This is a genomic window from Actinomycetota bacterium, from assembly GCA_028698215.1.
Classification (GTDB): Bacteria; Actinomycetota; Humimicrobiia; order Humimicrobiales; family Humimicrobiaceae; genus Halolacustris.
On record JAQVDY010000008.1, the window covers coordinates 1 to 57,671 of the forward strand.

General features: G+C 43.0%; 57 protein-coding genes and 3 tRNA genes (1 of these 60 running past the window's edge). 20 read left to right on the forward strand and 40 right to left on the reverse strand.

Annotated features, from left to right (window positions below):
• Positions 1–273: 273 nt before the first annotated feature.
• Positions 274–654 carry a copper resistance protein NlpE gene (locus PHN32_03870; GenBank protein MDD3776727.1) on the reverse strand — a complete coding sequence of 127 codons (381 nt, stop codon included), beginning with the start codon at positions 652–654 and terminating at the stop codon, positions 274–276.
• A gap of 359 nt (positions 655–1,013) precedes the next feature.
• On the opposite strand from PHN32_03870, the gene PHN32_03875 reads away from it, so the two are divergent.
• Both PHN32_03875 and PHN32_03880 read left to right on the forward strand, forming a co-directional pair.
• The gene (locus PHN32_03875; protein MDD3776728.1) at positions 1,014–1,493 is read left to right on the forward strand and encodes a hypothetical protein; all 480 of its coding nucleotides are present in this window, start codon (positions 1,014–1,016) and stop codon (positions 1,491–1,493) included.
• Positions 1,494–1,917: 424 nt separating this feature from the next.
• Complete coding sequence (locus tag PHN32_03880) at positions 1,918–2,544, forward strand: trimeric intracellular cation channel family protein (GenBank protein MDD3776729.1); 627 nt, start codon at positions 1,918–1,920, stop codon at positions 2,542–2,544.
• Here PHN32_03880 and PHN32_03885 read toward each other — a convergent pair.
• From PHN32_03885 to ychF, 7 genes are all read right to left on the reverse strand, one after another.
• Complete coding sequence (locus tag PHN32_03885) at positions 2,541–3,188, reverse strand: HAD-IA family hydrolase (protein MDD3776730.1); 648 nt, start codon at positions 3,186–3,188, stop codon at positions 2,541–2,543. The two genes, PHN32_03880 and PHN32_03885, sit on opposite strands and share 4 nt — an antisense overlap.
• 83 nt (positions 3,189–3,271) lie before the next feature.
• Positions 3,272–4,057: a GIDE domain-containing protein gene (locus PHN32_03890; GenBank protein ID MDD3776731.1), complete on the reverse strand. Its 786-nt coding sequence runs from the start codon at positions 4,055–4,057 to the stop codon at positions 3,272–3,274.
• 11 nt (positions 4,058–4,068) lie between these two features.
• A complete protein-coding gene (locus PHN32_03895) occupies positions 4,069–4,737 on the reverse strand; it encodes a PspA/IM30 family protein (GenBank protein ID MDD3776732.1) in 669 nt (222 codons plus the stop codon).
• A gap of 155 nt (positions 4,738–4,892) precedes the next feature.
• On the reverse strand, positions 4,893–5,510 hold the full coding sequence (locus tag PHN32_03900; protein ID MDD3776733.1) for a nucleotidyltransferase domain-containing protein: 618 nt from the start codon (positions 5,508–5,510) through the stop codon (positions 4,893–4,895).
• A 118-nt stretch (positions 5,511–5,628) separates the two neighbouring features.
• The gene (locus PHN32_03905; GenBank protein ID MDD3776734.1) at positions 5,629–6,843 is read right to left on the reverse strand and encodes a (Fe-S)-binding protein; all 1,215 of its coding nucleotides are present in this window, start codon (positions 6,841–6,843) and stop codon (positions 5,629–5,631) included.
• A gap of 45 nt (positions 6,844–6,888) precedes the next feature.
• The gene (locus PHN32_03910; protein ID MDD3776735.1) at positions 6,889–7,740 is read right to left on the reverse strand and encodes a hypothetical protein; all 852 of its coding nucleotides are present in this window, start codon (positions 7,738–7,740) and stop codon (positions 6,889–6,891) included.
• A gap of 140 nt (positions 7,741–7,880) precedes the next feature.
• Entirely contained in the window at positions 7,881–8,930 is a 1,050-nt protein-coding gene (ychF, locus tag PHN32_03915) for a redox-regulated ATPase YchF (GenBank protein ID MDD3776736.1), read from the reverse strand.
• Between the two features lie 219 nt (positions 8,931–9,149).
• On the opposite strand from ychF, the gene PHN32_03920 reads away from it, so the two are divergent.
• Complete coding sequence (locus PHN32_03920) at positions 9,150–10,988, forward strand: ABC transporter ATP-binding protein (GenBank protein MDD3776737.1); 1,839 nt, start codon at positions 9,150–9,152, stop codon at positions 10,986–10,988.
• A 64-nt stretch (positions 10,989–11,052) separates the two neighbouring features.
• Positions 11,053–12,345 carry a PQQ-dependent sugar dehydrogenase gene (locus tag PHN32_03925; GenBank protein ID MDD3776738.1) on the forward strand — a complete coding sequence of 431 codons (1,293 nt, stop codon included), beginning with the start codon at positions 11,053–11,055 and terminating at the stop codon, positions 12,343–12,345.
• 22 nt (positions 12,346–12,367) lie between these two features.
• Here the strand turns inward: PHN32_03925 and PHN32_03930 are convergent, their stop codons facing one another.
• The 6 genes from PHN32_03930 to PHN32_03955 form a co-directional block, all read right to left on the reverse strand.
• Positions 12,368–13,831 carry a hypothetical protein gene (locus PHN32_03930; protein MDD3776739.1) on the reverse strand — a complete coding sequence of 488 codons (1,464 nt, stop codon included), beginning with the start codon at positions 13,829–13,831 and terminating at the stop codon, positions 12,368–12,370.
• 97 nt (positions 13,832–13,928) lie between these two features.
• Positions 13,929–14,162 carry a tautomerase family protein gene (locus PHN32_03935; GenBank protein ID MDD3776740.1) on the reverse strand — a complete coding sequence of 78 codons (234 nt, stop codon included), beginning with the start codon at positions 14,160–14,162 and terminating at the stop codon, positions 13,929–13,931.
• Between the two features lie 12 nt (positions 14,163–14,174).
• Positions 14,175–16,541, reverse strand: coding sequence for a PAS domain S-box protein (locus PHN32_03940; protein ID MDD3776741.1), 2,367 nt, complete (start codon positions 16,539–16,541; stop codon positions 14,175–14,177).
• A gap of 51 nt (positions 16,542–16,592) precedes the next feature.
• Positions 16,593–17,000 (reverse strand): type II secretion system protein GspG, encoded by a 408-nt coding sequence (locus PHN32_03945; protein MDD3776742.1) that lies wholly within the window; start codon positions 16,998–17,000, stop codon positions 16,593–16,595.
• Between the two features lie 92 nt (positions 17,001–17,092).
• Positions 17,093–18,283: an MFS transporter gene (locus tag PHN32_03950; protein ID MDD3776743.1), complete on the reverse strand. Its 1,191-nt coding sequence runs from the start codon at positions 18,281–18,283 to the stop codon at positions 17,093–17,095.
• Positions 18,284–18,429: 146 nt separating this feature from the next.
• Positions 18,430–18,702, reverse strand: coding sequence for an HU family DNA-binding protein (locus PHN32_03955; protein MDD3776744.1), 273 nt, complete (start codon positions 18,700–18,702; stop codon positions 18,430–18,432).
• Between the two features lie 143 nt (positions 18,703–18,845).
• Here PHN32_03955 and PHN32_03960 point away from each other — a divergent pair, with 143 nt between their 5' ends.
• Positions 18,846–19,331: an inorganic diphosphatase gene (locus PHN32_03960; protein ID MDD3776745.1), complete on the forward strand. Its 486-nt coding sequence runs from the start codon at positions 18,846–18,848 to the stop codon at positions 19,329–19,331.
• A gap of 12 nt (positions 19,332–19,343) precedes the next feature.
• Positions 19,344–20,432 (forward strand): Ldh family oxidoreductase, encoded by a 1,089-nt coding sequence (locus PHN32_03965; protein MDD3776746.1) that lies wholly within the window; start codon positions 19,344–19,346, stop codon positions 20,430–20,432.
• Here the strand turns inward: PHN32_03965 and PHN32_03970 are convergent.
• Positions 20,410–21,141, reverse strand: a complete 732-nt coding sequence (locus PHN32_03970) for a hypothetical protein (GenBank protein MDD3776747.1) — start codon at positions 21,139–21,141, stop codon at positions 20,410–20,412. The genes PHN32_03965 and PHN32_03970 overlap by 23 nt on opposite strands.
• 3 nt (positions 21,142–21,144) lie before the next feature.
• Positions 21,145–22,059, reverse strand: coding sequence for a class I fructose-bisphosphate aldolase (locus tag PHN32_03975; GenBank protein ID MDD3776748.1), 915 nt, complete (start codon positions 22,057–22,059; stop codon positions 21,145–21,147).
• Between the two features lie 206 nt (positions 22,060–22,265).
• Between PHN32_03975 and PHN32_03980 the strand changes: the two genes are divergently transcribed.
• Positions 22,266–22,724, forward strand: coding sequence for a M23 family metallopeptidase (locus PHN32_03980; GenBank protein MDD3776749.1), 459 nt, complete (start codon positions 22,266–22,268; stop codon positions 22,722–22,724).
• A gap of 165 nt (positions 22,725–22,889) precedes the next feature.
• Here PHN32_03980 and PHN32_03985 read toward each other — a convergent pair whose 3' ends face one another.
• From PHN32_03985 to lpdA, 3 genes are read right to left on the reverse strand one after another with little or no spacing between them, the layout of a single operon-like run.
• A complete protein-coding gene (locus PHN32_03985; GenBank protein MDD3776750.1) occupies positions 22,890–23,690 on the reverse strand; it encodes an HAD family hydrolase in 801 nt (266 codons plus the stop codon).
• 5 nt (positions 23,691–23,695) lie between these two features.
• Positions 23,696–24,511, reverse strand: a complete 816-nt coding sequence (locus PHN32_03990) for an HAD family hydrolase (protein ID MDD3776751.1) — start codon at positions 24,509–24,511, stop codon at positions 23,696–23,698.
• A 9-nt stretch (positions 24,512–24,520) separates the two neighbouring features.
• On the reverse strand, positions 24,521–25,888 hold the full coding sequence (gene lpdA / locus PHN32_03995; protein ID MDD3776752.1) for a dihydrolipoyl dehydrogenase: 1,368 nt from the start codon (positions 25,886–25,888) through the stop codon (positions 24,521–24,523).
• A 50-nt stretch (positions 25,889–25,938) separates the two neighbouring features.
• On the opposite strand from lpdA, the gene lipB reads away from it, so the two are divergent.
• A complete protein-coding gene (gene lipB, locus PHN32_04000) occupies positions 25,939–26,634 on the forward strand; it encodes a lipoyl(octanoyl) transferase LipB (GenBank protein MDD3776753.1) in 696 nt (231 codons plus the stop codon).
• Here lipB and PHN32_04005 read toward each other — a convergent pair.
• The 8 genes from PHN32_04005 to PHN32_04040 form a co-directional block, all read right to left on the reverse strand.
• The gene (locus PHN32_04005) at positions 26,631–26,960 is read right to left on the reverse strand and encodes a bh protein (GenBank protein MDD3776754.1); all 330 of its coding nucleotides are present in this window, start codon (positions 26,958–26,960) and stop codon (positions 26,631–26,633) included. The genes lipB and PHN32_04005 overlap by 4 nt on opposite strands.
• Positions 26,961–27,011: 51 nt before the next feature.
• Complete coding sequence (locus PHN32_04010) at positions 27,012–28,298, reverse strand: dihydrolipoamide acetyltransferase family protein (GenBank protein MDD3776755.1); 1,287 nt, start codon at positions 28,296–28,298, stop codon at positions 27,012–27,014.
• A 71-nt stretch (positions 28,299–28,369) separates the two neighbouring features.
• Positions 28,370–29,362: an alpha-ketoacid dehydrogenase subunit beta gene (locus PHN32_04015; GenBank protein MDD3776756.1), complete on the reverse strand. Its 993-nt coding sequence runs from the start codon at positions 29,360–29,362 to the stop codon at positions 28,370–28,372.
• Between the two features lie 4 nt (positions 29,363–29,366).
• Complete coding sequence (locus tag PHN32_04020; protein ID MDD3776757.1) at positions 29,367–30,314, reverse strand: thiamine pyrophosphate-dependent dehydrogenase E1 component subunit alpha; 948 nt, start codon at positions 30,312–30,314, stop codon at positions 29,367–29,369.
• Between the two features lie 79 nt (positions 30,315–30,393).
• Positions 30,394–31,332 carry a sugar-binding domain-containing protein gene (locus tag PHN32_04025; protein MDD3776758.1) on the reverse strand — a complete coding sequence of 313 codons (939 nt, stop codon included), beginning with the start codon at positions 31,330–31,332 and terminating at the stop codon, positions 30,394–30,396.
• A gap of 87 nt (positions 31,333–31,419) precedes the next feature.
• Positions 31,420–32,439, reverse strand: a complete 1,020-nt coding sequence (locus PHN32_04030) for an alcohol dehydrogenase catalytic domain-containing protein (protein ID MDD3776759.1) — start codon at positions 32,437–32,439, stop codon at positions 31,420–31,422.
• Between the two features lie 3 nt (positions 32,440–32,442).
• On the reverse strand, positions 32,443–33,477 hold the full coding sequence (locus PHN32_04035; protein ID MDD3776760.1) for a zinc-binding dehydrogenase: 1,035 nt from the start codon (positions 33,475–33,477) through the stop codon (positions 32,443–32,445).
• A gap of 119 nt (positions 33,478–33,596) precedes the next feature.
• Positions 33,597–34,562 carry a PfkB family carbohydrate kinase gene (locus PHN32_04040; protein ID MDD3776761.1) on the reverse strand — a complete coding sequence of 322 codons (966 nt, stop codon included), beginning with the start codon at positions 34,560–34,562 and terminating at the stop codon, positions 33,597–33,599.
• A 165-nt stretch (positions 34,563–34,727) separates the two neighbouring features.
• Between PHN32_04040 and PHN32_04045 the strand changes: the two genes are divergently transcribed.
• Positions 34,728–35,174, forward strand: coding sequence for a PTS sugar transporter subunit IIA (locus tag PHN32_04045; protein MDD3776762.1), 447 nt, complete (start codon positions 34,728–34,730; stop codon positions 35,172–35,174).
• On the forward strand, positions 35,141–36,442 hold the full coding sequence (locus tag PHN32_04050; protein MDD3776763.1) for a hypothetical protein: 1,302 nt from the start codon (positions 35,141–35,143) through the stop codon (positions 36,440–36,442). Before PHN32_04045 ends, PHN32_04050 begins: the two co-directional genes overlap by 34 nt.
• A gap of 12 nt (positions 36,443–36,454) precedes the next feature.
• Here PHN32_04050 and PHN32_04055 read toward each other — a convergent pair whose 3' ends face one another.
• Entirely contained in the window at positions 36,455–36,940 is a 486-nt protein-coding gene (locus tag PHN32_04055) for a hypothetical protein (GenBank protein MDD3776764.1), read from the reverse strand.
• 182 nt (positions 36,941–37,122) lie between these two features.
• Between PHN32_04055 and PHN32_04060 the strand changes: the two genes are divergently transcribed.
• Together PHN32_04060 and PHN32_04065 are read left to right on the forward strand one after the other, a co-directional pair.
• Positions 37,123–38,961: an amino acid permease gene (locus tag PHN32_04060; protein MDD3776765.1), complete on the forward strand. Its 1,839-nt coding sequence runs from the start codon at positions 37,123–37,125 to the stop codon at positions 38,959–38,961.
• A gap of 63 nt (positions 38,962–39,024) precedes the next feature.
• On the forward strand, positions 39,025–39,951 hold the full coding sequence (locus tag PHN32_04065; GenBank protein ID MDD3776766.1) for a hexose kinase: 927 nt from the start codon (positions 39,025–39,027) through the stop codon (positions 39,949–39,951).
• 41 nt (positions 39,952–39,992) lie between these two features.
• Here PHN32_04065 and PHN32_04070 read toward each other — a convergent pair.
• From PHN32_04070 to PHN32_04115, 10 genes are all read right to left on the reverse strand, one after another.
• Positions 39,993–40,068: transfer RNA gene (locus tag PHN32_04070), tRNA-Ala, on the reverse strand.
• 63 nt (positions 40,069–40,131) lie between these two features.
• Positions 40,132–40,206 (reverse strand) — tRNA-Ala (locus PHN32_04075).
• Positions 40,207–40,325: 119 nt separating this feature from the next.
• Positions 40,326–40,402, reverse strand: a tRNA-Ile gene (locus tag PHN32_04080).
• 83 nt (positions 40,403–40,485) lie between these two features.
• Positions 40,486–40,842: a hypothetical protein gene (locus tag PHN32_04085; GenBank protein MDD3776767.1), complete on the reverse strand. Its 357-nt coding sequence runs from the start codon at positions 40,840–40,842 to the stop codon at positions 40,486–40,488.
• 31 nt (positions 40,843–40,873) lie between these two features.
• Positions 40,874–41,263 (reverse strand): DUF4870 domain-containing protein, encoded by a 390-nt coding sequence (locus PHN32_04090; GenBank protein ID MDD3776768.1) that lies wholly within the window; start codon positions 41,261–41,263, stop codon positions 40,874–40,876.
• Positions 41,264–41,351: 88 nt separating this feature from the next.
• Positions 41,352–43,784, reverse strand: a complete 2,433-nt coding sequence (gene gyrA / locus PHN32_04095; protein ID MDD3776769.1) for a DNA gyrase subunit A — start codon at positions 43,782–43,784, stop codon at positions 41,352–41,354.
• Between the two features lie 11 nt (positions 43,785–43,795).
• On the reverse strand, positions 43,796–45,700 hold the full coding sequence (gyrB, locus tag PHN32_04100; GenBank protein MDD3776770.1) for a DNA topoisomerase (ATP-hydrolyzing) subunit B: 1,905 nt from the start codon (positions 45,698–45,700) through the stop codon (positions 43,796–43,798).
• A gap of 180 nt (positions 45,701–45,880) precedes the next feature.
• A complete protein-coding gene (locus tag PHN32_04105; protein MDD3776771.1) occupies positions 45,881–46,195 on the reverse strand; it encodes a DUF721 domain-containing protein in 315 nt (104 codons plus the stop codon).
• Between the two features lie 79 nt (positions 46,196–46,274).
• A complete protein-coding gene (gene recF, locus PHN32_04110) occupies positions 46,275–47,408 on the reverse strand; it encodes a DNA replication/repair protein RecF (protein MDD3776772.1) in 1,134 nt (377 codons plus the stop codon).
• 10 nt (positions 47,409–47,418) lie between these two features.
• Positions 47,419–47,625 (reverse strand): hypothetical protein, encoded by a 207-nt coding sequence (locus PHN32_04115; GenBank protein ID MDD3776773.1) that lies wholly within the window; start codon positions 47,623–47,625, stop codon positions 47,419–47,421.
• Positions 47,626–47,770: 145 nt separating this feature from the next.
• On the opposite strand from PHN32_04115, the gene PHN32_04120 reads away from it, so the two are divergent.
• The 4 genes from PHN32_04120 (at position 47,771) to PHN32_04135 (ending at position 52,690) form a co-directional block, all read left to right on the forward strand.
• The gene (locus PHN32_04120; GenBank protein MDD3776774.1) at positions 47,771–48,364 is read left to right on the forward strand and encodes a TetR/AcrR family transcriptional regulator; all 594 of its coding nucleotides are present in this window, start codon (positions 47,771–47,773) and stop codon (positions 48,362–48,364) included.
• An 87-nt stretch (positions 48,365–48,451) separates the two neighbouring features.
• Entirely contained in the window at positions 48,452–50,509 is a 2,058-nt protein-coding gene (locus tag PHN32_04125; protein MDD3776775.1) for an MMPL family transporter, read from the forward strand.
• Positions 50,510–50,524: 15 nt separating this feature from the next.
• Positions 50,525–52,414: a hypothetical protein gene (locus PHN32_04130; protein MDD3776776.1), complete on the forward strand. Its 1,890-nt coding sequence runs from the start codon at positions 50,525–50,527 to the stop codon at positions 52,412–52,414.
• Positions 52,415–52,516: 102 nt separating this feature from the next.
• Positions 52,517–52,690 carry a hypothetical protein gene (locus PHN32_04135; GenBank protein MDD3776777.1) on the forward strand — a complete coding sequence of 58 codons (174 nt, stop codon included), beginning with the start codon at positions 52,517–52,519 and terminating at the stop codon, positions 52,688–52,690.
• A 24-nt stretch (positions 52,691–52,714) separates the two neighbouring features.
• Here the strand turns inward: PHN32_04135 and PHN32_04140 are convergent, their stop codons facing one another.
• On the reverse strand, positions 52,715–54,421 hold the full coding sequence (locus tag PHN32_04140) for a DEAD/DEAH box helicase (protein MDD3776778.1): 1,707 nt from the start codon (positions 54,419–54,421) through the stop codon (positions 52,715–52,717).
• A 785-nt stretch (positions 54,422–55,206) separates the two neighbouring features.
• On the opposite strand from PHN32_04140, the gene PHN32_04145 reads away from it, so the two are divergent.
• From PHN32_04145 to PHN32_04160, 4 genes are all read left to right on the forward strand, one after another.
• Positions 55,207–55,881, forward strand: a complete 675-nt coding sequence (locus tag PHN32_04145) for a fumarylacetoacetate hydrolase family protein (protein ID MDD3776779.1) — start codon at positions 55,207–55,209, stop codon at positions 55,879–55,881.
• Entirely contained in the window at positions 55,865–56,512 is a 648-nt protein-coding gene (locus tag PHN32_04150; protein MDD3776780.1) for a LysE family transporter, read from the forward strand. The genes PHN32_04145 and PHN32_04150 overlap by 17 nt, the downstream gene beginning before the upstream one ends.
• Before the next feature lie 63 nt (positions 56,513–56,575).
• Positions 56,576–56,818, forward strand: a complete 243-nt coding sequence (locus PHN32_04155) for a glutaredoxin domain-containing protein (GenBank protein ID MDD3776781.1) — start codon at positions 56,576–56,578, stop codon at positions 56,816–56,818.
• 8 nt (positions 56,819–56,826) lie between these two features.
• The gene (locus PHN32_04160) at positions 56,827–57,174 is read left to right on the forward strand and encodes a cupin domain-containing protein (protein ID MDD3776782.1); all 348 of its coding nucleotides are present in this window, start codon (positions 56,827–56,829) and stop codon (positions 57,172–57,174) included.
• Positions 57,175–57,177: 3 nt separating this feature from the next.
• On the opposite strand, the gene PHN32_04165 is transcribed toward PHN32_04160, so the two are convergent.
• Positions 57,178–57,671, reverse strand: the 3' end of a protein-coding gene (locus PHN32_04165; GenBank protein MDD3776783.1) for a cation-efflux pump. Its footprint extends 886 nt past the window's final position; the window shows 494 of its 1,380 coding nt (coding positions 887–1,380); its start codon lies beyond the right edge, outside the window; its stop codon occupies positions 57,178–57,180.

Genomic DNA, 57,671 nt, shown 5'->3' on the forward strand with positions numbered 1-57,671 from the left:
ATCCTCAGTGGAAATCATTATTGCGGTTCCATCATTACGTACAGTGGTCAGCCAAGCTGGAATAGTAATCAAAATGTAGAAGCTGGTTTAAAAGCATGTTAACTAAAAGCTGTTATTTGCCTCTTGGTCCCTGTATTCGAAATGAACATCAGCCCTATTTATATTATTTTTTTAAAATTTTCCAATTCTATCAATATAAGTTCTTAATTTTTTAGGCCCAAAGACATTATTTTATCTTTGCCCTAAGAAACTACAAAGCCAGGATAGCCATATCTAATTTTTAAAAAGAGACCAGTTAAGATCAGTTCCGGTAATCTCTTTACCATCTGGAGCCCATCTAATTTCTTTTTCAGAAATCAGTTTATATTCAAAATCCCCAACTATCCCTTCCTCTACAGTAAATGTAATTATATCTTCATCAATAACCCACTTTCCATTTGTTATTCTGGGCTCAACATCTTTTTCAAGAAAAGTTTCCTCCATGTAAAAAGTACCATCAGAATTAAGGGTTATGATAGTTTGAAGGCCCGGAGCATCAGCAGCAGGCAAGGTTCCTTCGTAGGTTCCACTTAGGTCGGGTTTGCTGCATCCAAAATTTACTAAACCTGCAAGAGAAACTACAGCTATCAGTAAAATTAACAGTAACTTTTTCAACTATTTTCCTTTCTATAATTGATTAATTTAAAATATTTCTTATATATTATACACTTATTTCATGGTTTTTGTATTTAATAAGTTTGCCTAAATATTGATTCAAGATTTCATTGCTGGGGACTGTCATGAAAATATCAGCCTCCAAACTAATTGCCATATTAAATAAATCCAATTATTTACCCTAACTGGTTTGAACTATTTATTTAATTTTTAGTTAATATTAGGTTTTACAGGCCATCCCCAATTTTTGGGAGTTGTACAAAGGGATTGCAAAAATTGTATTATGTTTACAGTATCATAGCCGCTGCTAACTTAGCGTGGATAATGGTCTAAATATATTATTTGCTTGAAAGATAATTATGAAATACTTAAGACTAATATCTTTGATTTTGATGCTAACCATTATGGTAATTGCAGCTAATTCCTGCAGCAGCTACTGCCGGGTGGAACCAGCCGGAACTGCAGCTGATGAATGGGCCGACCCCATGGAAGGAAAAGACTGTGTCCCCAAAATCAGCTTAAAGGTGGCAGTTTATGATGATACCCAGAAAAATACAGCAGACCTGGAAATATGGATAGAGGGTACCGGGTCCTGGTATCCCAATTTGGGGTTCGGGGCAGATTATTTGATTCCGACTGAGCCCTTCTCTGAAGATATCAATAAAATCTATATCTATCCTGACGGCCGGGATGGAAACCAGGTAGTGCTGGATATAATTATTACTGATAAAATGACCCCCGTGTCCGATATGGATACCATCCATATAGAGATACATGACCAAATGGTAAAGGCCTGGGGTACCCCGGTTAAAGATTCGCTCCAGGAATTCCCCCGGTAGAAACTGGATGAAAAGAATGCTGGGTTATTTTAATGTAGGGCGTTCCAAAAGCTACTACTGTATTGCTGCTACCGTACTAAAGACAAATGAGCTGTAATTTGCCATATCAGAGGCAACACGCAGTTCCCGGAATTTAGACCTGAAAAATAAAGCAAAGCTGCTTCACTACATCTTAGAACAAATTGCTGCTGAGAAAAATTATTATTTAAAATTAAGGAATTATTTTTACCTGAAATTCAATTTGGCAACATAGGTACCAAACATAGTATTATTTTCCTTAAAACATTTAGCAAACCCTTGCCATAGCAATATTGGTTTTAATCAAAATATAAGGGGCCTAATTTTATATAGGTCTTTTCCTTTAAAATATAATTTGTTAGTATAAAATTTCTAGCAAACCATATTAATAGGATGCATTAAACATATGTATTACCTTGATCTTATAGGCATTTTTGCTTTTGCGGTAACAGGTGCCTTAAAAGCAAAAGGCCGGGATCTTCATCTTTTGGGAGCGGTTTTTTTAGGGATAATAACTTCCATTGGGGGAGGCACAGTTAGGGACTTAATAATTGGCCGAACCCCACTGTTTTACCTTAAGGATCCCAATTATTTACTGATAGCAATTTTTGCCAGTATTATTACTTATTTTACTCCCACTTTTTTTAAAAAGTGGTATTCAGTATTTCGATTTATTGATTCCATAGGGCTGTCCGCATTTACCATAATCGGGGTTTCCATCACCTATGCCCATCTATTTAACAGCCAGGGCTTTTCTATTATTTCCTTTCTGTCCTGCACCCTTCTGGGGATGTTAACTGGTTTTGGGGGAGGCGTGGTCAGGGATTCAATTATGGGGGACATGCCTTTATCTTTACAGAAAGGCTCCAATTATGTTTTGTCCGCATTCTGCGGAGCGGTTTCCTTTTATTTATTATCCTTTATAAATATCACACTGGCTATAACCATGTCTATCCTGATTACTATGGTTTTCCGCGAAATAATTTCTCCCTTTGGATTGTATCAAAAGGCAATCAGGAAAAATAATGGTTAAGCGCACTGTTGATTATAGCTAATGACATAATCATAGATATCTTCAATACGGCGGCATATACCATCTGGTTTACCGGTCTTAAGCGCGTCCAGGGAGTCCAGCCCCCAGGTTACTGCCAGAACTTTAACCGGTATTTTTTTACAGGCAATGATATCATTAAGCTCATCACCAACATAAACTACATCTTCCCTGTTTAGCTTTTTCTGTTTTAGTATTTTGATTATGGCTTTGTTTTTTTCAAAGATGTTTTTTGCTGAATAAATACCTGAAAATAAGTTAATGCATTTATGGTTTAAAAAACTACTTATATTTTGGACAGAATTAGAAGAAAGGATGGACAGCTCAAACCCCTGCCGGTCCAATTTTTCCAGAATCTGCAAGATTCCATCCACCAGCTTTACCTTATACATATAATCTGCATATAATTTCTTGGCTTCCACCAGGATGGAAGGCACCCTGTATAAAGGTATCCCTGTTTTTTTTAATTTCTGCAGCAGGGACATCTGCCTTAAAGCATGCAGCTGTGTTTTTCCTATCTCTTTTTTTACATACTTCTGCTTAAAATGATTAAATAACTGCTCTACAGCATAGCTGGAATCAACCAGCGTGCCATCAAAATCAAAAATAATATTTTTAATCGCCATAAACTGCCTTAAGGCTTAAATAATGGGCTTAACCGCACTGCCGTCCACTGCCTGTATTTTACCTTTAACCGCAAACAACCACATCACAGAAATATTATAAGTAATATTCCTGCCAAAGCCAGCAATATGCCAAACACCAGGGCCACGTTTGCCCCGGACTTATTGCTTTGCACAATGTCCCGTTTATCTTTTACAGAAACAATAAAGGGCAGTTTCTTATCCCAGGGCTTGCCTATTTTAATCCTATCACTTTCCAGCCAAGCCTCTCCTAATACATAAAGGTCCTGGGCCAGCGGTATGGTTTTTTCCACCATCCTAAACCCCAGGGTCCTAGCACCCATGGGATTATAGCGGAAATTGCGGAAAAACCCGTCGCGGGATGAATTATTTAAAGGCTCAAATTGGTCATAAGTCTTTAAAGCATCCAGCTGCAGCCCTGGCTGGTTTAGGCCTATATGAATTTCCTGGGATGAAGATGAATCTGTTAGGGCAATTGCCTTGCTGCTTTTATCATTGGTAATAAGGGATTCACTTTTCTTGACAGAAGGTGAGGTGCCGGATTTATTATTGCTCCCTTTTACCTCCTCATAGACCTGGTACAAATCAGCACTGTAATAAGCTACATCAGTTTCTGAAAATGGGGTTTTAACCGGCTCGACTGGTTTTGCCCTGCCCTTAAGCTCTACATAATGCCTGTAGCCTTCCAGTCCAGCTTCCTTATTTGCTTCCAGTAACTCTTTTAGATCCTGTATGGAGGTAGTCTGCATGAACTTTATTTCAATATTCTTGTTCTTTGTTTTTATGGGTACCAATATGGCCAGCAGTGCTCCCAGCACTATCAATATGCCACCTATAATATAAGGTGCCATCTATTTCCCTCCTATTCCTTTGATAATTCCTGTTTTAAGCGTGCCAGCTCATCCTCAGCAGCTTTCTTGTTTTCCATCTCCGTAAACACATCTTTTTGGGCGGCACCCATACCAGATATTTCAAAAGCGGCATCAGCCTGTGCTTCCTTTTCAGCTATCTTTCTCTCCATCTTATCCATTTTTGCAAAAGCTCCCGAGCTGTCTAGGTCTCCTACTGCTTTTGAAACCTCTTGGCGGGCATCAGCCACTTTGTCCCTGGCAACTAAAAGCGACTGCCTGGTACGTGCCTCATTTAGCTTTGCTTTTAACAGGTCTACCTGTTGTCTTAATATGTCTACCTGGGATGAAAGTTCGTTGTTCATCTTTTCATAGGTTTCTACACTGGAGTCAGCTTTAAGCTTATGGTCTACAGCCTGCCTGGCCAGCTCTTCATTGCCTTCTTTTAGTGCGCTTTTGGCCCTGTCTTCCCAAAGTTTGGATTCTGATTGTGCCTCTGCCAGCTTCTTGGCCATCTGCCTTTGGCTGGCCATTACTGTCCCCAAGCCCTGTACAGCTTTTTGAAGCTGTTCTTCCATATCAATTATGATCTGTTTAACCATTTTTTCAGGATCTTCCGCCCTGTCGATAAGATCATTGATATTTGCCTTGAGCAGATCGGTAAGTCTTGCAAAAATTGCCATTTGGTACCCCCTGTCTTAGGTGGTCATAGGTTGATAAAACTGTTAATAGTTTTTATATGCCCTAAATTTTACCAGCAAATAAAAATCTTTGGTATTAAATTACAAATAATTTATTCACTAAATATTATTTTGATACTGGGACCAGCGAACAGGGATTACAGGTTGACAATATAATTAATTAATTTCTTTAAATCAGCGATAGCTGCAAATTTGGCCAATGCATTCTCCCATAACCGGTAAGCCTGCTTATCGTGTACAGACAACCAGGCAAATGATTTCTTGGGTCCCAGATACCAGGTACCATGTAATTTAAAATATATCTCCAGGCAGTCAGTTAACAGCCAGTGGTACCGGTAATTTCCTTCCATATCTTCCCTGGCTGCCCTCTCATACATCTTGACCAGCCACCTTTTAAGGAAACTGGCTTCATCCTTTGACAATACTTCCGGGCCCTTAAGGTAGATTTGATTAATATTTTCTAAAAATTTTTGACCCTGGCCCCTGCAGTCCAAAATAGGGGTTCCATCCTTAAGATGTATAAAATCTTCAGGCCTATCCAGCATGCCGGAGTCATAAATCCAGGCATCCAGGGTCCTGCCTTGAAAAATTTTGGTATCGTGGGCCTTACTTTTATTATCAGTAAAACAGGCTAAATCTACATCACTTTTTTCCGAATGATCTGCCTCCGTCCATGAGCCGTAAAGTATTATGCAATGGCATCCATATTCTGTTACCAGGTAATCTGTTAATTTGTCTAAAAATTTATTATCCATTTCCTATAACCTCAATCCCCGGGCTCCATTTTACTTGTTTTGGGCATAACCCCATCCACAGCCGGCAACAAATAATAGTTTTAGGGAAAGATTAGAGACAGGATAAGAAAGACCCTGGTTAATCTTCAGCGCCCTCCAGGCTCATCAGCACCAGCTCTGAAATATCTTTTACCTTTATTTTGGATTTCTCAGCTTTCAAGGCATTTATTATGGTCCTTACACACTGCTGGCAGGCAGTAACTACTATATCAGCCCCTGTATCCATTATCTCTGCTGCCTTTATTTTAGCAATGCTTTGGACCAGCTCCGGGTCAGCTGCCTCCACATTGCCCCCTCCTCCGCAGCAAAGGGCACGTTCCCTGTTATTCTCCAGCTCTACAAATTCTACTCCGGGTATGCTGCCAATAATTTCCCGGGGCTCATCATATACCCCAGAATTTCTCCCCAAGTCACAGGGGTCATGATAGGTGACCTTAATATTTAAAGGATTTAATTTAAGCCTGCCTTCCTTAATGAGCCGGTTTAAATACTGCACCAGGTGCATCACTTCAAAATCCATCTTTATTTCAGGCTTTATCAGTTTATAGGTATGCTTCCACATGTGGTAGCAGGAAGGGCAGGAAGTTACCAGCACTTTGGCTCCGGTGTTGGCCACTGTCTCCACATTATGGCGGGCAAATTCTACAAAATCTTCACTAAATCCAGAAGTAAGCAGGGGAAACCCGCAGCACCACTCCTTCTCCCCCAAGACTCCAAAATCTATTCCAGCATGCTGAAAGATTTGAACCACTGACCGGGGAAGTTTAAATACCCGGGGAGAAAAGGAGGAAACGCAGCCCACAAAATAGGCAACATCCATCTTTGGTTTAACATACCTGTCCTCTGGCAGGCCAGTCACCTTATCTATCCAATCGGCCCTGCCCTCATTGGTATCAAAAGAAACATTCCTGGATTTCATCAGCCGGTCCCTCAACATCTGCAGGGCCTCCGGATGCTGGCCTTCCTCCACCATTGCTTCCCTGAGTTTTACCCATAAGTCCTGCAGTTTTATTCCTATATGGCAATCCAGCTCACACCGGGAACACATGGTGCAGGCATAAGCTGCCTTGGCCAGATCCTGCATATCTTCTTCCGATATTTTCTTATTTAAAATTTTAGACCAGAACCCAAACTGGGTGCCTGCCATTTTTTTTAGCAGCTTAACCTTTTTAGAAGGCGCTATGGACTCATCATCACTGCCTAATACTGCGGTGCAAAGATCCATACAATTCCCGCATTTGGTACAAGCATCTATTTCTGCCAGCTGCAATACATTAAACTTGTCAAGTTTCATAGGTAAGCTCCACTGTCCATGATTTACAAAATTAAACTAGAGCCGCTAAGTATGGCTCTCTAATTTCCTAAGCTTTCTGGCCACCACTACCAAGGGCCCGAACACCATGTGGGAAAACTTGCCATAAGGAATGTAGGCTACAAACCCCAGCAGCATCACCAGATGTATAAACAGAAAAGCCATGGATACCGCCTGCCAATCCACATTCCTAAATAAAAATGCCAAAACCAGCGATATTATAAATCCTGCAGGGGCAAAGGCAGCCCTGCCGGCAGGAATAGAACGGGCCAATATAAAGCTGGCTTCATATAGAAAACCGAAAATAACGGTTATGGCCAGCAATATGCCTGCAGTTTTATCCTTAAACTCTACAGATTTTTTCTTGCTCCTGAAAGCCATAAACCTCATAACAGCAATGACTACTCCCATTATTATTGCCAGTTTGCTCAGGTCCAAGGCAGCTGCAGTAAACCGGTTTTCCAAGGTAGAGAATACCTTGATAAAACCAGAAGAGGCTGGGGTAGCCACCCCTGCAGGGGCAGCAAAAAAAGCAATAGCATGAAATACTGTAATTACAAACAGGGAAACCAGGCCCCAGAACATGAATATGTGTATGAACCATTTAAGTTTACTGTCCCTGTAAAGGTTGACATGAATTAGGCCATCAGCAAAAAAAGCTTTAACTGTCTGGCCAAAATCAGGCCCAAAAAACCTTTTAAAAAAATTTACCGCATGATTTTTAAACTTGGCTGACCGGGAAAGTTTGGCAGTTTTTAGGCCGTAGGAAGTATCCTCTTCTCCCCATAGCCAGATGGATAACCGGTAGGCAATACCCCATAAGAAAAAAACCAGGAACAAAGCAAATAAAATCCAGAAGAAAACATCTCCCCTATCCATAAGCAAACTCCTGTGTTCTTGAGTTGCCAAAAATTAAATTGTAATGATAATAGCATATTTATTAAGATATTAGAAAGATATAAGTAAAGGGTCAGAGCTTTTTTTCTAAGGTTCATCCTGGATAGGGCAGGCTGGGAAGGTCATACATTGAATCTAAAATCTATAATATCTCCATCTTTTACTATATACTGCTTGCCTTCAGAACGGATAAGCCCCATTTCCCTGGCCTGGGCAAAAGAGCCTGCTTTTATAAAATCCTGATAGGAAATGGCCTCTGCCCTGATAAATCCCCGCTCTATATCCGAATGTATAACCGAAGCAGCGGCAGGAGCCGGGCTGCCTTCCTTTATGGTCCAGGCCCTTACCTCATCAGTCCCAGCAGTTAGAAAACTTATAAGGCCCAGTATGCGGTAGGAAGACCTGATCAGCTTATCTAAGGCTGATTCCTGGATACCCAAATCTTTCCTGAACTCCTCCCTGTCCTCACCGGAAAGGAGGGCCAGCTCTTCTTCGATCTGGGCACATATTATTACTAATTCTGAATTTGTTTGCTCCGCATATTCCTTTAAATGATTCACATCCGGGCTGCCTTCCAGGTCGCTTTCTGCTATATTGGCTACATAAATTACCGGTTTTAGGGTAAGCAGGCCCATAGATTTTATAATTTTGGCCTCTTCCGGATTTAATCCCAGCGTTCTGGCCGGCTGGTCATCCTCTAAATTTGCTTTTATCCTTTCCAGTATCTCCGCTTCCTGCTTTAAGTCAACACTGGTATTTCTGCTTTGCCTTTGTATGGATTGAAGCCTTTTTTCCACACTTTCCAAATCGGATACTATGAGCTCCAAATTTATGGTTTCGATATCATTTAGGGGTGAATCAGCCCAACGGTCAAAACACCTTATAACGCATACCAGGGCGTCTACTTGCCTGATATGGGTTAAAAATTGACGGCCTGCACCCTTTCCCCCGGGGTCCAGCCCGGCAATATCCATAAACTCAATAGTAGCTGCAGTCTTCTTTTTAGGTTTAAATATCTGGGCCAGCTTTTCCAGCCTAAGGTCAGGTACCGCTACCACTTTTATATTAGGCTTAGTGCTTGATTTCTTTTCCTGATGGTCCATGGCAGCAGAAAGGGAATTAAATAAAGTAGTTTTCCCTGATCCGGTTAGCCCAATTAAGCCCAGTTTCATCTAAATCTTTCCTATATTGTTTAATAAAGTAGCAAATTATAGCTTATTGGCAAAAATAAGCCAATAATTTAATTATAGCCTGAAATTCAGCTGAACGTATTTGTGATATAATAATTACAGTTCGGTTAATTAGCCCTATGCCTACCGGAAACGGTAAACCCAGCCCGGCTAGCAAGCCGGCACAAGTGGGGTTTTTATGCTGAAAGGTTCAAACTAGATATGCCGCAAAGTTTTAAATCCGGTACAGGGGGGTACGGGGGCGGCCGTTTCCATTACAGTGAAGATGGCCAGAAACCAAATATCTCCCGTGTATTGCTAAAAAAAATTGCCAGGTATTTTTTACCTTATTGGAAGCTGCTTATACTGCTGTCCATTTCCATCATAATTACTTCCGTTCTGGGACTACTGCCTCCCATATTTATTAGGAACATAATCGATGTAGCCCTGCCCCAAAAAGATATAAACCTGCTGATAATATTTATCCTATCTTCTTTTGGGGCAGTACTGCTTAGCGGTTTATTTGCTGTGGGGCAGAGTTACCTGAACAGCTGGATTGCCAAATATATAATTTATGATATCCGAAACTCTATGTATAACCACTTACAATATATGAGCATGCGTTTCTTTTCGGAGGTCAAAACTGGCGATATTACCTCTCTTGTCAATAATGATATAGGCGGCATTGAAAGTATTTTTTCAAATACACTGGTACATATAGTACAGAATATTTTCATATTCCTAATAACTGCAGGCACTATGTTCTATACCAATTGGAAGCTGGCCCTGGTGGCTATGATGATACTCCCCCTATTTGTGCTGCCTACCAGAAAAGTAGGCAAAATAAGATGGAAAATAGCTTCCCAGGTTCAGGAAAGACTGGCTGATTTAAATCATATCATACATGAGACATTAAATATTAACGGTACCATGCTGGTAAAACTGTTTACCCGGGAAAAGCAGCAGGAACAAAAATTTGAGCAGGTAAACCAGGAAGTAACCAGGCTCACCATAAAGGAATCCCTAGCCGGCCGCTGGTTTTTTATGGCCATATCTTCGGTAGTGGCCATAGGGCCCATGATCATCTATCTGGTAGGCGGATTAATGCTGATAAGGTATGACAGCATAACCATTGGAAGCATCGTTATGTTTGTGGCTCTTTTGGGAAGGCTGTACAGCCCGGTTACCTCCTTTGCCAATATAAGCGTGGATATAACCCGGTCTGCAGCCCTGTTTGAAAGGATATTCAATTATCTAAATATAGAGCATGAAATAAAGGACCGTCCGCATGCACGGGCCTTAAAATCAGTAAAGGGTGAAGTAAGGTTCAATCAGGTAAGCTTCTCCTATAACCAGAAAACCGTGCATCTGGAAAATATCAATATAGCCATAGAGCCGGGACAATTGGTAGCTTTCGTAGGCCCCAGCGGGGCCGGCAAAACTACCTTAACCTACCTGCTTCCCCGGTTTTATGATGTTGGTTCCGGATCCATAACCATCGACGGTTATGATATCAGGGATGTTACCCTGGAATCCTTAAGGCAGAACATAGGCATGGTAACCCAGGACACATACCTGTTTAATGATTCCATAGGCCAGAACCTGCTGTTTGCCAATCCCGATGCCGGCACTGCACAGCTACACCAGGCATGCAAAATAGCCAATATCCATCAGACCATCATGGCTCTTCCCCAGGGATATGATACCATAGTGGGAGAGAGGGGTATCAAATTATCCGGGGGTGAAAAACAGAGGCTGTCCATAGCCAGGGTGCTGTTAAAAGATCCGCAGATAGTCATATTGGACGAGGCCACCTCTTCCTTAGACTCCATATCTGAAGCCCTTATACAGGAAGCCATTGAGCCTCTGCTTAAAGGACGCACCAGCCTGGTTATTGCCCACCGCCTGTCCACTATTTTAGCGGCAGATTGTATATATGTGATTAGCAAGGGAAAGATTGTAGATGCCGGTACTCACCAGCATCTGCTGTCTGTAGATGGTATATACCAGGATCTCTATAACCGCCAGTTTAAAAATTCTGCTAAACCTGGTCCTTCCTGAGGGCTAATTTTTAGCCAGGTGATAAAAATTACCCTTTCCCCTTATAATTAGCTTGAGAAACAATATGCAAAATAAATTAAAATTAATCTCTATATTTCTAATATGCATGGCCTGGTTTTTGCCGGCATGCAGCCCTGCCCCTGCCGGGACTGCAGCAGAAGCTATAATAGAGCACCAACCAGAACCTGAAATGCCAGCCCCTGGGCAGCCGGACAGCAAAGAAGCTGACGTCATTGCTGAAACCCAAAAGGAAGGGCCAACAGACTTAAAGGAACTGAGTTCCCTGGAATATGGTTTTGACCTAATAGATGCTTTCCCCTCCCTTTCCTTTAATTTGCCTGTAGACATTCAACAGCCCGGTGACGGATCCGGCCGCTTGTTTGTAGTAGAAAAAGAGGGAAGGATTATAATAATAGATAAACAAGGACAGTCCACACAAATATTCCTTAATATAACCGACAGGGTAAACAGTTCCGGATCAGAACAGGGGCTGCTGGGCTTGGCCTTTCACCCTGATTTTGAACAAAATGGCTATTTTTGGGTTAATTATACTGATAACAACGGAACAGTGGTTTCAAGGTTTATTGCTGAACCCGGCACAGGTTTAGCAGATCCGGAATCAGAGCAGGTAACCATTGCCTTTCCCCAGCCTTATTCCAACCACAATGGCGGACAGATTGCCTTCGGGCCTGATGACGGTTATCTCTATATTGCTGCCGGGGATGGGGGAAGCGGAGGAGACCCCCATAATAATGGGCAGAGCCTAAACACCTTGCTGGGTAAAATCCTGCGTATTGATATCGATCATCCTTCCGGTGGTAAAAATTATAGTATTCCTCCACAAAACCCCTTTGCCTCCAACCAGGAAAATATACTGCCGGAAATATATGCCTATGGATTAAGGAACCCCTGGAGGTTCAGTTTTGACCCCGAGACCAATAAATTATGGGCAGCCGATGTAGGCCAGAACAAGGTAGAGGAAATAAATATAATAGAAAGCGGAAAAAATTATGGCTGGAATATCATGGAGGGAAGCCAGTGTTTTAACCCCCCTCAAGACTGTTTCAGGGAGGATTTGGTTTTACCTGTCTATGAATATGAGCATCCATTAGGAAAATCGGTTACCGGAGGCTATGTATACAAAGGCCAGGAAATAAGTTCCCTTTATGGGCTGTATATATATGCTGATTTTGTAACCGGTTATGTGTGGGCCTTATCCCAGGGCCAAGACGGAAAAGTAGAAAATTTCACCTTGGCTGAAACCGGCTTAAATATAAGCTCTTTAGGAAAAGACCAGGACCAGGAGCTGTATTTTGCTGCTTTTGACGGAAACATCTACAAACTGGCCCTGCCCTGATGGAGCCTATGCTGCCTTGTACCTATTGAAAATAATGGCCTATATTATTTACAAAATCATCCACAGCCTGGGTCCTGGTATAATCTTCTTGCTGAAGCAGGTTTAGGTAATCAGCTAGTATAATAGCAAAATCAGTACCGGCATATTCCTGCAGATCGCTTTCAAATTGTTGCAGTTTGTCCGGTATTATTTTCCGGCTGAAATCAAATACCGGGCTGTTATCTATGCCTCTCAAATATATGGACATCCTGGCTATGGCATACTGCTTTACCTCTTCTTTCCGGGGAGAATCGCTGTATTTCTCTAAATATTCCATAGATTTTAGGATTCTCTGGACATATTCTGCATTATCCACTGCTATGCCCGCATCCAACAATGCCGGGCTGTTGGATTCCATGGCTTTTAGATTGATATAATCATTCATCTCTCCGGTTAAGAAAGGACTATAGGTTAGATAGGCCTGGTAATCTATTATTGGCTCAAAAGAACCTTCCACTGCAATTAGCTTGTATTTTTTTTCCATAGCTTCAGAAGCAGCCTGGCTTAAAGAGTCCAGATAAGAACCAGCCAGTATCTCTAAATCTATGTCTTCCAGGGAGGGAGAAAGCTCATAAATGGTTTCTTGAACCTGGGGCTCATAAAATTTGGTTGCCATTTCCGGCAGATACTGCTGGCACAAGTCTATAACCGCAGCTAACATTTCAGTCACTAGCTGGGGGCTGGCATCTGCTTTATGGTTATCTACAAACTCAAACAGGCGGCTTATGTTTTCTACGGATTTTTCCATCTGGTCAAACTCTGCTTTAATAGCCTCTGAATTATTTTGGCCCTGGTAGGTACCTTTTGCCGCATCGGTAATCAGCCACTGCTCTTTTGACCTGGCTAAAGTAAGGTCAACCTCATAAGAACCGCTATAGGTCCCCTGATCTGCTTCCACGCTGGTAACTTCCAGGACCCGCCCGGTCACCCGGTAGGTGTCTTCATTTATCTTCTCTACTTTATCAATCTCTATTTTATCCGGCCAGGGGCTGGAGGTTAACCTGCCCAGAGCCTGCAAAGGGTTTTCAATCCATTCATTTATCAGATCTTCTGAAACCAGGCCTGAGTAGCTTTCCCTCATCTGGGTTTCCAGTATATCTGGAGGAGCAGTAAGGGAAACCTCAGCCAGTTTTAACCCAAATTGCTCTACTGCCTGGCTTACTGCCTGTTGGTCCTGCTGTTCGGTATCAGGCCCGGTAGGCGGGCTTACTTCTGCCGGCTGTTGGTTTTCACCGGTCTCCGGTTCAGCTGCCTGGCTGCCGCTACCTAATAAAGAGCAGCCTGAAAACCACAGTAAAACTGCGCCTATGATAATGATGGAATATATATATTTAGAATAAGCTTGAAAATTCTTTGATGTTTTTGGCTGGTTTCTTAAATTCATGTTTACCTCTCTTATTCGTTTTCCGGTGTAGGCGCTTTTTGCCCTCTCTAATTTTCTAGCCAATAGACCTTTAGTATAAATATCTGGTAACTATAGGTTTGCCCCATTATTATAATATGGACTATCTTACCATTCAAGGCGGGAATATTAATGGCTGTATTTAAGCCGGGGGCTGGTAGCCAGGCTTCTTATAAAGCGTATCTTTTTTGCCTTCGATTTCAGGGTAGTATACTTTTTCAAACCATTCACTTTGAGGTACCTCTTCTATGGCTATGGACACTGCTTCGCTGGAACAGTCCAATGTCTCTTTTACTGCATTAAGCAGGGCATTGGCCATATTGTTTTTTTCCTGTTCAGTTCTTCCCGGCCAGAGTTTTATAGTTATATGAGGCATAATTTCCTTCCCTTATAATATAATTTCCTTGTCTTTTATTATCTGGTTGGTAATTTCTACTACCACGGGGTCATAAAGCTTGCCTTTGTTTTTATTGATTTCCTTCAATGCCTGCTCTATGCCAGGAGCAGGCCGGTAAGGCCTGTGGGCTGCCATTGCTTCTACTACATCAGCCACTGCTAAAATCTTGCTTTCCAGCATGATTTCATCCCCTTTAAGTTGCCGCGGGTAACCCGATCCATCAATTCTTTCATGATGCTGCAACACCAGTTCTGCTATGGGCCAAGGGAAATCAATACTATTTAGAATCTCATAACTGTTCTGGGGATGCAGTTTTATCAGTGAAAACTCTATATCACTTAACCTGCCCGGCTTGCTTAGAATAGACTGGGGGATATAAATCTTGCCAATATCATGAACCATGGAGGCCAGCTTAATCATCTCCCTCTGGTCCGGGGAAAGTTTCATCTTTTCAGCTATTTTATTGGCTAAATTCCCAACCCTCCTCTGATGTCCCGAAGTATAAGGGTCTTTAGTCTCTACAATAACAGACATGGCTTCAATGGTCTGGTAAAAAAGCTTACGCAGGTTTTGTTCGCTTAATGCTACCCTGGCCAAAGTTTTCTTCTTATCAGTGATATCAGAGATTATGCCTAAAATTCCGGTAATATTGCCGCTATGATCCCTGATAGGTACGGTAGCCAATGATATATCAATAATGCTGCCATCTTTCTTTTGCCTTTTCAGCTCTACTCCTGAAAAACTTTTACCGCTTAACACTGTCTTTACCAGGCTCTTGTATTCTGCTATTTTATGTTCAGATACTATAGGCAGCATTTGATTTATAACTTCTGCCTTGGTAAAACCAAACATATCTTCGGCTGCCCTGTTCCAGATATTGTTTACCCTGCCCTCTCGGTCCAGTTTTACTATAGCCAGGTGAGAAGCATCTATGATAGCTTTCATTTCATTATTGGTGCCAATAAGTTTTCTTTGCAGGTTTTCTCTTAAATTATCCTGCCGGTAAGACTTAAGGGCAAAAGATATGTCTACTGCCACTTCGTCAAACAGGCTAATTTGGTCTGGCCTAAAAAAATCAATTTCCCGGGCAAACACTGCCAAAAAACCATTTTCTCTTTCAGGCATTACAATGGGAAAAAAGGCAGCGGAACCCAGTCCCTCATCCAAGGCTCTCTTTTTACAGGGAATCGAATCCGGAGCCTCTTTTATATTTTGGGCAATGTAGGGTTTCCCCTCCATAATAGCACTGCCTACTGGACAGTTTTTTTCATGATATGTACAGCTGTAAGCTGTAGTTGTTTCACCTTCTTCAGAAAATAGTAGGAAAGCCTGTTTTTTACTATCATATGTTCCAATCCAGCATAAAGGGAATTTCCCATCTTTTTTGATTATAGCCGGAATCATGGTTAGCAGCTTGGTTTCATCCCTTTGGCGTACTATGGCCTGGTTAATATTACTAAGCACGGTATAGAGCCGGTTTAGGTTCCTTATTTTTTGGGCAGCCTTATTTATTTCGGTAGTATCGGCCACTGAAGTGACTACCATATTCTGGCTGGGTAAAGGCACACTGCGGATGGTAATAAAAGTTTTTTGCCCGTCGGGCCGATTTAGGGGAGTATTTTCTTCTACCACTACCCCTTCCGCCTCATTGGATAAACCATTTATCAGGTGTTTAAAAACCTTTTGGTATTCCTGCCTGCTAATTAAGCGTTCTATATAACTTTCCCAGCTTCCCTGGCTGGTATCATATCCCAGTATTTCTTTCAAGCTGTTATTGGAATAAAATAATTTACCAGTTTTAATATCATTGACAGCTATGCCTATAGGCAAATTGGCAATAATAGAGTTTATGAATTCATTCTTTCTGGCCAGCTGTTCTTCTGTCTGTTTCAAATCAGTTATGTCTATAATGAATCCTTCTAGAATATTATGGCCGTCATGCACTCCTAAATGGTGGCCAATCTCTGAAACCCATTTTATCTGCCCTTCTTTGGTAGCAATCCGGTAACTTACTTCGTATTCTCCATTAGGTTTGAGGCTGCTTGAAATTACTTCTCTTACCTTGGCTCTATCTTGGCAAAGTATTATCTGCTCATAGGTATATTTGCGGTTCATCACCACATCCAGGTAATTAAAACCGGTAAGCCGCTCAAAATTCTTATTAAGATAAATCATGCTCCAGTTTTCATCATCCACACAGCAGAAAACCACTCCGGGAAGCTTGTCTAACAACTGAGAGCTATAAGGGTGATTTTCCTCCAGGACCTTCTTTATTTTTTTCCGGCTCAGAGGGGTTTCCTGTCTTAGTTGATTATAGATTTGAACTAGCTTATTTTCTGAGTGTTTGGTGTTAAACATAAATTAATAAGTAATATTTAATAAATAAAAAATCTTCTAATACCTGTAAACCTAATTATGGTAAGCCCCTTCTCCAACCATATTGCCTTCCTCAAACACTATGTCGTCTCCGGTTCCAGGGATTTTATCCTTGCCGCTGCTTTTAAGCTGATAGGACTCTGCAGTAAGTTCATAAACATAAGGCGAACCCCAGGAATCCCTGGAGGGCAACTGTTGGTAATAATGGGCAATATCAGCGGGAAAACTATCTTCCGGCGGGTACTGGCCATTATCATTTTTATAAAGCTCTATAGCATGGACCATGTTTTTCATTTCGGCCTCGGTAGAAGATTCAAGTGCCCTTTCTTTTAATACAAAGTACACCGGTATGGCAATTCCCAAAAGTACGGCCAGTATGATTACCACCACCATTAGCTCCACCAGGGTAAAGCCGCTCCTGTATCTAAAAATATGCCTCATATTGATTATAGCTTTTTTAAGTAAAAGATAAATTATTATAATTTTATTATTAAATATAGCAGAATATTATTATTAATAATATAAATTTCTGCTCACTTGCGGTACATAAAAATAAAAGAGGCCCGGCTTTGGGAAAAAATAATCAGCAGTATTACTGTAAGGGCCATAAATACCGCTGCCATGATTACAGAAAAGAACAGGCTTAACCTGGAACTTAAATCTATAATATAGGGGGTAATCGCTTTTCCCAGGCTGGAAGCAGCAAAAATTATAGTAATGATTATACCCCTGCTTTGTTTAAAAATCTGGGTGCCGGAGGATACCATTAATGGAAATAAGCCCGAATAACCCAGTCCGGCCAGGGCTGTAAAGGTGTAAACCAGGTAAGCTGGGGTAGATAAAGCCATAAATACCACTGATATTGCACCCAATATTGATATGGACAACATAATCTTGAAAGTTTTTATCCTGGAAGTTATCAAACCCACTATCATTCTTCCCCCAATAACCGACCACCAAAAAATGGTAACCACCGCTCCTGCAGACTGAAGGCTGAAACCTCTTTCAGCTCTAAGGAAAGTAGGCATCCAGGTAAATACTATAGCCTCCGAAATACAGTAGGTTAATACCATTAGCACTACAAGGGTATAAGCCAGGTTGTGTTTTCTGTCCCCGAACAGCTCCTTTAAAGGCATCTGGTCTTTTGGTTCCAGCTGAGGCCTTGCTGAAGCTGGACTTAAGCACATAAACAAAATAATGGTAGATACTATCAGGGGTATCGTCAATATATAGATCAGCTGCCAGTTAAAGCCATGGCGAACCAGCAAGGAAGCGGCCAGGGGGGCCAGGGATGCTCCCAAGGGATAGAAACTTAATCCAATATTGGCCAGCCTGCCCTTGTTTTTTATATCGCTTTCCATCAGGTTCTTATTGGCCTGTATATATACTATGCCCAGCAGGTAACCACTACAGGTAAATATAAGGTACAGCATAATTAAAGAGGAGCACCACCACATAGAAAGGGCCAAACCTGCAAGCAAAACCAGGCATCCCACCATTATCTGGCGGCTGTTGAATCTAATATTGTACATAAATGCAGTGAGCCTTCCACCAATGCTGCCCACTGTAAAGAAAGCAAAAACATAATTTATATGCTGGGGAAAGGCTCCTACTGACTGGCCGATTTCCAGCAGTATGGAGGTATGGGCCAACATAAATACGGCAAATATGAAAATGGCCAAAAAATTAGGAGATTGTCTTAGGTATTTTTTGAAATTAATCAAAATTCATTTTCCTTGCCCTTTAGTATCTTCTTAATATTAAAGGGTAAACAGGCTAATTGCTAAAGTAAATTTTAGTTACCTCTAAAAAAATTAAAGGCACCATATCGTAGGTGCCTTTAATATTATTATCCTTGGATACGATAAATTTAATTTACCTTTTCTTTAAGGCCCTTGCCTGGGGTAAATTTTGGTACTTTTCTTGCGGGTATTTCAATTTTTTCGCCAGTTTGGGGATTCTTGCCGGTTCGAGCATTTCTATGTGAAACCTGGAAAGTTCCAAATCCTACCAAGGAAACCTTTTCACCTTTAACCAATGCTTGGGTAATACTTCCAATAGTAGAATCCACTACAGCACCGATATCTTTCTTGGTTAATCCGGTTTCTGCCTGAACCTTTTCTATGAGTTCTGTCTTAGTCATCTAGTAGCCTCCCTTTCAATTGTTGTTTTTAGATTCTTGAACTAATTTATTTATACCTGTATCCTGTATACAGTAATAGCTTGACCTATTAACATTATACATATTTATATTTATTTTGTAATTCTTTTTTAGGAGAAAATTATATGGACAATCATTTTCCTCATATATTAAAGGTAGTGGTGGAAGTCCCCAAGGGCTCCAGGAATAAATATGAGTATGACCGGAAAACCGGGCGCATAAAGCTGGACCGGGTTTTATTCAGTGCAGTGCACTACCCCGCTGATTATGGATTTATAATGGATACCTTGGCTGAAGACGGAGATGAGGTAGATATCCTGGTACTGATAGATGAACCAACTTTTCCCGGATGCCTTATTGAGGCCAAACCTATAGGGCTGCTCAAAATGAGGGATGAAAAGGGAAATGACAATAAAATTTTGGCCGTTCCCCTAAAGGATCCCCGATGGCACCATATAGGCGACATACATGAGGTTCCCCCTCACCTGCTAACCGAGATTGAAAATTTCTTTCTAACCTATAAGAAGTTGGAGGCCAAGGTAGTAGCCAGTGAAGGGTGGGAAGATGTCCAGTCTGCCAAAATATACCTGGAGAAGACAATAACAGTTTAGAAAGGAATGTATATGGAAGAAGTCATTCGTTACAGGAAACAAGACCTGCTGGACTATGCAATTAAATTTATGGGAAAGCTGGGAGTGCCCAAACAAGATGCAAAAATAGTAGGCGACGTATTAATTGCAGCTGATTTGCGGGGAGTAAACTCCCACGGCCTGATCAGGCTGAGCTCCTATTACGGCAACCGGCTGCTTAAAAAATATATGGATCCCAAAACCCCCTGGAAAGTGGTAAAGGAAACAGATACCACCATGCTTATAGACGGGGGAAACGGGGTGGGACAAGTAGTGTCTTACCATGCCATGAACAAATGCTTAGAAAAAGCTAAAAAAGCCAATGTGGCGGTGGTTACAGTAAAGCACAGCAATCATTATGGTATTGCCGGCTACTATGCCATGATGGCCCTGGATTACGGTATGATTGGCATCAGCCTCACCAATTCACAGCCATTGACCGCTCCCACTTACGGCAGTACCGCCGTTTTTGGTACCAACCCCATTGCGGTAGCTGCCCCTTCTGATAACCAAAGGCCTTTTGTACTGGATATGGCTACCAGTACTGTACCTATAGGAAGGGTTAAGGTTTATGAAAAAAAAGGAGAAAAGATACCCCTGGGATGGGGCATTGATGATAATGGGAACTTGACTGATGATCCCAGGAAAGTTCAAAGCGGAGGCCCTGGCGCGGTTACTCCCCTGGGTGGAAGTGATATTATGAGAAGTTACAAGGGATATGGCCTGGCTATCATGGTAGATATTTTATGCGGGGCGCTATCCGGGGCAGCTAACCTAACCCATGTAGGTTTCCCCCATGAACCCCGGGAATCCGATGTCAGCCATTTCTTTATGGCCATTAATATTGAAAGTTTCAGGCCCTTGATAGATTTCAAAAAACAAATGGACACCTTGATAGAAGAACTTAAACAATCACCTAAGGCCCAGGGACAGGACAGGATATTCGTAGCAGGGGAAAAAGAATTTGAAAATGAAGAGTACAACCAAAAGCATGGAATACCGCTGCTGGTAAATGTGGTCAGGGATTTAGAAAAAAATGGCCAAAAAATAGGAGTACCTTTTAACTTGAAACCTGTTTCTTGACTTCCAGGGTAAGATTTGATACTGCAGCCTTGCTATTGCTATAAATATGTTTAAGCCGCCTCAGGCCGGACGGCCTTACCAGTTCCATAGCCGCTTGTTTTAGGCCGGTGCCCATCTTTTGCTGGGAAAAAGCTGATAAAAAGGCGGGAAGGGACTGGCCTGCAGTATCACTAATAGCCCTCAATATTACAAATTTGGTGCCATCAGGCCAATCCTGCTTTAGAAAAAAATAGCTTTCCATATCTACCGCTTCCACTCCAAACTGCCGGTATGCAGTCTGCTTGTCTTCTGCCCCAGCTGCCAAGAAAGTAGCAGTAGCTCCCCTTACCGGCAGCAAGCCTGGTTTAGGTAAGTTTTCTAGGGTAAAGCCAGGCTGGCATTCCATTCTACCCTGTTTTCTAGCCAATAGATCCAAGGTCTTATAATAAACTACCTGCCCTGCCCTTAATTGGGGGCAGCCGGCACCGGAAATTCCAGCCACTATAACCTTAACCCCTTTTTGATTTCTTATCAGCGGTATAACCTGGGCTGCCCCCCGGCTGGCATTATCCCTGCCCATACCGGTTACAGCTAATATTATTTTTTTGCCTGCATAGCTGCAGTTATAGATTCGCGTGTTTTGAAAACGGTATCTAGCCTGGATATCAAACAGCTTAAGCAGGCCTTTTAACTCCAGGGTAAAAGCCCCCAAAATAATAAAGTCTGTCAATAATTACCCCTTATAGATCTTGATGACTTGGCCTAAAAACTGCAGGGCTTCCCTTTCCGGTCTCTGGAAGGAGTTCCGGCCAATAATAGACCCAAAAGCCCCTCCCTGCTCAATCTGCTTTATTTCCTCCAGTACTTCTTCTTTTCCTTTAGCCGGGCCTCCTGAAAAAACTACAATCCTTTTGCCGTTAAATGCTCCCTGTATTACATTTTTTACCCTGTCTGCCAATGTGGATATTCCTATGTGGTACTGCTGGTAAATCTTTTTAGCCTGGTCTTCCTCTATATATCCGGTGGGGGGTTTTACCTTAATGATATGGGCACCCAGCTGGGCTGCTATCTGAGCGGCATAAGCTATCACATCCACGGCAGTTTCCCCTTCCTTGGAAAGATTGGATCCCCGGGGATAAGACCATATTACCACCGCCAGGCCTGCATATTTGGCCTCCAGGGCCATTTTACTTACTTCCTCATACATTTGCTTGAAATTAGCACTTCCGGGATAGATAGTAAATCCTATGGCACTGCACCCTAACCTTAATGCATCTTCTACTGAAGCGGTAACAGCCGGTATGGGGTCGCTTGATTTTCCCAAAAGATCATGATTGTTGGCTTTAAGGATTAAGGGAATTTGGCCCGCATATTTACGGGCTATGGCCTGTATGGAGCCCAGAGGTGCAGCATGGGCGCTAAGTCCCGCCTTAATTGCCAGCCGGACATGGTACTCGGGGTCATAACCTTCGGGGTTGGGGGCAAAACTGGCCACAGGACCATGTTCAAAGCCCTGGTCTACCGGAAGTATGACCATCTTTCCGGTCCCTCCCAGTTTTCCCTGCATCAGCATCCTGTACAGATTTCTTATGGTTCCCGGGTTTTCACTTTCATACCAGCTTAATATTTCCTGAATCCTATCCATCATTTCCCTCCTGGATTATTTGGCAGTTAATAAATAAATTATAGGATTTAGGGCCTGATTAGTAAAATAAGAATAATTATACATTTGCATAAATATATATTTATGTTATTATATTTCCTGTGAAAAATATGCACCTAAAATATTTATTAGCCCTGGCTGCATTTATATGGTCTCTGTTCTTTTTTCCAAGGCTGCTTGCTGGTGATACTTTGCCGCCTTTTACCTGGCCGGTAAAAGGAGAGGTGGTAACTGAATTCAGGCAGTCTTACTGGGACAGCCAAAGGGAAAAATACAGGAAGCATACCGGTATAGACATAAAATCAACCCATAGCCTGGTAAGGGCCAGCGCCAGCGGGTATGTCAGTTACAAGGGATTTTCACCTACCGGAGGCCTTACTCTGGTTATAAAGCATAACCAGAAAATTAGGACCACCTACCTTAACCTGGCCCATATCCTGGTATCGCCAGGCAGCTATGTTTACCAGGGCCAGCCCATAGCCAGGATAGGAGCAGAAGATGATCCTTCGCACCAAGGCGCCCATCTGCATTTTGGGGTAATCTACAGCCAGGCCTATCTAGATCCGCAGGATCTACTGGGCATTGACTACAGCAGCTTATCCCGGTTTATATATCTTCAATATTTAGAGCGGGATTATCTATTAAAATAGAGGTCTTCCTGTTTCATTATACCGCCTGCCTATAGCCATTGATGGTAATACAGTTACAGGAAATATGACAGCTGTCTCCTTTGATGCCGCCGTCTTTAAATATATTTTTGCCTGCATCCTCTATATCAGCATAATGGTGTATCTGTGATAGCTAAATCTGGGGCATCAGGAAAGTAGGTGGCCATAGATTGCCTGGGCCAGGCCATAGCGGTAATTCTCTGCAGTTATTATATCTGCCTGGTCCAATACCGACTGGTAGGCATTCCCTACGGCGATTTTTAGTCCTGCCACCTCAAACAGGCTAAGATCATTGGGGCTGTCCCCAAAAGCAGCTATGCTTTTGGGGTCTATATTCAATACTTCCAGCAGCTTTAAGAGGGCATTGCCCTTGGTGGCTTTAAGGTTAAGGATATCAAAAAAATATTGCCCTGACCTTACTACCTGAAGCACAGAACTGTATTTATCCCTCAGCAGGCGATCCAGGGGATGGGTTTCGGCAATAGCAGTACTTAATATGGTAGCATGATGGGAAAAATAAGGGGTCTGCAGGCTATCTACCGGTATGAGCTTTTCTCCTACTTTTTTTATATGATCCATGTCCGGATGATATTTTTCATAAAATATCTTGCCGGAGCTAAGGCAGGCCAGGGGATAACCTCCCTCCCGTTTTATGGTTTTAACCACATCCAAATAGTGATCAGGCCCAATTACGGTGGAACTTATAATGCGTAAATCACGGTTAACGGTAACTGCCCCGCTCTGGGTAATCTGGGGAAGCTTTAAATTTAGGCTCCTTACCAGGGGATAGATAGCATCAATAGTTTTTCCAGTAGCCAGGATAACCCCTATGCCCGCATCCATGCACTCCAGCAGAGCCTTGCGGTTAGGGGCAGGAAGGTTTGAATTTGCATCCAGCAGGGTACCGTCTACATCAGTAACTATTAACTTGTATCTTTTTGCAGGCACTTTATTTACCTATTTGATACTGGTTGGACATCTTTTCCCAGCACATATTTAAAAATTGCTTTCCCCAGGCCGGAATGGTTATTATCACCTGCCACTATGTCTGCTTGAGCCATTACCTCAGGAAAAGAATTACTCATGGCTATGGACAGCCCCCCTACTTCAAACAGGCTCAGATCATTGAAACTGTCTCCCAATACCACTACTTCCTGCCGCTTAATGCCCTGTTGGGCTAATATTTTTTTTAGGGCGTTGCCCTTATTGATCCCAATCTTTAAAAAATCAAAAAAATATTCCCCGGACCTTACTATAAAAAACCGGCTCCCAAACTGTTCCCTTAGATAACCGTCTGCGGGGTGATCCTCCCTGATAGGAGTATGCACGCTGATAGCGTTTTTAGCAATGGAGGGCTGCTCCATATCCTCCACCTGGATTAAATCCACCTGGGCGTTCTGTATATGGACCATATGGGGATCATAGGTCTCATATATCACCCTGCCGTCAGCCAGGGCAGAGGTGGGAGAAAGCCCATAGCCTTTAATAGCCCTTACCAGGTCCAGGTAATCTTTTTCCTCCAGGGTATGGGCTTCTATGACCCCTTTTTGCGGCTGAAAAATCACTCCGCCGTTTAGGGTTATCTGGGGCAGGGTTAAGCCCAGCATATCAATATATTCGGTTATGGTATGTATGGATTTACCTGTTGCCAGCAAAACCTGCAGGCCATTTTCAAGGCAGCACTGGAGTGCTTTGAGGTTCAGCCGGGATATCCTGGACTGATCATCCAGCAGGGTTCCATCTATATCAGTAACTATTAACTTATACATAAATATCAATCAGATATGAGTTGCTAATCCAAAAACATCCTCCCCCGCCTCCAGCAAAGATTCGGAAAGGGTAGGATGAGCATATATATTAGCAATAATGTCTTCTGCTAGCAACTCCGAAGATTTGGCTAAAGCCATTACATGTATAAGTTCTCCGGCATCAGGCCCAATAATATGGGCCCCCAGTATTTCTCCGGTGGAGGCATCAGTAATAACCTTGGTAAAACCGGCAGTATGGCCGTCTATTAAAGCCCTGCCGTTGTGGGTGAAAGGAAACCTACCCACCTTAATTTCTCCAGCTTTCTGTTGAGCCTGTTTTTCAGTAAGCCCCATGGCACCTATCTGGGGAGAAGTAAAAATAGCATAGGGAACCGCCTGGTAGTTTAAAATTTTTTCTACTCCCAGAATATGGTCTACTGCTATCTTCCCTTCTGCTGCTGCTACATGGGCCAGGGGATATTTGCCGTTTATATCACCAATGGCATATATACCGGGAGCAGTAGTAGCTCCAAAGCGGTCGACTTCTATATACCCCTTGCTATCCTGTCTTACTTTTGCCCCATCCAGGTTCAATCCTTCCGTATTGGGCTTTCTGCCTACTGATACCAATGCTTTTTCCGCTTCTATCGTATGGCCCTTATCGGTAGTTAATATTAGGCCTGATTTTTTTATATCCACCCCCTTTATATTAGTGGAAGTCAAGATTTTTATCCCTTTCTCTTCATAAAGGGCAGTTATAAGCTCAGAAACCTCCCTATCCTCGCTTCCCAGTATGCTGGGCAAAACCTCCACAATGGTTACCTGGGACCCCAGGGCTGAAAAAATATAGGCAAACTCCATTCCCACAATACCCCCTCCAATTATGGCCAGGGAGGAAGGTATCTCCTTTAACTGCAACAGGTCCCTGTTGCTTAATATATATTTTTGGTCCAGTTCAAAAGGAGCAACTGAAGCGGGGGAGGAACCAGCAGCTATAATTATATTTTTAGCTTTTATCTTCTGGCCTCCTGCTGTCAATCTAGCTTGGGAATCAAAACTGGCTTCTGCTTTTATCAGCTTAATGTTGTGGGTTTTAAAATGATGTTGTATGGATCTGGAAAGCTTACCCACCATATTCTGCATCTTTTTGACCGCAGCAGCATAATCCAGGGTAAAGCTATCCACGGTTATCCCCATATCAGACACTTTCTTAAGGCTGTCTACTTCCTGGGCCAAGTGATACAGCCATTTGGTAGGCATGCATCCCCAGTTCAGGCATACCCCTCCCAGTTTATCCTTTTCTATTACAGTGGTATCCAGGCCCATCTTGGCAGCCCTTATAGCCGTGATATACCCCCCGGGGCCAGAGCCGATGATAGCTAAGTCAGTTTGTATCATATTGGAACTCCTTTTCACTCGGATTAAAAGTTTATATAATTCTAATGGTTATGGACTATAATAATATTTTAAATCAGGCAAGGCGGCTGGCAGGCAAGAATAATTTGGTTGTATTTGACCTTAAAACTATAGAATACAAACAGGCCTGGCAGCTGCAGTCAGATCTGGCCCAGCTGGCAAAAAACATTTGCTGCCAGGGATTTTTGCTTCTGTTGGAGCATTATCCAGTAATTACTATAGGCAGTAACCGGAGCCGGGATAACCTTATTTCCAGCCCTGAAACCCTGAAATTAAAAAAAATTGGCCTGGTCCAGTCCAACCGGGGCGGAGATATAACTTTTCATGGACCCGGGCAGCTGGTGGGCTACCCCATAATCAACCTTAATTTATTTTCCAAAGATATTTCCCTGTATGTCTGGCGGCTGGAACAGATTCTTATAGATACCCTGAAATATTACTGCCTGCCTGCTTACAGAATACCCGGCCAGCGGGGGGTATATGTGGATAGGCAAAAAATAGCCTCCCTGGGTATAAAGGTAAAAAGATGGGTAACCATGCACGGCTTCGCTTTAAATGTTAATACCGATCTTGATTATTTTAACCATATAGTAGCTTGCGGCCTCAGCCAGAATCCTCCAGTATCCATGCAGAAACTACTTGACCAAACTATCTTACTTGCCCCTGTCAAAGAACAGATAACAGCACAGTTTGAGCATCAGTTCAAAACTGAAGCAGTATGGGCCTAGCTGCCGTTTTCCTTTTTTAAAATCTCATATATTTCTTTTAAAACCTTCAAGGGTTCCCTTATCAGCCTCTTGGGGAAAAAAGGCATCAGGGTAGCCACTGCCTTCTTCATGTCTTCGGTCATGCGGTGAGGCTTGGTCAAGATCCGGTTAATGAAGTCTTCTGCAAAAACAGTTCTCAGGTGGCGCCGGTCAATTTCAACTTTTTTGCCGCAGTGGTTACACTCCACGCTTTTTAAATAATCGCCTATATAGTGCACCGTGTGAGGTACTTCCCGGTTACAGTTTATGCAGAAAAGGGTTATAGTGGTTTCTTCATCTTTTTTCATAACTTTCTGCTTTCGCTAATTTATTACCCTTATTATAAAGGCTTTTAAAGTTTATATCACTAATAGCTCAGGATTTTGTATATGCTCCACTATCCTGTCTAAAAATTGGGCGGCTATAGCCCCATCCAGTATACGGTGGTCCACCGCCAGGGTAATATTTACAAAAGATTTTGGCACCACCTTGTCCTGGTCCAGGCCAGGCTCTTTGTATATAGCTCCTACCGACATTATTGCTGCCTGGGGAGGATTTATTATAGCTGTAAATTCCCTTACTGAAGAATACATCCCCAAGTTGGAAACGGTAAAGGTACCGTTAGCCAAATCCTGGCCGGAAAGGCTGCCCTGCCTGGCCCTGTTTACCAGGTCAGCTCTTTTTTTGGCTATCTCTACCAGGGTAAGCTGGTCTGCATGGCTGATAACCGGCACCACCAAACCACCCTCTATGGATACCGCCAAGCCAATATTTATATCCTGATGGATAATTAAACGGTCATTTTCCAGGGAACTGTTAAAGGCAGGAAACTCTTTTATTACACTGGCGGCAATCTTTAGCATAAAATCAGAATAAGTTATGCCGGCGCCATATAATGCCTGCGCTTTGCTTTTTAGTTTTTCCCTTAAGGCTATAAGTTTATCCGCTTCAGCCTTGGCCTTAAAATATACATGGGGAATACTCTGGTATGACTGGACCATCCTTTGGGCGATGGTTCTCCTCATGGCAGTAAGATTGGAGGCCAAAGAAGTTTCTTTTCCAGCCTCAGGAACTGCTGATTCTATATCCCGGGCTACGATCCGTCCTCCGGGGCCGCTGCCTTTAATACAGCTGTAGTCTATTTGCTTTTCGCGGGATAGCTTTTTGGCATAGGGGGATATCTTGATCCTTTCGGTTGATTTAGCCTGGTAGGCTTCTATGTCCTGTTTTACTATTCTTCCCTTAGGGCCGGTCCCCTTGATTAAAGATAAGTCTATATTTTTTTGTTGGGCCAGCTTTCTAGCCAGGGGGCTGGCTTCTGCCGGTTTTAAGCTTTGTTCGCTTATGGCTTGGCTGGTGATCTCTATTTTAGGCTGTTCTTTGCCCTTTTTTTTGATTATTAGGGGTTCGCCCTTTTCTCCTATGTAAGCCACTACTTCGGTAACCGGCACTTCTTCCCCTTCTTTTTTTAAAATCTTTCTTAAATAACCTGAATAATAAGATTCAACTTCCAAAGACACCTTATCGGTCATAACTTCAAACAGGACCTCCCCTTCCTGTACCAGGTCGCCCTCTTGCTTATGCCATTTTTCTATAACCCCTGATTCCATGGTAAGCCCCAGTTTGGGCATTATAACTTCATGCATGCTCTTCCTCCCCAGCTCAAAGTTTAGATTTCCTTACGGTTATCATTAATAATTGCAATACTGCAATATTATCAAATTTTATTTATTATATCCACTATGCCTTTCTTTATCCTATCGGTATCCGGTATCATCTCCTGCTCCAGCACCAGGGAATAGGGCACCGGGCAATTCTTTCCGGCAATTCTTACCGGAGGAGCATCCAGCCAGTCAAAACCCTCCTGGGCCAGCTGGGCTGCCACCTCCCCCATGAACCCTCCAAAAATAGGCGCTTCTTCTACGCATAACAGCCTCTTTGTCTTTTGAAGTGACTGCAGTACAAGGCCTGTATCTAAGGGCCTTAAGGTTCTTAAGTCTATTACCTCTGCTTCAATACCCTGCTCTTGTGACAAAATTTCTGCTGCCTGCAGGGATTTAGTGACCATATGGGAAGTGGCCACCACCGTCACCTCTGTGCCTTCCCTTTTTATATCGGCTTTGCCCAGGGGAATCTTATACATAGGTTCCGGTACTTCCTGCATGCACTGCCGGTTCTTGTAAAGCAATTTATGCTCTATGAAAATAATAGGGTTTCCATCATAAACAGAAGATATCAGAAGGCCTTTGGCATCATAGGGACAGGAAGGCATTACCACTTTTAGCCCCGGTATATGGGCAAACAGCGACTCCAGGCTCTGGGAATGCTGTTCTGCTGCCCCCGTTCCTCCCCCTCCTGCAGTCCTTATGACCAGGGGCACCCTGGCTTTGCCCCCGAACTGGTATCTTATCTTGGCTGCTTGATTTACAATCTGGTCCATGGCTATGGTCAAAAAGTCAGAAAACATAATCTCTGCAATGGGCCTCATGCCGGTTACCGCGCTGCCTATGCCCGTTCCTACTATGGCCGCTTCTGAAATGGGGGTATTCCTTATCCTTTCCGGGCCAAATTCTTCCAGCATTCCTACCGTTACCCCAAAAGCGCCTCCGTATTCGGCAATATCTTCTCCCAGCAGAAAAACATCCTTATCTTTTCTCATCATCTGCTGCATGGCTTCCCTTATCGCTTCCAGGTAGGTTATCTTTCTCATAGGCTTAAACCTCTTCCTGCTGGTAATAAACATCCTCTTCTACCTGTTCCGGGTCAGGGAAGGGGCTTTCTAAGGCAAATTCTACCGCCTGGGCCAGCTCCCTTGCCACCTGTTTTTCCAACCGCCCTGCCTGCTGCTGGCTTAGGATATTTTCCTGTTTTAAATATTTAAGGTAGCGGGCAATAGGGTCTTTGGCCATCCAGGACCGTACTTCCTGTTTGCTTCGATACACCTGGGCATCGCTTTTGGAATGTCCTTTCCAGCGGTAAGTAACCGCTTCTACCAGTACCGGCCCTTTGCCTAACCGGCACCGCTGGGCAAAATGGTAAATGGTATTATAAACCTGGCCCAAATCATTTCCATCAATGGTGAGCCCATCTATTCCATAAGCCAGCTTGCGGTCTGAAATCTTATTGATATTAAAGGCATAACTGGTGGGAGTAGACATGCCGTAAACATTATTTTCACAAATATATATAACCGGTAAATCCCAGATGGAAGCCAGGTTTAAGGATTCATGGAAAATTCCCTGGTTAGCCGCTCCATCGCCAAAAAAGCAAAGCACCACCTTCCGGTTTCCAAACTTTAGCTTACAGGTAAGGGCTGCCCCGGCAGCAATTCCCAGCCCTCCCCCCACTATTCCGTTAGCTCCCAGATTACCAGAATCAAGGTCTGCAATATGCATAGAGCCTCCCCTGCCCCGGCAATAGCCGGTGCTTTTGCCCAGAAGCTCTGCCATCATTAGCTTAAGGTCTGCCCCCTTGCCTATGCAGTGGCCATGGCCCCGGTGGGTAGAGGTGATATAGTCCTCCCTGCCAGCGGCAGAAATAGCACCTATAGCTGTTGCTTCCTGGCCAATGCAAAGATGGCAGGTACCATGAATCATGCCCCGTATTATAAACTGCTCTGTCTGCTGCTCAAAATGCCTGACCTGGTACATTTTTTTTAACATATCTATTTTTACAGAATTATCCAGCTGGCCAAACCTGTCTTCCAGCCTATATCCGCCCACCATCATATTTGCTGCCATATTAATCTTTACCTACCTTCCTGGCAGTATAATCATCAGTGATAAGCCTATCCATAATGCCTCCCTGTAATGCCGCCTTTATTACCGGGGCTTTTCTCAAGCCAAAGCCAACCACTACTACATCCTGTATCTGTTTTAGCCTGTCCCAGCTGGCCCTGATTAACCTGTGGTTTAAACGGTTTTTTACCGGTTTTCCCTGTCTGTCTATAAATATAAGGTTAATATCCCCTATCACCTGCAGGCTTTTTAAATAATCAAATTCTTCCGGCTTGAAATTTCCGCTTTGCAGTAAAGTGGATTTTTGGCCTATATCGCTGATTCCCAATATAGCCATCTCTACCTTGTCGTAATTGCTGATGATTTGTTCAGTATTGCTGTCTTTTTCAATAAACTCTTTTACCTGCCTGTTGTCCACCACCGCGGGAGCATTGATAATGTAGCTTATCCCCCCTAGCCGCTGGGCCAGGGTAGCGGCAATAGAATTGGTATGGATCCCAGTCCCAATTTTACCCAGTCCCCCTATAAGGGGAATGACCTTTACCGGGTAGCTGCCCTTAACCTCCATGTAATCAGTAAGGCTTTTTAAAGTGGTGCCCCACCCTATTCCCAAGTATTTTACAGCAGCAGCCCGCCTGTCCAGCATACTGGAAAGCCTGGCTGCCATGGCTTTTAATATTTGGGCCTTGTCCTCATAGCTGGGAACGATAATGCACTCTTTAAGGTTAAACTTCTTTTCTATCTCCAATTCCAGTGTCTCGTACTGGCCGGAAGGAGAATGGATTTTGATATCTACTATCTTTTCTGACCTGGCCAGGTTAAGGTACCGGGATACCCGGGTGCGGGATATGCCCAGTTTATCTGCAATTTCCTGCTGGGTCTGATCCCCCAGGTAATAGAGCCTGGCTATTTTAGTCACCAGTTTTTGTTTCTGAATATCCATTCCCCATATCGCACATCTGTGCATTAAAAGCACATAATTTCACTTATCACTATAGCATAACCCTAAAACTTTTCCAATGCTTGCACCTTATTTCAAGCAGAATATAGGTTTATATACCTGCCTGGACAACATCAGGTCCAGGCCCTGTTTAAATTGGGACAGAGGCATGGTTTCCGAAAGCAGCCCCGATACATCAATTCTTCCTTGGCTAATCAGCTGGTAGGCGGATTCTAAAGTCTGGGGGGTAGAAGAATAGGTGCTCTTGAGAGTAATTTCCCTTTTGTAGATTTCTTCCAGATTCATATCTACTGTAACATTTTTTTGGGAAGCGCCAAATATATTGATTACGGCCCCGTCCCTGATATAATCCATGGCCTGCTTAACCGTACTGCTATTGGTTACAGTTAACAGCACCACATCGGCACCTATCTTAGTCAGGTGTTTAATCTTTTTGCCCATATCTTCCCCATTGGGATTTATTAGCGCATCCGCTCCTGCCTCTTGTGCCAGTTTCAGCCTACTATCATCTATATCTACAGCAATAGCTTTTGCTTTTGCCAGCTTTACCAGCTGTATAAACAGTATGCCTATAGCCCCGGCTCCCACCACGCTAACCCAGTCCCCCGGCTGTATGTCTACCCTGTCCATAGCCCTCATACAGCAGGCCAGGGGCTCTATAAATACCGCATTCTCTACCGGCAGGCCTGGAGGTAGTTTGAAAGTAGTATAGTTTATATGGTGCCCTGAAAGCTTTATATATTGGGAAAAACCCCCCGGTTCAATATTGGTCTGCCTAAATTGAGAACACATGGAATAGTTTCCATGCCTGCAGTAATGGCATTTAAAACAGGGGATATGGTGGGCCGCCACTACCACATCACCAATACTAAACCTGGAAACCTGCTTGCCTTTTTTAACTACCTTACCCACCACTTCATGTCCATATATTGCAGGTTTGGGAGAATCCGGATCAAATATCTTGATTATGTCTGAACCGCAAAGGCCGCACAGCAGCATCTCTATCAGCATCTCACTGGGGCCTATGGCCGGTACCTCTACCTCCTGTAGGCAAAATTTATCATGGCTGTAGCAAAAAAGAGCTTTCATGGCTTAACTTACTATATTGTATTTAATTCCCTGTTTATTATCCATCAAATTTAAGGCTTGCAGCAGCTGGCTTAAAGGCATATCCGCAGTAATAAATTTTTGGGCATCTATCAGCCCTGAAACAATCATGCCAAAAGCCTTTTGGGCATAATAAGGGGTGAGATGGTATATACCCTTTATGGTTAGCTCTGAATAATGAAGCAAAGAAGTATCCACTTCAATGGTGCTTCCGTGTTTACACCCCCCAAAAAGCAGTGCCAACCCGCCTTTTCTAACCATAAGGATAGCTTTTTCCCAAACCTTGGCACTTCCTGTAGCATCAATAGCTACATCTGCCCCGTAGCCTCGTTCCGTAAAAGACTTAACTTCTTCCACCGGATCGGTTTGGGAGGCATCAACCGTAAAATGGGCGCCAAACTGCCGGGCATAAGCCAGCCTTTCAGAAGATAAGTCGCTCACAATTATTCTGGCCCCTTTCAGTTTGGCCAAAGCCACAAATAAAAGACCTATAGGTCCCGCCCCGTTTATGGCTACGGTATCCCCAATGCCGATATGGCTCTCTTCTACCCCGTGAAGCACACAGGACAGGGGCTCCAGCAGGGCCGCTTCCTTATAGCTTACATGATCCGGTATTTTAAAGGTATTTATTTTAACAATAGAAGATGGGATTTTAATATACTGGGCATAAGCGCCATTGTTGTACACTATATTTTCACACATGGAATAGCGCTCCCGGCGGCAGTAGTAACATTGAAAACAGGGACTGGAATTTAACCCTACTACCCGGTCTCCCACCTTAAATCCTTCTGTCCCCGGCCCTATTTCCACTATGTCTCCTGCGTACTCGTGGCCAAATACCGAGCCATCTTTAATCATGGTTGGATGGCCCTGCTTATAGGTTTTTAAATCAGAACCGCAGGTAAGGGCAGCCCTTATCCTTACCAATAATTCGCCCTGCCCCACCTGGGGAATATCAGTCTCAGCATATCTTACCTGGCCAGGCCCAAAGAAAAGCTGGGCTTTCATCTTGCCTTTCATACTAAGCCTTCCTGTCTTTTGTTATGGTTCCCTATTATATATTATTCTATATGATTTCCCAAAATTATCCCGGCAAAACTTGAAATACATCAACAGGCCGGTAACCGCAATAAATATAGTTAACTATCAATTTTAAGAAAATGGTTTACTGCTTTCCGGTAAGGCAAAGCGTCAATTACCCCTTTCCGGGTGGAAGTGATGGCAGCAGCAGCACTGCTGAATGTTAATACTTTTTCCAGCAAGGCCTGGTCTAAGGCCAGGCTGCCTAAACCATAGTCCAGGATACCGCATAAAAGCCCGGCCACAAAACTGTCACCGCAGCCGGTAGCATCCACGGTGTCCAGCTGGAACGTTTCCACTTTTCCGTATCCGGAATCAGAGAGGTAATAAGAGCCGTACTGGCCCAGGGTAAGTATCACCAGCCGGGGACCATATTCCCTTATTTGCTCCATGGCCAGCTTATGGTCTTTTTCCCCGGTCAAAAAAGCCAGTTCTTCATCATTCACCTTAACTACATCAGCCAAGCCCAAAGGCTTAATAATTTGCTGGCGGGCTGATTTTAAATCAGGCCAAAGAGCAGGCCGCAGGTTAGGGTCATAAGAAATTACCAAACCGCCTTGTTTGGCTGTCCCGGCTGCTTTCAGCGTGGCTGAACGGCTGGGCTGGCTTACCAGGGTGATAGAGCCAAAATGAAACACCTTCCCCGACCGCAGGAATTGCAGGTCAAACTGTTTTGAATCCAGCATCATGTCTGCGCTAGGATTACGGTAAAATAAAAATTCGCGGGTATTGGGGGTGGGCAGAGAAACAAAGGCCAGCCCGGTGCGGGCCTGGCTGTCAAATTGAATCTGGCTTACATCTACCTGGTTTTCAATAAAAATTTGCTCCAAATAACGGCCAAAGTCATCATCTCCCACCCTGCCTATAAAGGCAGCTGACCTGTCCAGCCTGGCTACCCCCACTGCCACATTGGCAGGGGCTCCCCCTGCCACCTTTTTAAAAGCATCTACTTCTATCAATTTTTTACCTGATTCTAAAGGCATAAAATCAATCAAGGCTTCTCCCAGGCATAAAATATCAGGCATAATGTTATCCTCCTGTGTACCTCTTGTTTGGTTAAAGCCAGCCACCCGGCTACCCGGCAATGATCATCTACAGCAAACCAAAGATTCTATTTTGCCATTTATAAGGCTTTTTTTTACTGCTTATATTATAATGTTTTTTATCCATTTTAAAAAAATATTGTTGTTATGATTAAACAAGAACTGGTTATTGCTAAAATTAATTTTAAAAACTCCACCGAATTATTCTCTTTTGCGGCCAGCCTGCTGCAGCAAAAGGGCATAGTAAAACCAGGATTTTTGGAAGCATTAATACAACGGGAAAATCTTTATCCCACCGGGCTGGTGATAAACGGCACCGGCATTGCCCTTCCCCATACTGACCGGGAATTAGTGGTTCAAAAAGCCTTAGCAGTAGCCATATGTCCCCAGCCTGTAATTTTTAAAAAGATGGATGATCCCGGCCAAGATATTTTGGTAAAAATAGTTTTTTTCCCCCTGGCCAGCTTTGGCCAGGCTAAATTTCTGGCTTCACTATTAAATAAAATAAGGAATTCTGATATATTAAATAAACTTTGTAACGCCAAAGACAAGAAAGAAATATGGCAGCTGCTCAAAAAGTCTTTGAATACATAATAGAGCTGGGACCGGTATTAATTATTCCAGCTATTTTACTGCTGCTGGGACTAATAACCGGCAGAAAACCCCATAAAACCCTGCTGCACGTATTGTATGTATTTTTAGGGCTGGTGCTTACTGCCATAATGCTAACTATCTTTATCAATTTTTTCCAGCCTTTGGTTAATACCCTGGTAATAAATTCTACCAAGAATTTCCAGATTATAGACATAGGGATGGCTCTTTCTAAAAATCTGGCTTTAAGTTCGCCCTTTATCATGGAAACCATCATAGCAGTAATACTGCTAAACCTGATCATGCTGGCTTTCAGGTTAACCAGGACCATAAACATAGATATATGGAATTTTTGGTCCATACTGGTGGTAAGCACTGCTATATATTCCATTACTGGAATCCGCTGGATGGGCCTGCTTATCTCCCTGGTCGTGACCTCAATTACCCTGGTGCTGTCTGATATTTATGCTCCCAGCCTGCAAAAATACTATGGTTTGGAAAATATATCTGTAGCCCAGACCCAATCTGTCTGCTGGGCGCCTCTGGCCCAATTTATTAATTTCGTTATGAATAAGGTACCATTTGTAAAGAAAGCTCACCTGTTTTTTGAACAGATTCAATATAAACTGGGTTTCTTTTCCGAACCCATGGTGCTGGGGTTTATACTGGGTATGGTGGTAGGGCTTGTTACCCGCTACCACACCATTGCCGTTACCCCCAGGGCAGATATACTATATGCTGCAGGGGCAGGCTTAAGGATGGCCGTTATTATGGTTATCATACCCAGGGCATTTCACCTGACAGCCAAAGGCCTGGTACCCCTGATTACTGATATTAAGGGTTTTGTAGAACGTAGAATAACCAAAAGGCCGCTCTATATCGGCCTGGATCCCCTTATACTGGCCGGACATCCCGCAGTAATAGGGCTGTCTGCAGTCATGGTCCCACTTACCGTATATATTGCCACTATACTGCCTGGCAACCGGCTGCTTCCCGGCCCCGACCTTATATTTATACCCTTTATCGTCATATGGGCGGTAGCTGCCTCCAGGGGGGATACCTTCAGAAGCGTAATATCGGCAGCAGTTATGATACCCTTGATTTTATGGATTACTACCAATGCAGCTGACCTGTATACCAGCATGGCTGTGGCTAACAACCTGGAAATTCCGGAAGGCTATACCCAGGTATCCAGCATAAGCAGCGGCGCCAATTTGATATTCTGGGTTTTGATTCAGATCATCAGGCCTATACTTAATTTTTTTATCTAAGCAGCTAAACTTCTACTCTAAGGGCCTTCTTCTGGTTATCCTCTGTATATAGTCCAGATAAATGTTCTTTTTTACTTCCTGCTCACTATCCACAAAAGCAACTCCTGCCCTTATCAGCAAAAACTTTATCTTATGGCTGTTCTGGGTAATAATTTTTCTAACCGTGCTGGGGAGAGTCCTGGTAACCCACAAGTCAGCCTCCTGGCTGATATAGGGAAAGAATGAATACCTGTATACTAGATCTACCCAGGGTATGTCTATTTTTTCTACCAATGAGGTGTAGCTGATTCCAGGCATCTCCACTATTATTTTTTTGGATTGGTCTATTATTTCCCGGTTTATTTGTTTTTCAATCCTTTTAAAATTATAGGTTGATATGGCCATAAATATCCCATACAGGGCTATTATCGGTATTATAAACCAGTAATAATCCTGGATAAATCTTAATATATAATTGCCTATTTTACCTAAAAAGGCATCCAGCCATACTTGAGACATATTAGACCATTGGTAAGTTTTGCATCGAAGTAATCCTAACATAACTAATGGATTTATTGAAGCAAAACCCAAATTTCAGGACAGCTGGCGCTAACAAAAATGTATCTTTATTTAATCTTTACCTGGTGGATTTTGCTTAATCACTTTGTTATAATAGCCCTGTTTTAAAATAAATCCAGCTCATGAAGCTAAAAAAAGATTTAAAGCTTATAGACGTTTTCTGCATTGCTACCGGTGCTATGATTAGCTCCGGTCTTTTTGTTTTACCTGGACTGGCTCATGCCAAAGCGGGCCCTGCAGTAGTTATTTCCTACCTGGTGGCCGGCCTTTTAGCTTTAATAGGAGTATTGAACATAGCTGAACTGGCTACCGCCATGCCCAAGGCAGGGGGAGACTATTTCTTCATTACCAGGGGCCTGGGGCCGGCCATTGGTACGGTGGCAGGGATGCTAAGCTGGTTTTCCCTTTCTCTAAAAAGCGCTTTTGCCCTGGTAGGAATTGCCGCTTTTATCCGGATAATATTTGAATTCAACATGCAAGTGCTGGCTATAGCCTTATGCCTTGTATTTGTAGCACTGAACTTTTTTGGAGTAAAGCAAGCCAGCAAAACCCAAATAATAATGGTGGCTTGCCTGCTGGCTATACTAGCAGTTTATATCGGGTTCAGCCTGCCTAAAATAAGCATTCAAAGATTTGGCACCTTTGCTCCCCAGGGTATCCTTTCTGTATTTTCTACCACCGGCTTTGTGTTTGTATCTTATGGAGGACTGCTGAAAATTTCCAGCATAGCTGAAGAGGTAAAAGATCCCAAGAGAAACCTGCCCCTGGGACTTATCCTATCATTGGTAGTTACCACCATTATCTACGGGGTAGTGGTATTTATAACCGTAGGGCTTTTAGAGCCTGCCCAACTGGATAATTCCCTTACCCCCATATCGGACGGGGCTTCCCTGTCCATGGGACTTGCCGGAGTAATAGTGCTGAGCATAGCGGCTATACTGGCCTTTATTTCTACTGTAAATGCAGGAATAATGTCTGCTTCCCGCTACCCTTTTGCCTTAAGCAGGGACCGCCTGTTTCCTCCCTGGTTTGAAAAGCTTCATAAAAGGTTTAATACCCCCTATGTAGCTGTGCTGGTTACCGGGCTTTTAATCATTATCTTCCTGTTTTTAGAGCTGGACCTGCTGGTAAAAGTAGCTTCTACCATAGTTATACTGGCCTACATCCTGTCCATACTGTCGGTAGTGGTACTGAGGGTCAGCAAACTTCAGAATTACCGGCCGGGGTTCAGGGCGCCTTTTTTCCCCTGGCTGCAGATAGCAGGAGTTATTGGTTTTGTATTCATACTTATAGAGATGGGAAAAGATGTCCTGATTCTTAGCGCGATACTTATAGCAGTGGGGGTCATAATCTATTTTGCCTATGGCAGAAAAAGGGTTAAGGGCAAAGAACATGCCCTGCTTTATCTTTTGGATGGAATTACTCCCCAAAACAGGTCCTATACTGCAGGGGCGCTGGAGCATGAATTAAAAAATATACTTTATGAACGGGACCAGATAAAGAGGGATGATTTTCACCAGATCATAGAATCAGCTGATGTACTGGATATAAAACAGTGCCTTACCCTGGGCCAGCTGTATATGATGGTTTCCAAGATAATAGCAGAAAAACTGGACCGTGACCCTACTTATTTCTTTGATAAATTTGAAAAAAGGGAAGCTGAAAGCAGCACCAGGATAAACAATGAAATAATCATGCCCAGCGTTATAATTGAAGGGGAAGGCTACTTTGACATATTGATAGCCAGATGCTGCCAGGGTTTGATTATAGATGGCTCAGAAAACAATATAATGGCCGCCTTCTTTTTAATATCTTCCCGGGACCAGAGGAATTTGATGCTCCGGACCCATACCTTCCTTTCCCAGATTATTGCGGAAGAGGATTTTGAGCAGCGGTGGGTACAGGCCAGGGACCAACACGCCTTAAAAGATATTATATTGCTGGGAAAAAGAAAGAGATAATATATTATTTATAATCATCAGCGGCTTGGCTGCCGGAAAATGAAAGCAAAATAAAGTAGTCCCATGATATACACGCTAACCTTGAATTTAAACCTGGATTTAATCTATCAGGCAGGGCAGTTGGACCACAACCTTATAAATCGGGCCAGGATGGTATCCCTTTCTGTAGGTGGAAAAGGGATAAACATATGCAGGGCCTTAGGCTGCCTGGGCCTAAAAAGCCAGGCCCTGGGTTTTTACGGAGGGGATTTAAAATCATTTATTGCCGGTCAGCTGCTCACAGAAAAAATTGATTCTGACCTGCTCCCTATTGAGCAGCCCAACCGCATCAATACCAAGATAATTGAAACTAGAACCAGGCGGGTGGTGGAAATTAATGCATTAGGCCCCCATATTTCGCCCACAGAAACTGGGGCCCTGATAAATCTTGTAAAAAAGAAGGTAAGATCCGGGGATTTTATGGTTCTGGCCGGAAGCCTGCCTTTAAATATGAAGGTTGATATATATGGAAAGATTATACAGATATGCCGCCAAAAGAAAGTAAAAGTACTGCTGGATGTTTCCGGTAAACCTCTGGAGCCGGCAATAGCGGCAGTTCCAAATTATCTAAGTATAAACCGTCAAGAGCTAAACAATTTAAACCCGCAGCAAAAAGATACCCCCCTCCATATACGGCAGCTGCTGGACTCAGGCATAGAAGCAATACTTATTACTGATGGTTCCCGTAAGGCAATCTACGGCCGGCTAGGATCCCTATGGCAGACCATACCCCCTAGGGTAGAAGGCCTCTCTACCGTAGGCTCAGGGGATTCCGTGGATGCAGGATTCCTATATGGTATCATAAAAGGGCTGCCTCCCTCCCAGGTACTGGCCACGGCTGTAGCCTGCGGCACGGCTAACCTGCTTACTGATGTACCAGGGCAAATTGATCCAAAAGAGTTGGACTGCCTTAAAAAAAAGGTTGAGGCAAAACCGTTAGAAATCAAATAGTAATTAAATGGGGATACCAATTTAGACTTTGCGTTTAAATATGGTGGAGATGAGCGGGATCGAACCGCTGACCTCCTGCTTGCAAGGCAGGCGCTCTCCCAACTGAGCTACACCCCCACATAAGATGCAATTACAGAATATATCAAATAACAGTAAGCTTGTCTACAGTTATATAAGATTTGGTGGAGATGAGCGGAGTTGAACCGCCGACCTCTTGTCTGCCAGACAAGCGTTCTCCCACTGAACTACATCCCCACTACCCTAGATTAAAACTATGGTATAAATCAGCCAAACCATAAATGACTGTTTCCAATCTTTATTTATACCCTGCATTCACTGGTCTGGCCTAACCTAACCATAAACATGCAGTTTTATGGTGGGCCTATCTGGACTCGAACCAGAGGCCTCATCCTTATCAGGGATGCGCTCTAACCATCTGAGCTATAGGCCCCCATCCAAAATAACAGAGCAAAAAATACCAATTTAAGTCAATTTTGTCAAGGCAATATATGCCTATCAGTTACTTTGCCCCTATTATTTGGTACCTAAAAACCTTAATTCAATTCCCCCGCTAATCTTAAGAACAATATTTACTATCCACATGGCCAATGTACCTATAGCCGCAATTACCACTGACCCGATTAGCCCTCCAATGATCATCAGGGCTATGCCAGCTGCGTTTCCTCCGGGAAGCCAGGACATATCCAGGCCTAAACTAGGCAGCAACTCATTCAGGCTTACGCCTGCAGCAGAGAAACCCAGCCAGGTAACTAGAAATATTATTCCAGATACAATTAGGGCAATGACAAAGAATATAAGGTAAAAAACAAGTAAATACTTGAATATGGAGAACTCGCTAACGCTTTTTAATGTTTTTCTTTCTACTGCCATCACTCTCTCCAGATTGTTGATTTAAGCAAACCTACATCTTAGTATACTTTTCTGCCATATTGCCCAGCCATGGGAACTTGTAAAGTTCGCCTTGATTAGCTTTCATCACTATGATGATCCTTATAATCAAAGCTGCTACCCATACTATAGGAAAGCAAGCTACTCCTATAATTACCATAGTTAGGATGGCCCCAATTATATATCCAATGACCTCGGCAATACCTATTATCAGTGATTGCATGGCATGAAATTTTACAAAATAATTTTCTTTTTCCAGGATATAAATAATTAATCCTGAAAGCCAGCCAGCACCAACAATAAAGCCGATATGGGAAATGAGGACTGCCATTTTGGGGTCCATATTGGTTGAGCTTTTTTTGTTGAAATCCGGATGTACTTCTGCTTTGTTTTCTTCTGCCATCTTACTTCCTTTCCTATGAGTTTTCATTAAATAAATGATAACAATTTTATTGTATAAGATTTTCTATAAATTAAATAGGAGAAAAAAATTAATTTTCAGGAGCAATAATGCCGAAAGAGGCAATCCTGCTATCTTTATCCAGATTCATAACCTTAACTCCGGTAGTAGCCCTGCCGGTCCTGGATATGGATTTTGCCGGTGTCCTTATCAGTACGCCGTTAGTAGATATAACCATAATGTCCTGGCCTTCTTTTACTATGCCGGCCCCTGCCAGTTTACCTCTTTTTTCGGTAAGTTTAACTGTGGATACGCCCTGGCCCCCCCGGTTCTGCCGCTTGTATTTGGGAAGGGGGGTTCTTTTACCAAAGCCATTTTCGGTTAATACAAACAGGTCCGCATTTACTTCCTTAACCACCATCATAGTCAATACCTGGTCCCCTTTAGCCAAGGTCATGCCTTTAACCCCGGTAGCAGTCCTTCCCATGGAGCGGCAATCCTGTTCTGAAAACCTAATAGCCTTACCATTTAAGGAAACCATGATTACATCGTTATTTCCATTGGATTTTTCCACCTTGATAAGTTCATCGCCTTCCCGGATAGTTATAGCTATAATTCCATCTTTTCTGGAAGTGTCGTAAGCGGTTATAGGCGTTTTCTTAACCAGCCCCTTCTTGGTAGCCATTACCAGATACTCGTCTTCATTATATTCTTTTACCGCAATTATGGCGGTAACCCTTTCCCCGGTAGTAAAAGGCAGCAGGTTTACTATGGCCTTGCCCTTCGATGAACGGCTGCCGGTAGGCAGCTCGTGCACCTTCAGCCTGTATACCTTGCCTTTATTGGAAAAGAACATAATATAGTGATGGGTAGAAGAGATAAACAGGTGCTCTACAAAGTCATCTACCTTAAGATTCATGCCGCTTACTCCCCTGCCTCCCCTTCTTTGCTTGCGGTAAGTAGTAACCGGAACCCTTTTAATATATCCGGAATGGGTTACTGCTATCACATTTTCTTCTTCGGGAATAAGGTCTTCAATTTCTATATCTGCTGAGGAAGCATTAATTTCAGTTCTTCTTTCGTCAGCATATTTTTTCTTCATGTCCAAAAGCTCTTCTTTGATAATCTTGTATATGAGACTATCATTGGCCAGTATTTGCTTTAGCTCTTCTATCTTTTTCTTTAATTCCTTATATTCATTTTTTACTTTTTCCCTTTCCAGGCCGGTTAATCTCTGCAGCTTCATATCCAAAATGGCCTGAGCCTGAGCTTCGGAAAGGTTAAACTCTTTTATGAGCCTATTCTTGGCGGTGGCAACATCTTTGGAGGATCTAATGGTTTTAATAACCTGGTCCAGATTATCTAAAGCTATAAGCAGGCCCTCCAGTATATGGGCCCTTTCTTCTGCTTTTTTCAGCTCATACTTAGTTTTTCTTACTACTACCTGGTAACGGTGCTTTTTATACTCTTCTATCAGACCAGTAAGGTTTAAAGTTTTGGGTACCCCACCCACCAGGGCGATAAGGATAATGCCAAAAGTTTCCTCCAGCTGGGTATGCTTGTAAAGGTGGTTTATGATTACATTGGGCTCAACATCTCTTTTTACCTCTATTACCGCTCTCATACCTGACTTATCTGACTCATCCCTTAAGTCGCTGATGCCTTCCACCCTTTTGGTTTTTACCAGTTCTGCAATCTTTTCAATAAGTTTAGACTTGTTGACCTGGTAGGGCAGTTCGCTGATTATGATTTGGGTCTTTCCCTTTTTCTGCTGCTCTATATGTACTCTGCCCCGCATGATTACTCTGCCCCTGCCGGTCTGATAGGCTTGTACTATGCCGTCCATACCCATCACTATGCCCCCGGTAGGAAAGTCGGGACCTTTTAAAAATTTCATCAGTTCCTTAACTGTAGCCTGGGGGTGGTCAATATAATAGGTTATGGCATCTACCACTTCACCTAAATTATGGGGTGGGATATTGGTAGCCATGCCTACCGCAATACCGGAAGACCCATTAACTAAAAGATTAGGAAACTTGGCCGGCAGAACCGATGGTTCTTTTAAGGAATTATCAAAATTGCTTACAAAATCTATGGTTTCTTTTTCCAGGTCCACCAGCAGCTCTCCTGCAATACGGGAAAGCCTGGCTTCGGTATACCTCATGGCAGCAGCACTGTCTCCGTCTATGGAGCCGAAATTTCCATGGCCGTCCGCCAGGGGGTACCTATGGGAAAAATCCTGCGCCATTCTCACCAGGGAATCATAAACCGCAGTATCGCCATGAGGATGGTACTTGCCTAATACCTCCCCCACGATCCTAGCGCATTTCTTATAAGGGGAGTTATGGGTCATACCCATATCCTGCATAGCATAAAGTATTCTTCTATGAACCGGCTTTAATCCGTCCCTTACGTCCGGCAGAGCCCTGCCTATGATTACGCTCATGGCATAACTTAAGTAAGACTCCTGCATTTCCGATTCTATCTCAATGTTTTTTACTTTTCCTCTTAATTCAAATACCATAACCTGCCTGCCTAAATATCAATAAACAATACATCTCTTGCATTCTTTTCTATAAATTCCCTTCTGGGCTCTACCTTGTTGCCCATAAGGGTTGAAAAAATATCATCTGCAATTAAAGCATCCTCAATTTCCACTTTGAGTAGAGTCCTGGTTTCAGGGTTCATGGTGGTTTCCCACAACTGCTCTGCATCCATTTCCCCCAGGCCCTTGTACTGCTGTATGTCTGTTTTTGCCCCTTTAAGTTTATCCAATACCGCCTGCAGCTCTTTTTCACTGTAGGCATAATAAGTTTGTTTGCCGCTTTTTATCTGGTATAAAGGAGGCTGGGCAATATATACATACCCTTCTTCCAGCAGTTTCGGCATATACCTGAACAGAAAAGTAAGGATTAGGGTACGGATATGGGCTCCATCTATATCGGCATCAGTCATGATGATAATCTTGGAATACCGGGCATTGGAAATATCAAATTCTTCATCAATACTGGTACCCATAGCGGTAATGATGGCCTGAATTTCCACACTGCTTAAAATCTTATGCAGCCTGGCTTTTTCTACATTTAAAATCTTGCCCTTAAGGGGCAGTATGGCCTGGAATCTGCGATCCCTGGCTTGCTTGGCACTTCCCCCCGCCGAGTCTCCCTCTACTAAAAACAGCTCACAGAATTGAGGGTCGGTAACCGAACAGTCTGCCAGTTTACCCGGCAGGGTGCTGCTCTCCAGCAAAGATTTTTTCCGGGTCAAGTCCCTGGCTTTCTTGGCTGCATTCCTGGCCCTGGCCGCTTCTAGCCCTTTATTGACTATAACCTTGCCAATGGAGGGATTTTCTTCCAGGAACTCTGCCAGTTTGGCATTGACCGTGCTTTCCACAAATCCCTTAATTTCGCTGTTGCCCAATTTGGTTTTGGTCTGTCCCTCAAACTGGGGGTCTTTGAGTTTGACACTGATAATAGCAGTAAGGCCTTCCCGGATGTCTTCCCCTATCAAGTTATCTTCCTTTTCCTTTAGCAGCTTACTGGACCGGGCATAATCATTAATGGTACGGGTCAAAGCCCCCTTAAACCCGCTAAGGTGGGTACCGCCTTCAGTGGTGTTAATATTGTTGGCAAAAGAAAATATGCTTTCGGAGTAGCCGTCGGTATACTGCATAGCTATTTCCAGTTCATGGTCATCTTCAGAATTACTGATGTAAATCACCTTTTTATGAAGGACATCCTTCTTTTCACAAAGGTATTTTACAAAATCTACAATTCCGCCCTTATACTGGAACTCATCCCTCTTATCTGCACCCTCTCTCTGGTCTATTAAAGTTATTTTTAGCCCCTGGTTTAAAAAAGCCATCTCCCTAAACCTGCTGGCCAATATCTCATATTTATAATCTATATCCTCAAAGATTAAAGGATCAGGATAAAAGGTGATCACGGTACCATGGGATTTAGTAGGCTCAATCTTTTTTAACTTGGTTACCGGCTCACCCCTGGCAAATTCTTGCCTGAATACATAACCATCTCTTCTCACTTCAACCTTTAATTTTTCTGACAGGGCATTGACTACTGATACTCCAACTCCGTGCAGGCCCCCTGATACCTTATAGCCTTCGCCTCCAAACTTTCCACCTGCATGCAGCTTGGTAAGCACCACTTCTACTGCAGACAAGTTATATTTATCCACTTTCTTTACCGGTATACCCCTACCATTGTCAATTACGGTTACTGAAGTGTCCCGGTTAAGCACTACCATAATATTGTCGCATACCCCGGCCATGGCTTCGTCAATGCTGTTATCTACCACTTCATAGATTAAATGGTGCAGGCCCCTGGAGCCAGTGGAACCTATATACATGCCCGGCCTTTTTCTAACTGCAGCCAAGCCTTCTAAAACGGTTATGTCTTTTGCATCATAATGAGAATTTACCAAAAAAATACACCTCTCAAATACCCTATTTCTTACACAAATAAAGGGTAATAAGTAAACAACTGATGCTGCCTTCAAATATACTCATTACCCGCGGATAAACATATTATTTTAGGGTAAAAATTAATTTTTATAGTTAGATATTATAACATATTTTTATTAAAATTTTAGTACCTGATTTAACTAATAATCCTCATTTTTTAGATCATTTTTAAACCTGATTTTTTCTACTACTTCTGCTCCGGCATATTTATTTATTTTATCTATGAGCGTCCTGGACATCAGGTTTAGTTCATTAGCCCAGGTGGAGCTGGTCACTGATATTTGCAATGTATTTCCCCTGAGGCTTTGAGGCTTGGATTTTTTACCAATCTGTTCCCCAACAATTTCTGTCCAATGGTTAAAGATGCTGGATACTTTAAGCCGGTTGCCTATATTAAGCTGCCCCACTACTTCATCCAATATGTTTCCAATAGGTTGTAGGCCTGTTTCATCCATAATATTTTAAACCAATATTTTCCATATTTTCCACTAATGATACCATTGCCTGTTACTTTTTAAAAATTAGCTAATATCACTAAATTTTTTGCTGGATTATGCGGCCGTCCTTTACTTGGTAGTAAGCGGCAATATTTAAAGGCAGCTCTTCTAAATAATTAATATGGGCAGCGGTAATAAAGGTTTGAAAGCCGTCTTTTAGTTTCTCAATGAGCAGCCTTTTTCTGCTAACATCTAATTCCGACATCACATCATCTAATAGCAGGACCGGGCTCTGGCCCATCTCCTTTTTTAAATAGAACAGCTCGCAGAGCCTTAGCGCTACTGCGGCTATCCTTTGTTGTCCCTGGGAGCCAAAACTCCTTAAATCTGAACCCTGCAAAGTGATAACCAAATCATCACGGTGCGGACCCGTGCTGGTAGTTTTAAGGGCTAGATCCTTATCCCAGGATTGCCCCATGGCCCGAGCGTACTGCTGGCTAATATCCTGGCCAGGGGTTAAGGGCAGGCCGCTGGACCGGTTCCAGCTGGGCACATAAGATATTTGTGCGTTGCTGTCAGGAAAAAAATAGGATACCAGGTTCTTAAATTCTTCTTCCATCCCCGCTATCAGCCCCAGCCTGTATTCCATTACCTGCAGGCCATAACCGATAAGGTTCTGGTTCCATACTTCAACGGTGGCATTGGGTTTTAGGCCTGGCTTAAAATTCATGCTTTTTATCAGGGAGTTACGCTGGTTTAAGGTTTTTTGATATTGCAGCCGCAGCCTGCTAAAGCCCTTTTGGGTGATATCCAGCATATTATCCAGGTAATTTCTCCTAAAAATGGGGCTTCCCTTAACCAGGTTAAGGTCGTCAGGAGAAAATATCACCGCCGAGACTATAGAGGTAAACTCTGATTTCTTACGGGAGTAAACCTTGTCTATCCTCAGCCTATAGCTGTTATCGCGCCTGAGTTCAATCTCTATTAAGCGGGATTTGGGCCCGTTTGCCACAGAGGCCCTTATAAGCCCGTAGTCCTGGCCATCGGTAATTATTTCCTTCTGGCTTGCCGTACGGTGGGATTTTCCGGAGGAAAGATAATAAATTGATTCCAGGAAATTGGTTTTACCCTGGCCGTTGTCTCCCGTAATTACAGTGGTACCCCGGCTTAAATCCAGGCTTAAGTGCCGGTAGTTCCTAAAGTTTTTAAGTTCAATGTGGTTTAAATACACCTTTTATTCTCTAACTGCACCCGCTGCAGTTAGCACAGGAGCCGGAGCAGCCCTTGCCTGCAGTTGGTTTAAGTTCTGTATTGGCCAGTATGGGACCTGAAAAAATGCGCAGCATATCCCGGCTGCCGCATTCAGGGCATCTTATATCCGTATCGGCACCAATTACCAGTTCCCGGACCCGGCTGCATTGATTGCACCTATAGTCTACAAATCTCAAATCCCCGTCTCCTGATAAGTAAAATTTTACATGCTTATATTACTAAAATATGGCTAAAATATGAAGAAGGGGGCCGGCATATTATATGGTTTAACTTTTTAATTTATTTTTTTATAATTATAGCAATTATATGTAAATTGATAATATGGGTAAAAATACAGATAGAACAGAAACCAAGGAAAGAATTATAAAAGCTTTTCTGGATATTATAGGCCAAAAGGGAGACTTAAGGGTTACCGTAAGGGATATTTCCAAGAAAGCCAATGTAAACCTGGCGGCAGTAAACTATTATTTTAGGACCAAACAAAACCTGCTGGATGAAATAGAAAAATACTTTTTTAAAAAGGTTTTTGATAATAACCAGATACTGGATGATTTAAGCCTCTCTCCCAAACAAAGAATACTAAACTGGGCCCAGGGGATTATAGTGCTTTTAGACCAAAATCCCGGCATAATATGGGTAATAGCCAATAAAGTAATCAAGAAAGAAAAAGATAGCATATTCCTAAATGAATTTATCCATCAAAAAGACCAGAGGATTTCCAGGCTGATAAAAACAATAACTGGCATTAATGACCCTAAGCTCCTCTCCATAAAAACCTCACAAATCATCTCCGGCATAACCAGCCCCCTTATTTTTTTCTACGGGTTAGGCAAGGAATTTGACTTTAACCTGGATAATACCGAGAATTTAATCCTTTATACTGAAACCCTTATAAACAGTATCTTAAACGCCTAATTTAAATTGCTGTATTGACTAAAATTATTGCTTCTGCTTAAATTAAAACAAATGTTTTAAGCAATAGTTTTAATCAATAGTTTTATTATGGATAGATTCAGTCGTTTTATAGTTAAAAGACCCATGGCGGTCATCATAATTTTTGCCCTGTTAATAGTTCCTTCCATTCTGGGAATGCTTCATACAGATACCAATTATGACCTGCTTAGCTACCTTCCCCGCAGCCTAAACTCTGTGCAGGGCCAAGACATTCTGGATGAGGTATTCGGCATAGGAGATACCATCTACCTTATAACTGACAGCCAGAAACTGTGGGAAGCAGAAAAACTTAAAACGGGACTGATGGCCATACCCGGCATAGAAGATGTATTGTGGCTGGATACCTATTCTGATACCGCAGTGCCCTTGGAATTTATGCCCGAACAGATAAAAGAAAACTTTATTTCCGGCAGCAATACCTTAATGCAGATACAAATCAACCCCGATTACGAGGCCCAGAATGGGCCTATAGTACAAAACATAAGACAGGTGGCCCAAGACAGCAGGATAGCCGGATATAAGGCAGTAATCGAAGACTTTCAAGCCATAATAGATTCAGAAATGGGCGTATATCTGCTTATTGGTTTTATAGCTATCTTCATCATACTGGCCCTGGCCACTACCTCTATTTTGGAACCGGTGCTGCTCCTGCTGTCAGTTGGTATTGCCATACTTATTAATATGGGCAGCAACTTTTTTATAGGAGAAATTTCCTATATAACCGGCTCTGTGGCTGCAGTAATGCAGCTGGCGGTGTGCATGGATTATTCCATATTTTTAATCCACCGCTACCATCAAGAAAAAAAATTATGCCCTGCCTGTAAAGAGGAGGCCATGGCCCGTGCCCTGTCATCTATGGGGCCCACGGTAAGCAGCAGCGCCCTGACCACGGTAGCCGGTTTTGGAGCTTTGATGATAATGCAGCTGGGTATGGGAAAAGACCTGGGTTTTGTTTTAGCTAAAGGGGTAGTGATAAGCCTGATTACCACTCTTACCTTCCTGCCGGCTTTGGTGCTGGCCACCGACCGGTGGCTGGACAAGGCTACCCATAGAATATTTTTACCCCGCTTTAATCTCATATCCAAATGGATATTGAAGTTCAGATGGGTTTTTTTAGTTATACTGCTGCTGGCAGTGATCCCTGCCTATATAGCCCACAACAACTTGGACTATTATTTCTCTACCGGCAAAATGCTGTCTGAAGATGCCCAATCCATTAAAGATACTGAATATTTAAAACAGGAGTTTGGCCAGGGAGACATAATTTACGTTATAACTGAAGACGGGCACCGGTTAGAACAGGAAGCAATGGCTGATGAGATAGAGGATCTGGAGCATGTTTCCCAGGTAAGCGGACTGTCCCAGGTAGCTGATCCCTACCTGCCCCAGCAGATGCTGCCCTCCCAGGCTATAGAACAATTCAGCAAAGGCGGCTATACCCATATCTATGTGCAGCTAACCAGTGAGCGGGACAGCCCCCAGGCTACTGATACCATACAACAGATTAGGAACATAGCCGGCCGCTATTTTAACCATTATTATGTGGCAGGAGAAGCAGTGCTTACCAGCGATATGGCCGCCATAGCCCCACGAGACCTAAAATTGGTAAATATCCTGTCTATAAGCCTGGTGGCCATAATTTTGGCTATAACCTTTAAGTCTATATCCATACCAGCCATACTTATCCTCTTAATTGAGGCTGCCATATGGATTAACTTAAGCATCCCCTACTGGGGCACGGGCGAGGTGTCTTTTATGACCCCTATCTTTATCGGGGCTATCCAGCTGGGAGCCACTATTGATTATGCCATACTGTTTACTTCCAGCTACCAGGAATCGCTAAAACAAGACCTGGATTGCAGCCAGGCAGCACAGGAAGCCATAACCAATACCGGACAGTCAATCCTGACCAGCGCCCTTATACTGCTGGTAGCTACCCTGGCTATTGCTTTGTTTACCAGTGTCAAGGCTACTGCTGAATTTACCTTTTCCATTGGCCGGGGAGCGGTAATAAGTATGGCTTCCATCTTTTTAGGGCTGCCCAGCCTGCTGGTAGCCCTGGATAAAATTATAGGCTGGACTACCTGGAAATGGAGAAAAAATTAAAAGAAGGGATAAGCTATGAAATTTAAATACACTCATAAAATAATGACTGCAATAATATTTCTTCTGGCTGGACTACTGACTTTTTCCAGCTTGGGTTTCACTGCTGCTGTAAACAAAAACGAGACTGTATTTGTGTCTTTGGATTACCAAGGCCAGGCCACTAATATAGAAATAGTAAACTGGGCCCAGGCCAGCGGTAAATTAGGCCCCCAGGGCTGGACTGATTGGGGAAACTACAGTCAGATAGAAAATTTGACCGGGCCCCAGCAGCCGGAAAGGGAAGGAGATAAATTAATCTGGCCGGAGGAAGCATTTCAAAACGGCAATCTTTTTTACCGGGGGACCATTGACCAGGAGCTTCCTTTAGGCATAGAAATTGATTACTGGCTAAACGGCCAAGAAATTGAGCCGGAACGCTTGCCGGGAGCTGCCGGAGAACTAAAGATTAGTATAAATATAACCAACCTGTTAGAAAAAGAGCAGGAGATAACCTATGCTGGCTACCAGCAGAAAAACTTGAGCCGGACCGAACAATATTATATACCCCTGATGGTACAGGTATCACTGGAAGTTGACCTGGAAAATTTCCGCGATATAAGGTGCCCTGATGCCATTAAAACAGTAGTGGGCAGGACCATGAACATAAGTTTTGCTACCATCCCCTATCCTGAACAGGAATTTACGGTTACCATGGTATCTGACCATATTGAGCTGAATCCTATTAATATAGTTGCTTTCCCTTCCGAAATACCCCAGGCTGAATATCAGGACCTTAGCCAGGATTTAAATGACCTTGCTGACGGCCTGGGCCAGATAAGCGAAGCTTTATCCGAGGCCAGCCAGGGAACTGAAAAATTTAAAGATGGTGTAGCCGAACTTAAACAGGGAACAGTAGAATTGGTAGACGCTATTTCTTCTATAAACCATGGAGCCTATACCTTGTCGGAAAATGCGGACAAGATAACCGGGGGCTTATCCGGACTGGCCAAAGGTTCAGAAACATTCTATGAGCAAAGCCAGCAGCTGCTTCCGGGGGCCGAGCATCTGGCCCAATCAGTAACCCCTATGGGAGATGCCTTAAAACAGCTGGATTCCGGAGCAATGGACCTGGCTAGGGGAACCGGCCAGTTTCAGGAAGGTTTAAATCTTTTAGCCTCTACTAATGACTCTCTGGCCATGGCCGCCCAGGCCGCTTTATCTGATCCTGAATTAAATGTTTTGCTGGCTTCTGACCCTGAACTGCTGGGACAGGTGCAGGCAGTTCTAAACGGAGTGCTGGCAGAAAGGATTATACTGCAGGGAGATGGCAGCCCGGCTAACCCGGGTCTTAAATCTGCCGCCGCCGGCATTAATCAGGGAGCGGCTGAAATAAGCAAGGGCATCAGCGGTTTTTACCAGGGATTTAATAATTTCAGCCAGGGAATGGCACAGTTTTTAGAGCAGATTAAAAACCTGCCCCCGGCTATAGGCCAGCTAAATGAAGGAATAGAAAAACTTTATGCTGGCTGGAATAGTTATAGCCAGGGAATTGGAGACCTTTACTCCGGCACCCAAAAGCTTTGGGACAATATTCAGGGGATGCCCCAGGATATAGGACAAATGCAGCAACATATAAACGATTTGGCCCAGGGAATCTCTGAAATTAATGAGCAAGGAGTAGAAGAGATAAATTCAGAACTGGGCCAAGGTATAGACCAGATTAACTTGGGCCTAAAATTGCAGGAAACCATAAATTTAAGCGCGGAAAATTACAGTTCTTTTGCCCATCAGGATAATACCCGCAGCCAGGTACAATTTGTTATGCGCACTCCTGCCATAGAGGCCCCGCAGGAACTGGTTCCGGATACTGAACCAGATCCGCCCAAGACCTTCTGGGAAAAGCTGCTGGAACTGTTTAAGCCCTGAGGATGGATGAGCCCCGATATTGGTACTGGAAATAATATAGCCTGGATAGCAGGCCCGTTTCTAAGCTAAAAAGTAAAATAATTAGTCTTGGAAAGAGCCTAAATGATTAATATGATGTCTAGCAGTATTTGTATAGACACTACAGTTATAGAGGACTTTGGAGACCCGGGGAAAGCATTTAAACAAGAGATAAGCAGAAAAGACCGCAGGAACAACAGCCCTATAACCATTACATATTTTACCCTGGATCATTTATCCCCCATGTCCAATACCTAAAATTACATGCAGCTTTAAATCACTTTAGGATTTAACCAGAACCTTTTTAGAATATTTCCTGCTGCCCTTATTCTTATTGGATGAATGTTTATTGCCCTTAGAAAACCTGGGCCCTTTAGCTTTCTTACCGCCGCCAGAGCCATCAACCCTTATCTTCCTGCCCTTATAATCTTCATCTTCCAGCAGATCAATAACTTCATCCATAAAAGGCTCTTTTATATCCACAAAAGAATATGCCCCTTTAACATTTATCCTTTCAAACTTATCTGCAGCCAATCCGGTCATACTTTTAAGGTAACCATGCATCTTGGCCTTATTAAAACCATCCATGGTGCCTAGATTTATAAACATGCTCTTACCCTTTTTATTAGAATTCCTGGCCCTTTTATGATCCTTGCTTGCGAAATCTATATTCAGATCATTTTCTTTTCGGTAGTATTCTATAAACCGGTTAAACTCCATGGAAACCATCCGCTTTATTAGCTCTTCCTTATCCAGATGCTCAAGTTCGGCATATATAACAGGAAGGTATTTAGAAATCTCTTCCTGGTCTACCTCTACTCCCTGTATCTTTTTTATCAAACCCAGAAGCTGGACCTCACATACCTCTACCCCGCTGGGGACTTTATTATATACAATCTTTTTATTTATCTGTCTTTCAATTTGCCTGATCTTATGCATATCCTTGGTATTAGCAATAGAAATAGTTATACCTGATTTTCCCGCCCTGGCGGTTCTGCCGCTACGGTGAGTATATACTTCAATTTCATCCGGCAACCTGTAATTTATTACATGGCTGATATTGCTAATATCTATACCCCTGGCCGCTACATCGGTAGCCACCAGCAGCTGCAGGGATCTTTCCCGGTAAAGTTTCATTACCTTGTCACGGAAAGCCTGGCTCAAATCCCCATGCAGGGAATCCGCATTATAGCCATCTTTTACCAGCCTTTCGGCAATCTCCCTGGTCTCTATTTTGGTCCTGCAAAATACTATGGCAAAAATACCGGGATTAGCGTCTACAATCCTTTTAAGTGCCTTATAACGGTCCACTTCATGCACCACATAATAAATATGTTCGCTATTTTCTGCCGCAGAATTCTTGGCTCCAATGGTAACCTCGCAAGGATCAGCCAGATACCTTTTAGTTATCGAATGCATTCCGGCAGGCATGGTAGCTGCAAACAGCCAGGTCTTCTTCTCAGCAGGGGTAAATCCAAGTATGGCATCAATATCTTCACGGAAACCCATATTGAGCATCTCGTCTGCTTCATCAAGAACTGCATACCTAATTGTAGAAAGATCAATCTTCTTTCTCCTTATAAGGTCCGAAAGCCGGCCGGGAGTAGCTACCACAATGTGAGCGCCTTTTTTTATACTGCTTATTTGTTTCCCTATGCTGGATCCCCCATACACTGCAACTACCCTTACATCCTTAAGGTATTTACAGTAATCTTCCAGATCCCTGGTAATCTGGACACATAATTCCCTGGTAGGGGCCAGTATAAGGCCCTGCAGTACTTTTGAGCCAGTATCTACCAGGCTGATAAGAGGCAGGCCGAAAGCTGCCGTTTTCCCGGTTCCGGTCTGGGCCAAACCTATAAAATTACGGCTGCCATCCTTTAAGGCTGGTATTGACTGCTCCTGTATGGGAGTGAGTTTCTCAAACCCCATTTCCGAGATGGCCTTAATTAATTCTGTTTTTATTCCCAATTCTTCAAATTGATTCATTTTTATATCCAATACAAATAATATTTACTAATATGATGGTTTAAGGTGATGATAAAAGAAGATACTAATTTCCCGTCCAAGACCTGTAAAACTACCAGGGGGCCTAAATACATTTAAAATAGGACACTTATCCCTGCATCAGCCGCTAATTATAGCAGGTTGGCGCCATAATAGATAGATACAATATTAATACCTTATAATATAAATAACCCTATCTTTAAAATATTATAAAAAAGGGCAATCACCGGTGGGCCCCAATATTGGTACTTGAAATAATACAGCCTGGATAGCAGGTTCATTTCTAAGCCAAACATGGCAGTAAGGGAAGAGGCAGAAGATGAGGCTATTGGTTATGCGGAAGATAGCCTCTCCCCTATAGGGACCATAGACAAGCTTAGCCGCAAAGCCCAAAGCGGATACCGATAGTGGGCTTAGGGACAATAGAGAAGAATGCGTACACAGGCTGGCCGGCCAAAGAGGCCAAAGCATTATGGTCCTTAAAATGCTTGCATTAAATAATGAATCTGGCCGCTATATTAACAGGAGGCATAAGGAATACCGGAGGGATAGCTTGATCTAGAGTTTATTCAATAAAGTACTATGCAACCCGGATATATTGTAAGGCAGTTATCCAATTTGCATTAAAAATAAATTATTAAAGCTTAGAAGCGGATCCAGTCCAGCCACAATATTTGAAACACAAAACCTGAACCTTGTCCAACTATACAAGCATAAAAAAATAGCCTATCATATTATATTTATAATATTGGTAAGGGAGTGTGGGCATGGATATAGATATTGACACTTATATTCCGGGAAAAATAATATGTGTAGGAATGAATTACAAATCTCATATAGATGAACAGGACGGCAGGTTTCCAGCTAGACCGGTTCTTTTTTCCAAAGCAGTCAGCAGCATAATCAAAGACGGCCAATCCATACTTTATCCGCCCCAGGTCAAGGAACTGGACTATGAGGTAGAGCTGGCAGTAATCATAGGCAAAAAAGCCACAAAAGTAAATAAACAGGAAGTATTTGACTATGTCTACGGCTATACTATTATCAATGATGTAACCGCCAGGGATATCCAGAGGGACCAGGGCCAATGGTACCAGGGCAAGAGCTATGATACCTTTGCCCCTATTGGGCCCGCCATTATAGCTAAAGATGAAATTGAAGATCCCCAGAACCTTAATTTAAGATCATATGTAAATAAAGAACTGCGCCAGAATTCCAATACTTCTGAAATGATATTTGATATAGCTACCCTGATATCCTATATTACCCAGGCTATTACCCTGATGCCGGGTGACCTGGTAGCAACCGGGACTCCGGCGGGAGTGGGCGTTTTCATGACAGAAAAGAAATTGCTCCAGCCGGGGGACGAAGTGATTTGTGAAATCGAAAACATAGGCAGGCTAGCCAACAAGGTTATGAGGGCCGATGATAGCAATTGCTGAAATTTTTTTAGGAGCTATGGTAGTAGGATTTTCAGGAGCAATGGTGCCGGGCCCCATGTTTACCCTTACTGTTACCGGGGTAGCCCAGCGGGGATTCTGGGCTTCGTTCTTCATTTCCCTGGGCCATTCCATACTGGAACTTCTATTGGTGATTAGTTTCTTTTTAGGGATATTGAGATACCTGGACAATCCCCTGCTGATGAAGGTTATAGGTATATTGGGAGGCTTTTTTTTACTGTACCTGGGCGGCCAGCTTATTTATTCCGTTCTTAAAAAAAAGGTAGCAATAGAGTGGCAAACTGATGAAGCCAAACCTCTTGCTCCCAGATTTTATGCTGCTAATTTTATGCTTAAAGGGGCAATGGTAAGCCTTATAAACCCGTACTGGTATATCTGGTGGGTCAGCATTGGGGCTGCTTTCATGATTAAGGCCATGCAGTACAATATTGCCGGGGTAAGCTCTTTTTTCTTTGGCCATATAAGCGCTGATTTTATTTGGTTTATGTTTGTGGGATTTTTGGTAAGTACCGGAAAAAGATTTCTTAACCTGAAAGTGTATCGCATTATTCTGATATTATGCGCCTTGTTTCTGCTGTATCTGGGAATCAAATTTATAATGGATTTCCTTTAGCCCCATAAACCTTTATAGTATGGTTATAAACAGTTTTCCATAACAGGGGTTAAGGAGTCATATATGAAAAAGGTAATAGTATATTCCACTTCTGCCTGCCCTTACTGCAGCCAGGTAAAGGATTACCTTAGGCGGCATAATATTGAATTTAGCGATATTGATATCAGTGTCCATCCGGAAAAGCTATCGGAGATGGCCGAAAAATCCAAGCAGGTAGGCATACCGGTGATAGATTTTATGGGAAAAATAATTGTGGGGTTTGAAAAAGAGGAAATAGATAGGGCTATCCAGGAATTAGACCAATAAATATAATAATGAAACCAGTATTTGACAGTAAAGACATAACTACCACTGAATTTGAAGACCGATGGGTAAAGTTTGCCTTTGGCAGCCAGGGCATGATAAAAACAGGCGCCCTTAATTTGGGAATAGTGGAATTTAAACCCGGAGTCCAGCCCTTAGCCCACCGGCACCAGACAGAAGAAGCATTATATGTAATACAAGGTGAGGGGAAAATAATGATAGGCTCTTCATGGTTTGATTTGAAAGCAGGCAGCTTTGTGCATATACCCCAGGGAGAGAACCACCTGATTAAATCCAGCAAGGACGCCCGGTTAAAAATATTATTTATTTTTGGCGGAAAAACAAATATAGATTATTAAATTCTAACCCGGCTCCGCATGTATAAGTACTTCCTCTATCTGCTTTATCTGTACCCGCAATGTGTTTTCCGCTTCTGTTATTATCTTATGGGCCTGTTCAATATTAAGGGAACTATCCATCCTGCAGTGAAAAGCCACATGGTAACTTTCACCTTTTTTAAGCACCGTAAAATCATGGCAGGTGCCGGGATCTATCAAAGGTGATACCTTTTCTTTTATTTCCTCTATCAGCTGGCCTGAGTCCAGGGTAATATCATCCCAATATTCCTGGCCGGACAGATCCTCGGCATGTATATATATTTTTCTTAAATTGCTTATTTTAGACCTTATTTTTTGTTCAGTGTCCCTGGTAAGCCTTTCTACCTGCTCCAGGGTCATGCCGGCAGACAGCTCAACATGAACCGAAATGTCAGTATGGTCACCTACTTTATACAAGTAGATATTGTGTACATCCTTGATCCCAGGCTGATTTAGGGTTACCTGCTTTAAATAATCAG

Coding starts and splice junctions, on each gene's coding strand:
- PHN32_03875 (MDD3776728.1), top strand. CDS start 1,014: ATGAAATACTTAAGACTAATATCTTTGATTTTGATGCTAACCATTATG.
- PHN32_03880 (MDD3776729.1), top strand. CDS start 1,918: ATGTATTACCTTGATCTTATAGGCATTTTTGCTTTTGCGGTAACAGGT.
- PHN32_03885 (MDD3776730.1), bottom strand. CDS start 3,188: ATGGCGATTAAAAATATTATTTTTGATTTTGATGGCACGCTGGTTGAT.
- PHN32_03890 (MDD3776731.1), bottom strand. CDS start 4,057: ATGGCACCTTATATTATAGGTGGCATATTGATAGTGCTGGGAGCACTG.
- PHN32_03895 (MDD3776732.1), bottom strand. CDS start 4,737: ATGGCAATTTTTGCAAGACTTACCGATCTGCTCAAGGCAAATATCAAT.
- PHN32_03900 (MDD3776733.1), bottom strand. CDS start 5,510: ATGGATAATAAATTTTTAGACAAATTAACAGATTACCTGGTAACAGAA.
- PHN32_03905 (MDD3776734.1), bottom strand. CDS start 6,843: ATGAAACTTGACAAGTTTAATGTATTGCAGCTGGCAGAAATAGATGCT.
- PHN32_03910 (MDD3776735.1), bottom strand. CDS start 7,740: ATGGATAGGGGAGATGTTTTCTTCTGGATTTTATTTGCTTTGTTCCTG.
- ychF (MDD3776736.1), bottom strand. CDS start 8,930: ATGAAACTGGGCTTAATTGGGCTAACCGGATCAGGGAAAACTACTTTA.
- PHN32_03920 (MDD3776737.1), top strand. CDS start 9,150: ATGCCGCAAAGTTTTAAATCCGGTACAGGGGGGTACGGGGGCGGCCGT.
- PHN32_03925 (MDD3776738.1), top strand. CDS start 11,053: ATGCAAAATAAATTAAAATTAATCTCTATATTTCTAATATGCATGGCC.
- PHN32_03935 (MDD3776740.1), bottom strand. CDS start 14,162: ATGCCTCATATAACTATAAAACTCTGGCCGGGAAGAACTGAACAGGAA.
- PHN32_03940 (MDD3776741.1), bottom strand. CDS start 16,541: ATGTTTAACACCAAACACTCAGAAAATAAGCTAGTTCAAATCTATAAT.
- PHN32_03945 (MDD3776742.1), bottom strand. CDS start 17,000: ATGAGGCATATTTTTAGATACAGGAGCGGCTTTACCCTGGTGGAGCTA.
- PHN32_03955 (MDD3776744.1), bottom strand. CDS start 18,702: ATGACTAAGACAGAACTCATAGAAAAGGTTCAGGCAGAAACCGGATTA.
- PHN32_03960 (MDD3776745.1), top strand. CDS start 18,846: ATGGACAATCATTTTCCTCATATATTAAAGGTAGTGGTGGAAGTCCCC.
- PHN32_03965 (MDD3776746.1), top strand. CDS start 19,344: ATGGAAGAAGTCATTCGTTACAGGAAACAAGACCTGCTGGACTATGCA.
- PHN32_03975 (MDD3776748.1), bottom strand. CDS start 22,059: ATGATGGATAGGATTCAGGAAATATTAAGCTGGTATGAAAGTGAAAAC.
- PHN32_03990 (MDD3776751.1), bottom strand. CDS start 24,511: ATGTATAAGTTAATAGTTACTGATATAGATGGAACCCTGCTGGATGAT.
- lpdA (MDD3776752.1), bottom strand. CDS start 25,888: ATGATACAAACTGACTTAGCTATCATCGGCTCTGGCCCCGGGGGGTAT.
- lipB (MDD3776753.1), top strand. CDS start 25,939: ATGGACTATAATAATATTTTAAATCAGGCAAGGCGGCTGGCAGGCAAG.
- PHN32_04005 (MDD3776754.1), bottom strand. CDS start 26,960: ATGAAAAAAGATGAAGAAACCACTATAACCCTTTTCTGCATAAACTGT.
- PHN32_04010 (MDD3776755.1), bottom strand. CDS start 28,298: ATGCATGAAGTTATAATGCCCAAACTGGGGCTTACCATGGAATCAGGG.
- PHN32_04015 (MDD3776756.1), bottom strand. CDS start 29,362: ATGAGAAAGATAACCTACCTGGAAGCGATAAGGGAAGCCATGCAGCAG.
- PHN32_04020 (MDD3776757.1), bottom strand. CDS start 30,314: ATGTTAAAAAAAATGTACCAGGTCAGGCATTTTGAGCAGCAGACAGAG.
- PHN32_04025 (MDD3776758.1), bottom strand. CDS start 31,332: ATGGATATTCAGAAACAAAAACTGGTGACTAAAATAGCCAGGCTCTAT.
- PHN32_04030 (MDD3776759.1), bottom strand. CDS start 32,439: ATGAAAGCTCTTTTTTGCTACAGCCATGATAAATTTTGCCTACAGGAG.
- PHN32_04035 (MDD3776760.1), bottom strand. CDS start 33,477: ATGAAAGGCAAGATGAAAGCCCAGCTTTTCTTTGGGCCTGGCCAGGTA.
- PHN32_04040 (MDD3776761.1), bottom strand. CDS start 34,562: ATGCCTGATATTTTATGCCTGGGAGAAGCCTTGATTGATTTTATGCCT.
- PHN32_04045 (MDD3776762.1), top strand. CDS start 34,728: ATGATTAAACAAGAACTGGTTATTGCTAAAATTAATTTTAAAAACTCC.
- PHN32_04050 (MDD3776763.1), top strand. CDS start 35,141: ATGGCAGCTGCTCAAAAAGTCTTTGAATACATAATAGAGCTGGGACCG.
- PHN32_04055 (MDD3776764.1), bottom strand. CDS start 36,940: ATGTCTCAAGTATGGCTGGATGCCTTTTTAGGTAAAATAGGCAATTAT.
- PHN32_04060 (MDD3776765.1), top strand. CDS start 37,123: ATGAAGCTAAAAAAAGATTTAAAGCTTATAGACGTTTTCTGCATTGCT.
- PHN32_04065 (MDD3776766.1), top strand. CDS start 39,025: ATGATATACACGCTAACCTTGAATTTAAACCTGGATTTAATCTATCAG.
- PHN32_04085 (MDD3776767.1), bottom strand. CDS start 40,842: ATGGCAGTAGAAAGAAAAACATTAAAAAGCGTTAGCGAGTTCTCCATA.
- PHN32_04090 (MDD3776768.1), bottom strand. CDS start 41,263: ATGGCAGAAGAAAACAAAGCAGAAGTACATCCGGATTTCAACAAAAAA.
- gyrA (MDD3776769.1), bottom strand. CDS start 43,784: ATGGTATTTGAATTAAGAGGAAAAGTAAAAAACATTGAGATAGAATCG.
- PHN32_04105 (MDD3776771.1), bottom strand. CDS start 46,195: ATGGATGAAACAGGCCTACAACCTATTGGAAACATATTGGATGAAGTA.
- PHN32_04120 (MDD3776774.1), top strand. CDS start 47,771: ATGGGTAAAAATACAGATAGAACAGAAACCAAGGAAAGAATTATAAAA.
- PHN32_04125 (MDD3776775.1), top strand. CDS start 48,452: ATGGATAGATTCAGTCGTTTTATAGTTAAAAGACCCATGGCGGTCATC.
- PHN32_04130 (MDD3776776.1), top strand. CDS start 50,525: ATGAAATTTAAATACACTCATAAAATAATGACTGCAATAATATTTCTT.
- PHN32_04135 (MDD3776777.1), top strand. CDS start 52,517: ATGATTAATATGATGTCTAGCAGTATTTGTATAGACACTACAGTTATA.
- PHN32_04140 (MDD3776778.1), bottom strand. CDS start 54,421: ATGAATCAATTTGAAGAATTGGGAATAAAAACAGAATTAATTAAGGCC.
- PHN32_04145 (MDD3776779.1), top strand. CDS start 55,207: ATGGATATAGATATTGACACTTATATTCCGGGAAAAATAATATGTGTA.
- PHN32_04150 (MDD3776780.1), top strand. CDS start 55,865: ATGATAGCAATTGCTGAAATTTTTTTAGGAGCTATGGTAGTAGGATTT.
- PHN32_04155 (MDD3776781.1), top strand. CDS start 56,576: ATGAAAAAGGTAATAGTATATTCCACTTCTGCCTGCCCTTACTGCAGC.
- PHN32_04160 (MDD3776782.1), top strand. CDS start 56,827: ATGAAACCAGTATTTGACAGTAAAGACATAACTACCACTGAATTTGAA.